Here is a 55,481-nt window from a genome sequence, read left to right as displayed (position 1 = left end):
GAGCGCGTAGCCCGTTATGCATGCATCATCCACATGTTCAACGATTTTCCGGGCTTCATCAATGCGGAAACACTCGCCCATGCTGAATGCATCGTCCAGTGGCATTCACGCCAATTCGTGCGCTTGATCACGGAGACGTCGCCGCAAACCCGAGCCCAGTATGACGCGCTGCATCTGGAACAATTGATCGGGCAAGCCATCTATCGTGGCGAGATGATCCGGCTCGCGGACTTGTCGCACATCGCTCCCCCGGACTGGGGACGCCCGCGGCGCATTCAAGCTTGGCAAATTCTTCAGTACTCCGGGCGGGCTTGCCTCAGGCAATTTCGACGCATTTCGTACGTCCAGTTGACCTCAATGCCGCAGCTTCTGCCCCCCTGAAGCATGGGGCGAAAAGCGTCACTCAGCGATAAGTAGGCAGCTCCCCGCCGCGTGTATTTCGACATCGATGCTTCCCATGGTGTGTCATCAATCCGCCCTCCGGGGAACGTTCAGTTGGGGACGTTGGTGCGGCTGGTGAATGAGGAACTGCAGCAATGTATCAAGGCTTCGGATGGGCCGACCGGCTGCAACGGTTAAAGGTTGTCCGACACCCGCCCTCAGCCGCTGTCGTACGAGGGCTCGTGGTGTTGCACGGCAGCACTACGACATCTCGGCGGCGGCCGGCGCCTCAGGCTGCAGTCGATCGCCTTGGCGTGGCGCCGCCGTCCCCGACCTGAGGGGCAATCTGTGAGGGTGCGTCTACCAGTTCTCGGGTATGGCCGTTTGCGCTGTTGCTCACTAACATCGCCGGCCGTAACAAATGGCAGGGCCTTGCGAGAACATGAGATGGCACGGATCGGAGCCTCGGCTCCACTCAAGCGAAATTCTTCTCCGCGTCGCAGGCGCGCTGGTGGCGCTAGTCGTTTCAGGGTGCGGCGGGGGTGGAGGTGGCGGCTTTTCCCCGATCTCGGTGCCGCCCCCCGCCCCCGCGCCCTCTCCTGCCCCAGCGCCCCCAGCCCCAACTCCCCCCGCACCGACCTATACGATCGGCGGCAAGGTCACGGGGCTGCTCGGCGCGGGGCTTGTGCTGCAGAACAACGCAGGTGACGACCTGCCCATCGCCACCGATGGCCACTTCAGTTTTGTGACACCGCTTGCCGATGGTGCGAGCTACGCTGTGTCGATCAAATCCCAGTCGAAGATCCTGACGCGCGTGTGTACCGTAAGCAACGGCAGCGGAACGATCGCGGCGGCCACGGTGAGCGACATCCAGGTCGTCTGCGCCGAGCCTCCTTCACGCTTTGCCTACGTGTCGAACGGCAACAGCGACAGCGTGTCGGCCTACGCCGTCGATGCGACGACCGGCACCCTGCGCCCGGCAGCAACGCTGTCGGTGCCAAGTCCGTACGCGTTGACCATCGAGCCCTCGGGCCGATTCGTCTACGTGTCGAGCGCTTTGGGCAACGGCGTGTCGGCGTACGCGATCGATCGCACGACGGGCGACCTGCACCCCATCGCCGCCCCAACTGTGGCGGCGGGGGGAATCTCAGCGGGGATGGCGGTGGATCCCACTGGTCGCTTCGCCTACTTCGTGAATTTGGTGGGCAACAGCGTGCGGGCTTTCAACATCGACCCCGAGACGGGTGCGCTGAGCGCGATGGCGGTGCCGTCCGTGGCGACCGGCAGAGCGCCTTACGGTATTGCCATCGACCCCACGGGCCGCTTCGCCTATGTGGCGAACATCAGCGACGCCACCGTGTCGGCATTCAACATCGATGCCACGTCCGGTGCGCTGAGTCCCATGGCGATCCCCACCGTGGCGGCCGGGGCCGGAGCCCGCGATATTGCCGTGGATCCCTCCGGCCGCTTCGCCTACGTGTTGAATCAGGGCGACAGGAACATCTTGGCTTACTCCATCGATCCCGTGTCGGGGGCACTGGCGCCGCTCGCAACAACACCGCCTGCGACAGGTCGCGCTCCATTCAGCATCACCGTGGACCCGAAGGGACGCTTTGCCTACGTGGCGAACCTAGACAGCCATGACGTGTCGGCCTATACCCTGGACGCCTCGACCGGTGCGCTGGCACCCGCAGTGACGCCAACCATTCCCACAGGAAATCGTCCTGCCTCGATTGCGATAGAACCGAACGGGAAGTTCGCGTATGTGGCGGACAACACTGACAACAACGTGTCGGTCTACTCCATCGATGCGGTGTCGGGCGTGCTGAATCCACAAGTGGCACTGACAGTCATGGCAGGACGCTCGCCGAACAAGATTTTCTTGTCGAGGTGAAGAAGTGTCATTGAATCGCTGTACGTGGCCCGTCCGGCACGAGGTGCTGGCGCCATGTCCGCGTCAGTCCTCCGGCAGAAACGCCTGGTTGTAGACCACCTCCCACAGGTGCCCGTCCAGGTCCTGGAAGTAGCCCGCGAAGCCACCCCAGAAAGTCTTCTTCGCCGGCTTCACGATGGTCGCGCCGGCCGCCTCGGCCTGCGCCATCGTGGCCAGCACCTCGGCTTCGCTGCGCAGGTTGTGGCCAATAGTGAAGTCGGGCGAGGCGCTGCCGCGGCGCGCGATGCCGCTGTCGTGCGCCAGGCTCTCGCGCGGCCACAGCGCCAGCTTCAGGCCGGGCTGCAGGTCGAAGAAGGCAACCGCGCCGTGTTCAAATTCTTGGCCGATGACGCCCGGCGTCGCCAGGCCCAGGCCGTCGCGATAGAAGCGCAGCGCGCGCTCCAGGTCGTCGACGCAGAGGGTGAGAACGGAAATACGGGCTTTCATGTGTGGGGCTCCTGGTTTGCTGTCCAATCGAAGCCTCCAGCTTGCAGCACGTCATGCCCGCCGACTTGAACAAAACGGCCACACCGCTCGCCCAGGAGGTGGGTCACTACGCCGAAATCCCGGTGCCGCCGCCCTTGCGTGGCATCTTTGCCTGTCAGTGGATGCATGTGCTGCCTACTGATGCCGACGGCACGCCGCTGCTGGTGGTGCCCGACGGCTCGATCGACCTGCAGTGGATCGATGGCGTGGTGCGCGTGGCCGGCCCCGACCGGCAACCGCACGCCGAAGCGCTACGGCCCGGCGCGCAGGTGCTGGGCCTGCGCTTCCATCCCGGTGCGGCGGCCGCATGGCTGGGCATCGACATGGATGCGCTGACGGATTGCCGCGTTGCACTGGACGATCTGTGGGGTTCGCGTGCGGCATGTCTCGCCGCCGATTCGTCCACAGAATTCGTACACAGGGTGGCCGCGCGGCCAGTCGCGGACCTCACGCCCGATGCCGCAATGGCCGAAGCCTTTTGCCTGCTGCAGGCCGGTATGGCCCCCGCAGACTCGCCGCTGCGCTGGCTCTGCGAGCGCTTGCAGCAGCCCGAGCGCACGCTGCGTCGCCGTTTCGTGCAGCACTTCGGCTACGGCCCGCAAACACTGGCACGCCTGCTGCGCTACCAGCGCTTCCTGCAGTTGGCGCGCGCAGAGCCATCGACACCGTTGGCCCAACTGGCCGCCGAAGCCGGCTACGCCGATCAACCGCACCTGGCGCGCGAAAGCCGTCGCCTCGCGGGACGTCCACCCTCCACGCTGCCACGCGATTGACTCAGCACGCGGCCACCACCCACCCCTTGGGACCGGGCACGCGCTTGCGCCGAGAGGCCCAGACGCGGTTGTACTTTGGAGAGTGGATCCTTCGTAGATCCCTCTCAACGTACTGGCGCCGACCGGAAACTGAGCCGATCTTGTAAGTAGTGCCGTCTGGTGCGCTCCTTACCTCATCATCGGCACTCACACTCGAGGTCGGCCGTCTTATCCTTTGGGGTCGCGGGCCCTCGGTAAACGAGGTAGCCATCTCTCTTGATCTCTGAGCACTTCTGAATACAGGCCTGTTGCGGCGTGGGAAAGTCGCGTCTTAGATACCCGACAAGCCATGGCAATCCTGCTATGACTGCAAGTACCAACAGGAGGATCGCCGCCCGGCGAGTATCCATGTTCATGTTCAGAACGTAGCCCCGCGCTTGCAGAAGCTCTGTGCTATCGAGTGGTGAGACGTTCCGCAATCTCGCGTGCACCGAGTTCTCGCACTGCCGCAAGACTCTCGAGTTGCGCGGCCCGTGGACGCGCCTTGCCTTGCTCCCAGTGGTAGATCGTCTGTCCGGACACACCAACCAGCTGTCCGTAGCTCGCAGCAGATAGTCCCAACTTTGCGCGATGTGCCGCCAACCTGGAAGCACTGAAGCGGCGCTTCGTCACCTCGCCTGCATCACCACCCGAATCCGGAGCCGTGGAAGAACGTACCGCGCCCTTCGCGACGCGGCGCAGCTCCTTTTCTAGCGCACTCACTTGACGGCGGAGGTCAGCAATGGACGAACGATGTGCGACCGATGCTTTCTTCAGCGTTTCAATCTCGGCGCGCACTTCTTTGCGAGCTACGCGGGAAATTTCAGCTTTGAGAATCGAGGCGATATTTGGCATGAGCGCATTGTGCCGTTTTCTGGTTAGTTGGAAGCTTGTCCAAGATGGCAGCTTCGAACGCCTTCTGAGCGATGAGACCTTCCGCTGTAAGACAATACGAGAACTGTCAAAAAAAGAGGTCGTAGCTGACCGTCTGGGCACTCCTTCACGAAACGAGTTCGTGAAGGAGTGCCCAGACTTTCTTTCAACCGATTTCCTTACGGCCACGATCGCTTCGCCGATCAAACCCGTATGCGTTCGTCAAGTTGGCCATCTGACTCTCAGCCTCCACGGCCCGCCGCACCTCTTCCAAGCGGGAGGGATCAGATTTCTTGCGTGCAAGCATTGCACGGTCCACTTGGTTGAGGAATTCTTCGTCGAACAATATCTCCGCTTCTCGCGCCTGTGCACTTGAGGCTCTCGTCTCATCGACGTGCCTCACCGGGGCGTCTCCCTGAGGAAGATCGCAGCGACGCGCTTGGCCCCTACTCCATGAGCAGGAAAGCCCACGATGACAGCGCGATCACGCTGCTGACAGATGCCGCAATTCAGGCAGTCAATGTTGCCCAGGCTTGCTGGGCACACAACGACCCGACGGCCTGCTGGCGTCCGCACCGGCTTGGTGGCGCCCTGCGGCAGAATCACGACGACGGGTGCGATCCCCAGGCTGGCATGGCTGTCGGCCTGAGCCAGCGTCTGTGCACTCAGGTTGACCGTGAAGCCGAGTTGATTCGCCTGCTGAATGGCTGCGCCGTTCGCTGGCGAAGGCGGGTAGTGGGTGTAGGTGAACCCGCGTCGTCCCCTGTTCGCCCTCGCGAGCCTGACCAGTAACCCCGCATCGATCACGCCGGGCGACGATGGCGTCAGGTCCCCAGCCTGATTGTGGCGCCACAGCGCGCGACGACGCAGCGTGCTGATCTCTTGCAGCAGTTCGTCGAAAGTCGAGCCGCGTGAGCCTTCCGAGACGGCTTTCCAGTGAATCGCCAACGGCCCGCTCTCGGCATAGCAGCCGTTGCGCCGCAGGCCACAGTTCGGAGGACATGTGTTCGCGCTCGTCGTCGTGACCGCCATGGGCCCGGTCTTCGCATTGCGGCTGATGCGGGTGAAGTGATAAGTGAATGGTTCGGCGGGTGCAGTCGACGCAGCGCGCAGCGCCAGACCACCTCGTGAGATCGTGGTGACCAAGGTGTTCTCCTTTGAGAATCAATGCCGCAGCGCACCGCCCTCGCCTGCCCACTGCATGGGCTCGAGAAGAAGTCCGGGCCTGCGGGATGGAAGGGATGGTTCGGGCTCGCGCAGCCCGAGAAGGAAAGAGGGGAGGAAGGCGGGGCCTAGCTATCGAGGCGCTGCTTGAGCTTTCGTTGGATCTCCAGGGCGCAGCCGCGCCAGGCATGGCCGCTGACCATTCCGGTATCCAGTGCCTCAGGCTCAGCTGCGGCCACCTTCTGCGCGTAGTACGTCAATGCCTGCAGTACGAAGGCCTGGATCAATGCCCCATGGGCGCTGAACTCCATCAGGTCCACCACGAACTCGACGTTGGTCTGAGGTTGAGATGGGTTCATGCGCGCGCCCTCGCCTCTGGCGCAGGCAGCACCGTCGCTTGCTGCAGCTGCCTTGCCTTCATGCGGAAGATCACCCCGTCCTCGCGCAGTACCTCCCAACCACGCCGGCCCAGGCTGTGGCGCAGTTCGTAGGTACGCCCGTCGTACGAGACGCGCAGCCCCTGCCGAATGGCTGCTCGCTTGGCCATTCGGTTTGCATGGAACTCGCGCACCTTCTCGCGCCAAGGTCCTGCGTAGGGGCCAGTCGGAGGATCTGCGCGATCCAGAAAGGCCAATGGACAGTCGAAATAGCACGGGCCGCAGCTCTCGTCCATGCTCTTGACGGCCGCCTGGCCGCCCCTGCAGTCGATGAGGGTCAGACCGATCCAGATCCGTCCGACATGCTTCCCCGAGCGGGTCTGCGCCAGGAACCACAGCCGGTTGCCGATCGCGCGATGCGCGAGCACCGCGGCGAAAGCCCCCACGTTCTGCAGCTCGTCATGGACGGCTTGGTCCTTGGTAGCCCGGTAGACGATGCTCCCCATGTCAGTTGCTCCGAGTGGATGAGCCGAGCGTGGCAACGCATGCGCAAGGCGGGTGGAATGTGGGGACGAGCGCGACGGGCACGCCGCCCCCCGCGAGAAAGGTGTTGTGTGGCATGTGACTGATGAAGAAAGCCCGCGCAAGGCGGGCTGTAGGGAGGGAAGAGAAATTCCGGGCATGGCCGCAGCCAGTCCCAGGGCAAGTTGTCGCGTGCGCGCTCATCCGCCGGCGCCTGGCACGGCACAATTGCGCGCATGACGACGAAGGAGAGGCTGTCCGACGAGGAGCTAGGCGTACTGGCGAGCGAGTGGCGCAAGAAGGCGCTGCAGGGAGACCTTTACGCGCGCGGCACCGCTCATGAGTTCGAGACAGAAATGCGCCGCCGCGCCGGCTCGCCGTTCACCAACTACGACACCCTGGACCTGCGCCCTCTGGAACTGCGGACCGCAACGCAGCGTCGGTGGTGGCGGTTCTGGCGGGTCGGTTGACCGACGGGAGCTTTCAGGGCTCAGAGATCACGGTGCGACCGTCTCGCCTTGGTCGAGTGGTGCCTGATCGATCTCCACGCAGTGCCAGAACTCGCGCTCGGCCTCTATGAGCCGGGATATCTCGACTTCGTCCCGCTCGACACGATAGATGCGCAGATCCTGCCCACAGATCAGGGCGACGACGTCGATGGCCTGGACACCGGCAACGGCCAGTTGATGCAGGACTTGAATCCGCACGTAGCCGGGAAGGCCTTCAGCCCACAAGGCTGCAGCATCCATCCCGACGCATCGGCACTCCAGGAGTTGGACGTCGGCAGCGCCGACAACCTCGCGACCGGGGTGGGCGAACATCCATGGGTGCTGAGAGTGCCGCAGCAAGGTGCTCGTGCGCTGCACCTTGCGTCCAGTGCGCAAGGTGTAGTGCGCCGCAACGATGGGATCGAGCAGTCGATTCCAGTATGAAGCGCTATCGCTGAGCTGCAGATCATGCTGCTGGGCAGGCTGCAACAGATCATGCCGCTCAGTCTTCTCCATCCAGAGCCGGACTGGCGTCTTGAAGGGATCACGGCCAACGGCTGCAGCGGCGTCGAGGTGTCCGAGACCGGCTTCGCGCATGTTCGGCCAGCGCTCGGGCGTCGGCGCCTGCGGATGGGCGCTCTGAACCAGTTGCAACGCAGGGCCGCGGGGCCGGACACGCGCTGTCAGAGTGCGTCGCGTGGTCTCGGTGTTTGGATCCATCATGAGTTCTCTCCATGAAAGGGTTGAAATCGACCCCCATCCAGCAAAAAGCCCCGCTCTCTCAGTGGAGAGGCGGGGCTTTGGCGGAGGGACCGGATGTGGAAAGTTCGGATGCAGGAGTCTGGGAGGTTGCAGATCCGACTCCATCAAGCCGCGAGCTGCAGCGCATGCGCCAGCGCTCGCTGCTTCAGTGCAGCGCCTTGACCGAACCAAGCGCTGTCCAGGCGGTACTCGCGGTTGCGAGCCCGGCGCTCGTGGTCGACGAACTCGGTCATCGCGCTGAGCAGGCCCCAGGTCGTGCCCCGCGCCGCAGCGAGCTCGGCGCCGCGGCCCTTGCCCTCGTACAGCTCCAGGACCTTGCGGGCCGCCCAGGCGCGCGGCATGGGTTGAGTGCCGGCGTCGGGCGTTGAGATTTCGTCAGATTTGCCTGGCCCATAGAGCACCTGCTGGATGTAGGTCTCGACTTCCGCGCTCTTGACCTTGCGTTCGGCCAGGACTTTCATGCGGTACATGAAGTCGTCCCACTGCCCGATGGCGATGCCGAGTTGGCGCTTGACGACATCAGCATCGAAGCTGGTGCTGTGGGGCACGCGGATGACGTTGCTGGTGCTGCCCAGCGCGATGGCCAGGGTGTTGTTGCACACGACTCGCACGGTCGTCGGTGTGACGCTGGTGGCCAGCGTTCCATCGCAGGAGGTCGCCAGCAGCAGATAGCCGTTGACGGTGTCGCTGCCCTTGAGCACGGCCTGCTTGCCAGTGCGCGCCAGCGCCCAGACCTTGCGTCCGCCCTTGAGGACGCCAGCCGTCTCCATCTCGTAGCCGCCGATCTCGGTGAGGTCCCGATAGAACTCCAGAACTTCGCGTGGCTGCACGACCTGGTAGCGGCTGCTGACGACCGACAGTGCGGTCCGGGTGTCGCTGCGGTAGAGCACCTTCTGCTCGGCGAAGGATTCCAGGATCTGAAGGGGCTCGACGTCGGCTGGGCCTTCGGCCATGTAGCGCACAGGGGTCTCCTGGATGGTCCAGTCCATGCCGGCTTGTTGGGCCCAGACTTCGAGGGGTTGCTTGGGCGGAAGACGGTGACCCAGGCGATGCCAGGGGGTGTCGCCTACAAAGGCCATTTGTTCGATGAGATGTGCCATTCGGGATGGGGAAGGAAATGGAGAAAAGAAGAACCGGGGCCGCGAGTGCTACGTCAGTCCAGGTCCGGGTCTTCGGGGTCGTCGTAGTACGGGGCGCTAGTTGGGGACGGCCCCGCTGGCCGGAACGATGACGACGCTGGCGCCGAGTCCGGAGATGACCACGGCCCCTCAGACGCGCCCCGTCGACCGCTGAATGTGTGACCGCAGGTGGCGCACCTGCAGTTGTTCAGGACCCGGTCGTCGACGACGCGGCCGAAGATGGCGCCGACCTCGGTGCCGAGGGCACCACCGCCCAGACCTCCAAGCACGACACCGATGACAGTGCCGAGCGTTCCGCCGGCCGGGCCGGCAGCCATGCCGATCGCGAAGCCGGCACGCGCGCCGCGAAGCGCACCGGCGACGCCGCCGGCGGCACCGGCCAGGCCACCGAGCGTGCCGCCGGTTCGCTGGGCGATGTCGCGGGTCTCGATACGGTCAGAGCCGCAGTTGGGGCATTGAAGATAAGACAAGGTGAATGGGTCCTTTTGTTGAGGTTGAGGGGTTGGGATGGAAAGGAAGCAAGGGACAAATCAAGGGAGCTGTGGCGATGCGGCGGCATAGAGCCCGACGCGGGCGGTGGCCGCGCCGGGCGCTTCGGAAGACGGAAACGAAAAAGCCGCCCGAGGGCGGCTTGTGGTGAGCGTAGAGATGGCTCTCTTGGAGCGAGAGAGCTCCTCTTGTGGCGTCAGGAGCGTTTGCCTTCACGGCATTCGGTCTCCCATTCGGAGAGCTGGTCGGCGGTGATCACCTCGTCGTTCCCGTGCTGAATCCGAAAGGCGACGATGCGGGCATCCACGCAGCCCTGGAGTTTGGCTGGCGTGGGTGCCGCGACTGATGTACTCGAGGTGGCGGCTACCACCGCGTGGTAACACTCGGCGTTGAGTTGATCGATCGCTGAATCGTTGAGGAAATCTCGCCCCTCCTGAGCCAGTTTGTCGCGGCGCTCCTTGACGCAAGCCCGGACCTTCTCCCGGCGCGCGTCTTCAGCAATCCTCTCCAGATCGGGGAGATATCCATCGCTGGGATCTGCCGCGTAGATCACCTTGCCGTTTGCGTAGCGCTGAGCGACGTACTGCTCGTTCACCGTCCGTTCGGTCTTGGGATCGCGCTTTGAACGCAGCACCTCGCCGTCCAGCTGGCCCATCACCCAGTTCTGGCGATATTCGAGGATTCCGCTCTCATGGACATACTGCTCTTCGAGCCCGTGCTTTACCCCCATCTGCACATGCGATCGGTAGAACAGTTGGGAGCCATGCTTGACGTACTCGACGATCTCGCCCGTGATGGCCCCGTCTTCGACCGGGGTGCGGCGCACGAGCTTGCCAGACTGGTCATCGAAGATTTCTTCGCTCTGGGCAAGCTTGCCTTGCTTGAAGGTCACATTGAGCACCTCCCGCCCGCTTTCAGGACCGTAGACGACAGAGCGACCATCAAGTACACCGTGGTCGGTGCGGACCACTGCCTTGGGCTTGTTCGTCCCTGGGAAGTAGAACTTGAACTCGCCCGTGAGCACGCCTTGATCGAACGTCATTTCGTAGGCCTTGAATTTCCCTGCGCCCGTGGTGCAGGTCGTGGCGCCATCCAGGACACCTTCGTCGACCCGGACTTCGCAGACTTGGCCCATGGCGTTGTGCTGAATGCCCGGCGCCGCCTTGTCCAGCACATTTGTGGGAAGCGCGCTGACGACGTCGAACTCCTTGCGGATGAGGATCGTGTGGCTAGGCACGTTGTCAATCTTGCCGCTGAAAGGCTTGTCGGCGCCTTGGCGGTAGAACTTGCCTTGGACGATCTCCGCGTTGCGGAACTCCATGGTCGAGGGGCCGCAGGCTGCCAGCAGGAATGCAACGGCCGCAGCCATGCATAGCGCGAGAAGCGCCTTGATGATGGTTTTCATGGTGTACGGAGAGGAAGGAAGTGGTCGACCGCTTGGCTCATTTGCGGATCGACAAGCCGATAGCGCCGCCGATGAGGGTCATGCCGGCGAAGCCTTGGAAGGCCTCGTCATCGCCCGCCAGGGCGATCAGCAGCACTGCGGTGATCACCGTCATGATGATCTTGGCGCTCTTCGGGAAGGTCTTGATGGCTGTGCCCGCCACGTAGTAGATCTCGCCGCTCCAGGCGACGACCACGGCTGCCGGAGCGAAGACCAGGAACATGCAGACCAAGGCCCAGCGCTGGCGGAACCAGGGGATGGCGCCGTAGGGGCCAGGAGCTCCAGCCAATGGCGCATGAGTGGTGGATGCGAGCTGCTCTGCGACAGCTTGAGGCGCGCCGCATTTGGGGCACGTCGGGGCGGTTTCGTGGATCTGGTGGCCGCAGCCGCGGCAGTGGACGAAGTTGGTCATGCTGATCTCTCCTAGGGTTGTTCTCGAAGGGCCAAGGCCGCCTGCGCTGATAGTTAGCCAACGCATGTGCTATGACGACCGAACAGAAGACGCAGCCGCCTCCCTGGTCACATAAGTCATATGTGGCTCAAGTTTTTTTGAATCGCGAATCGCGGATCCGCACGTCAACGCCACCTCTTCGGACCACTGTCGGCGATCAGCCGTCAGGCTCCTGCTGACCAACAGGCCCCAGAAACCCATTTAGGTCACTCGATCCGTGGCGCATGAGAGAAGCCAAACCTCAAAATGTGGTTATTAACCCGTGGATTATAGGCATACACTTTGAAACGCTTGGAGCATGTCAACACCAATGCTCTCTCGCGGCGGCCGGCCTCGAGGCAGGGTGTCCTTCAATGAGGAAAGTGCGAAGGCCTTTGGAATAGTTGTCCGCGGGTTCCGCAAACAAGTCGGCCTGTCCCAAGAGGCTTTGGCGCATATGGCCGACATCGAACGCACCCACTTCAGCAGCATTGAGCGCGGAACCAATCAACCCTCTCTGTGGTTGATACTCAAAATTGCGAGGGCGCTGGGCGTGAGCAGCGCCGAATTGTTGGCGGCTACAGAGAGCGCTTTAGCTAGTTCTAGTAGCTGAGGCAGCTGTTGGAAGACGGGGCGACCTACGTCGCGCACCAAATGACCCCAGCCACAGACTCTTAGTCCGAGGGCACGGTGTGCCGTGAAGTCCCGAGCTGGTGGAACGGCTATGGTGTCGTCGCCATGCACTGGCCGAGTGTTAGCGTTCGATGCTGACACCAGCGCAAATCAACGTGCAGTTGCTGATGAACCCTATCGGAGGCTGTGCACGAAGCGGACCAGCGCCGCCTGGCGGTCGTTCGCGCCTTCTCAAAAACCCTTCGCAGGTGCGTGCGCACCGTCTCGTAGGACGTTCCCTGCCGACCCGCCACGGCCTTGAGCGAGCCGCCGTTCATCAGCCCCGTCACGAGCTGAAGCTCGGCCGGGGTGCACCCATCGACAATGTGGCAGACCGAAGTGATGCCGGCTCGCTGATCGTCAACGAGGGGCATCGCCTGCTCCTTTGAGCCGGCGCCTGGGCGCAGTTGGGGGGCTTGGTGCCGCCTATCGATTCCGAGTAGCTGCGTCGGTTGCTCCCGTCTTGAAAACTGAAGCGCCTATTCGATGCCAGACCACCATGTCTGGAATTGCTGGCCAGCGTCGCTCAGGTGGATCGCTTCCCCGATGCGCGGCGTCAGGAGTCGATAGGACTTGCCCACACTCGCAGCGGCAGCGCGCTGGAAAGGCTCGTCCCAGGCATGGCGGGCCAGGGTGAATCGGCCGGCATGAGCCGTCAGCAAGGCGCGTGCACGCAGGATTTCGGCAGCGCGCGACGCCTCTTCCGGATTCATGTGAATATCGGCCCAGCGCTCGTTGTACTGACCTGCGTCCAGCGCCACCAGGTCGAAGCTCTCGAAGCGCTTGGCAATGCTCTCGAAATGCGGACCGAAGCCGGTGTCACCGCTGAAGTACAGGCGCCGCTGTGGCGTCTCGACCGCAAAGCTGGCCCACAATGCCTGATTGCGATCCATGAAGCGGCCCGAGTAATGCTGTGCCGGCAGCACGTGGATCTTCAGATCGGGCGCAAGCTCCACCGTCTGATGCCAATTCATCTCGCGGATCTTCTCTGGCGGATAGCCCCAATGCGCTAGATGCGCGCCGTTGCCCACCCCGGCGATGACCACACGGGTCTTAGACAGCAGACCCTTCATGCTGGCGTAGTCGAGGTGGTCGTAGTGGTCGTGCGAGATCAGCACGGCATCGACCTCCGGAATGTCTTCGACGCTGTAGATGCTCGTGCCATCAAACGCCTTCACCATCCAAGGCAGCGGCGCTGCGTAGCTGCTGAACACCGGATCAACCAGGAGGCGCCTGCCACCCACTTGCACGAAGTACGACGAGTGCCCGAGCCAGACCACGATGTCCTGATCGAGCGGCAGGGCTGCCAGGTCAGTTTTGATAGCTGGCAGGGGTGCTGGGGGCCTGGGCCGCTCCTTGGCCGCAAATTGGCCTTGTATCACCCTCCATGCGAAGGCCAAACCATTGGGGCGCGGTGGGGACGGTACTTCGTTGCGGAAGGCACCATCGCGGTACTGCGGCGAGGCCTGCACGGCGCTGAGCCGCTCACCTTGGGGCAGTTGTCCCAATGGCTTGTGTAGATACGCACAGGCACTCAGGCCGAGTGCCGTCAGCGTGACCAAAGCTATCGCGGCGATACGCATCGGCGGAGCCCTCACTGCTGGGCCGCAGGCAGCGCGAAGGCCACCAGCTTCGTTCCAGGCTTGGTGCCGTAGGCAGGTCGACCGCCTTCGGCGACCACCACGAACTGCCGACCGCTGACCGAGCTTCGGTAGGTCATTGGCGTCGCATTGGCGCTGGTGGCCAGACGGCTGCTCCACAGTTCCCGGCCGGTGGCGGCATCCAACGCGCGGAAGGTGTGCTCGGCGGCGCCGCCGATGAACACCAGCCCGCCGCGCGTCGTTACCGCACCGCCAGCGGTGGGCGTGCCGATGGTGATGGGGAGCATCGTCTTCACACCCAGCTTCAGCGGGCCGATGTCGCGCCCGGTGCCGAACGGCTTGGACCAAAGCAGTTTGCCGCTCACCAGATCAACGCCGGCGATCAGCCCCCATGGCGGCGCAGTGCAGGGTGAACCCAGCGGCGAGAGGAACTGGGTGCGGTAAGCGCCATAGGGCGTGTTCAGCATCGGCTGGTCGGTCTGCCCGCCCGCATCCAGGCCCGGCGCGATCTGGAAGTTGCGGCGCGTGGACTCCTCGCGCGTGATCAGTTCGAGCCGGTCGGGCACCTGAGTCCAGTTGACGATCATGATGCCGCGGTCTGCGTCGAGAGAGATGCCGTTCCAGTTGACGCCGCCCATGGAGCCAGGAGCGATCACGATGGTCTTGTTGAGCGTGACCGGGGTGAACATGCCCTCGTAGCGCGAACGCTTGAACTCGATGCGGCAGAACAATTGGTCCAGCGGTGTCATGCCCCACATGTCCTTCTCGCGCAAGTCGGGTTCGCGGAACGCAGGCAGGTCGCTGGATTCAGGCTGGGTTGGGGACAGGCGCTCGCCTTCGGCGATGCCGCCTTGCGGCGCGGGCAACTCCCGCACCGTCTTGATCGGCTCGCCGGTCTCACGGTCGAGCACGAAGATTTCGCCGCGCTTGGTCGGCTGGATCAGCGCCGGGCGAACGCCCTGCGGCGTGGGCAGGTTGGCCAAGGTCGGCTGCGACGCGACGTCATAGTCCCAGATGTCGTGGTGGGTGGTCTGAAAGCGCCAGCGCATCCGGCCTGTCTCGGCGTCAAGTGCGATTACGGCGCTGCCAATGTCGTCATCGAATGGGCGGCGCATGCCGCCGAACGCATCGGGCGTCGCCCCGCCCATCGGCATGTAAACAAGGCCGAGTTGCTCATCGGCACTGATTGGCGCCCAACTGTTGGGCAGCGATGGCGTATAGACCCGCCCTTCCGGTGGCGCACCGATTCGATCAGGGACACCGGCGTCGAACGCCCAGGCCAGTTCGCCCGTGACGGCGTCGAATGCCCGGATGACACCCGAGGGGCCGCCCCAGTACTGGCCATCCGGGATACCGCCGCCGACCACGACCTTGCCGCGGATCACCTGCGGGGCCGAGCTGACGTAGAACAGGCCATGCGGATAGGGTTCGATGCCCTGTTGGAGATCCACCAGACCCTTGTTGCCGAAGCCAGGGCAGAGTTCACCCGTGCGTGCATCGATGGCCGCCAGGGTCGGGTTGTGGCTGGGCGCGAAGATGCGCTCGGCGCACATGCTCCCCGCCGGGGCATCCGGCACCTTGTAGTAGGCCACACCGCGGCAGGGCTTGCCGGACGGTTCCTGGCCGCCAGAGACGTTGCGCCGCCAGCGCACCTTCCCGTTTTCGGCGTCGAAGGCGTGCACGCCGTTGTTGCCGTCGCAGGCGTACAAAGTACCGCCCACCATGATGGGTGTCGTCTGCAGCGCATTCATTTCGCCGGGCACTGTTGCTGTCATCTCGGCTTGCCAGACCTTGGTCAGGCCGGAGACGTTCGAAGTGTTGATCTGGTCCAGCGGACTGAAGCGCGTGCCGCCCCGGTCGTTGCCGTAGGCCTGCCAGTCGTCGCGCTCGATCGTCGCCAACGGTTGCGGCAGTGGTCCCGGCGCCTGCGCCTGGACGCCGCGCCGCAGCGAGGGCACCGCAGTGTCCGCGCCCAAGCTATGAGCAACGCTGCCCACCACCACTGCGGCGACCAGGCCGCCAGCGAAGGTGACCCCGCCACGTACCCGCCACGGCGACGGCAACCGCCTGATAGACGGCATCAGCAACAAGGCGGCGAGGACGAAGGGGGCGATCAGACGGGGGGCGAGTTGCCAGCCCGAGAAGCCGACTTCCCAGAGGCTCCAAGCCACGGTCCAGACGAGCATCGCACCGTAGAACCATACCCCGCGCGCATCACCTCGCCAGAGCAAGACGCTGCTGAGGATATAGGCCAAACCGGTGATCACGTAGTAGAGCGAGCCACCATTGGCAGCCAGGACCGCGCCACCCGCAGCGAGCACCATACCGAATGCAAACAGAATGAGCGCGGCGACCCGCCGGGACCAGGACCTCGGCACGTCCGGAGTCGGGCTTCCGGGGCTGAGGCGCCCCGTGGACCTTGTTGCCGTGCTGGGTGGATTCATAGCAGTTTTTCCGGAGTGATGGGCAGGTCACGAATGCGCTTGCCGGTGGCGTGGTACACGGCGTTGGCGATGGCCGCCGGGATGCCGACCATGCCCAACTCGCCCATGCCTTTGACGCCCAGCGGGTTGACGATGGTGTCGTCTTCCTCGACGAAGATGGTCTCGATGGCGTGGATGTCGGCGTTCACCGGCACGTGGTAGTGCTGTAGGCTCGCGTTCACGATGCGGCCGGTGCGGTAGTCCACTTCGGTTGCCTCTTCCAGCGCCATGCCGATGCCCCAGACCACGCCACCGATCTCCTGGCTGTGCGAGGCCAGCGGGTTGAGGATCTTTCCGCAGGCGGTGATCTCAATCACGCGGGTCACCCGGATCGTGCCCAGGTCGGGATCGACCTTCACCTCGACGAACTGGGCGCCATGGGCCAGCGAGGCATATTTCGCGCGTTCGGGTGACGGCGTGGAGTTGTGAACCTCGTTGATCTCGCTGGTGCCCGTGCGCCGCATGACCTCGGCGATATCGACGGAGCGTGACGGATCGCCCTTGGCGCGCAAACGGCCGTCGAGCATCTCCACGTCGGTGGCTGCGATGCCGCGCAGGGGCGAAGCGGCCTCCCGGTTCGCCAGGTCCAGCAACTTCGCGGTAATGGTCAGCGCTGCGCCGCGCACCGCGGAGCCGACGCTGGAGGTCGTCCACGAGCCACCCTGGGCCGGCGCCTGGGGTTGTCGCGTGTCACCCAGCTCGAACTTCACCTGGTCCAGCCGAAGCCCGAGGAATTCAGCGGCGATCATGGTCATCACCGTGTACGTGCCCGGGCCGATGTCGCTGGTCGCGCTGGTCACGCTGGCGGTGCCGTCGGCGCGGTAGATGACGCGCGCGCTCGCGGGCATCTGCATGGCGCCCCACACGCTCGACGCCATGCCCCAGCCGACCAGCAGCTTGCCATCGCGCATCGAGCGCGGCTCGGGGTTGCGGCTCTTCCAGCCGAACTTCTCCGCGCCCAAGCGGTAGCACTCGCGCAGGGCCTTGCTGGAGAACGGCTTGCCGCTTTCCGGGTCGACCTCGGCATAGTTGATCAGGCGAAGCTGCAGCGGGTCGATCTTCAGGGCGTAGGCCAGCTCGTCCATCGCACTCTCCAGCGCGAACATGCCGCTGACCGCCCCCGGGGCGCGCATCCAGGTCGGCGTCGCGAGGTCGGTGGCAGCGACCTTGAGCGGCGCATGCAGGTTGGGGCATGCATAGACCTGTTTGAGAAAGCTGGTGGTGTTGTCCGAAAACGGTTCGAAGGAGGAGGTGTTGTGGAAGGCCTCGTGGACGATGGCCTGCAGCTTGCCACTTGGGTCCGCGCCGAGGGTGACCTTCTGGATCGTCTGCGGCCGATAACCGTGCCCTGTGAACATCTGCGCGCGCGTGAGGACCACCTTGACCGGGCGCTTAAGCTCGCGCGCGGCCATGGCTGTGAGCGACGGGTAGTAGTTCGGTTTGAGCGAGGAGCCGAAGGCGCCACCGACGAAGGGCGATATCACCCGGATCTTCTCGGCGGGCACGCCCAAGCCTTCGGCCAGGTGCTTCTGGACGCCATAGACGTTCTGGGTCTTGTCGAAGATCGTGAGCTGTTCGCCTTCCCAGAAGGCAATCGCCGCGTGGGGCTCAATGGGATTGTGGTGGTTGATCGGGATGCGGTACTCCGACTCGATCTTGACCGCTGCGGCCTCGAGCGCAGCAGTCGGGTTGCCCCGCGGCTTGCCCTTGGCCGTGTCCGGATCCGGCTGCGCCCGATCAATTACCGCGTGCAAATCGGTCACATGCGCCTCGGCTTGGTAGGTAGCCTTCACCAAGCGCGCCGCATGGCGTGCCTGCTCGTAGCTTTCGGCGACCACCAGCGCGATCGGCTGGCCGTTGAAGAACACCCGATCCGACTGCAGCGGCCAGGCCCATTGCGACGGCGCATCGGCGGCCGGCGCCTTGCCCAGACGGCCAGCATTGAGATGGGTGAAGACGCGCACCACGCCTGCAGCCTGTTCAGCTTCGCGGGTATTGATCGCGGTAATCCGGCCCTTGGCCACCGTGCTCAGCACTATGAAGCCGTAAGCGACATGCGGAACCTGGAACTCAGCCGTGTACTTGGCCTTGCCCGTGACTTTGGCGATCCCGTCCACCCGGGTCGTTTCTTTTCCGAGATAGCGTGCCATGACGATTCTCCTTACGCTCAGGTCAGTCTCGCGGCGCGCATCAGCGCACGCACGACGGATCGTTGGCCCAGCTCCACCTTGTAGGCGTTGTGGGCCAGCGGACGGGCACCGCTCAGTGCCGCCTGGGCAGCCTGGCGGAACGTGTCCTCGTTCGCGCGCTGGCCAACCAGCGCGGCCTCGGCCTCGGCACTGCGCCAGGGCTTGTGGGCGACGCTTCCCAGCACCACACGCGCCTGGCGGATGGTGCTGCCGTCGAGCTGCAGGGCAGCGGCAACGGCGACCATGGCGAAGGCGTAGGAGGTCCGGTCGCGCACCTTGAGGTAGTGGGAGTTGCGTGCGAACTCCGCGGCCGAGACCGGTAACTCGATGGCGAGGATCAGCTCCCCGTGTTCGAGGTTGTTGTCCCGCTGCGGCGTATCGCCCGGCAGGCGATGAAAGTCGGCGATGGGGATTAGTCGCTCGCGTCCGTCCGTCGCTCGTATGCGCACGTTGGCATCCAGTGCGTACAGCGCGTTGGCCATGTCGCCCGGGTAGGTCGCCACACAGGCTTCGCTCCAGCCGAGCACGGCGTGGATCTTGTTCAGCCCCTCGCGCGCGCCGCAGCCGCTTCCGGCCTCGCGCTTGTTGCACGGCGTAGCGGTGTCGTAGAAGTAGTTGCAGCGGGTGCGTTGCAGGAGGTTGCCGCCGTTGGTCGCCATATTGCGCAACTGCCCCGAGGCACCAGCGACGATGGCTTGAGTCAGCAGCGGGTAGTTCTCGCGGATCAGCGGATGATTGGCGGTCTCGGTGTTGGTCGCTAGCGCACCCACGGACAGGCCGACGCGGGTGCGCTGGATCTGCCGCAGCGGCAACTGGCGGATATCCACCAAGCGCGTGGGCCGCTCGACATCTTCCTTCATCAGGTCCACGAGGTTGGACCCACCCGCGAGAAATTTCGCGCCAGGAACGCCCGCCACCGCGGCAGCACCGGATGCGACGTCGGCCGCTCTTACATACTCAAACGGTCTCATGGCCATCCTCCTTACGTACCGACGCCAATTGCATCTCAGTGGCGAATGCCCAGGTCTGGGCGGTCTGGCGACCTGAGTGCGCCTCCTTCACTGCGGCAACGATGCCGGGATAGGCGCCGCAGCGGCAGATGTTGCCGCTCATGCGCTCGCGGATTTCGTCGTCCGTCAGGCGTGTCGTTGTCTTTCCGACGTCTGCGGTAACGTGGCTGACGTCGCCGCGACGGGCCTCGCCGAGCAGGCCCACGGCCGAGCAAATCTGTCCCGGCGTGCAGTAGCCGCACTGGAAGCCGTCGTGCTTGATGAAAGCGGCCTGCACCGGATGAAGTTGGTCGCCCTGAGCCAGCCCTTCAACTGTGGTGACTTCACGCCCTTCGAGGGTCGCAGCCAGGGTGAGGCAGGAAAGGACACGCTGCCCGTCCACCAGCACCGTGCAAGCGCCGCACTGTCCTTGATCGCAACCCTTCTTGGACCCCGTCAACGCTAGTCGTTCGCGCAGCGCGTCCAGCAGCACAACGCGCGAGTCGAGTTGCAGCGTCTGCTGCACGCCGTTGACCTGGAAGGCCACTTGGACGACGTTCTGTGCCTTGATCGGTGCAACGGACGCCCCTTCGGCTAGCGGCATCTGCGCCAATGCGGCCTCCTGGGCCAGCAGGTTCGCCGCGAACACGCCCACGCCGCCCACGGCGGAATTGATCATGAAGGTGCGCCGCGACTGGCCGACGCCATCCAACTCAGGCATCTCGCTCAGGAGCGCCGCTTCGTCGGCGCTCAGTTCGACCGGAGGTTCGGTCTCGATGGGGTGTTTCATCGTGGAATCCTTTCTGTAACGCTCAAAGGCGTTGGCGTTTGGCATGGCCAGGGGTGGCAGCGACCAATGCGGTGTCAGCTACTTCCGCGTCTTGTGAGTTGTCAGAATCAGATGCGCATGGATGGGGTCCTCCTGCTGGGTTGGTCCAATGGGCCCGCCCTATTCAGGTGTCTCCCTTTTGGGAGCTCGGCGGTGTCTGCTCCCAGGATGTCGCCGCGGTCGGCACCACACCCGAGGCCACCCTGGCGCCTCCGGTGATAAATGTTCGACGGTCCATGGACGAGCCCTCCGTTCAGGCCGCGGGCGGCCGAGTGGCCCGCTGCGGCGCCGCGTTGTTGAAGCGGATCATTGGGTTGAAACCGGCGGCAGCCCTCTGCTGAACGCCTTGGCATGGAACACCGTCGCGCCTTGGCCCTTGTCCAAGTCGCTGGTGACGGCGTAGAGATCGTTCCTACTGGGGTGGATGGCCAGGCTGGTGGAAGCCAGGTTGTGGCCGCCATCACGTCCGGGCAGCAGGACCTGGCCGATGGGGATGCCGTTGCGATTGAAAGCCAGCACGCGACCCTGTCCGTAGATCGCCACGTACACATTGCCGTCGGCGTCCGCCCGCATCGAGTCCGGCGCGGGGCCAGTGAAGTGGTAGGCGATGGCCGAGCCGATGGGCGCGATATTGGTCGCGTCCGCCAGTTCGATCCGATGCAGCAGGTTACGGCCGAACTCGGTGGCCCACAGCGTCTTGCCGTCGGGACTGAGCGCCAGGCCATTTGCCATCGCGAGATGAGGCAGCACGGGCTTGATCGTGCTCAGGTCCGGCGCGGCGTAGTACACGCCGCCCTTGGGTTCGGTCGCATTGCCCTTGAAATCGGTGAAGTAGAAGCCGCCGCGTGCATCGAACACCAGATCATTGGGCATGTACCCGGCCAGGGGTGGTACGACCGCCTGCAGGTCCGAGCCATCCGGGTTCACCGCGAAGATCGCGCCGCGGTTGTTCGGAATGTCCAGTGCCGCGATGAAAAGACGCCCGTTCGGATGGAGGGACAGGCCGCCCGGCGAGAGCGCGTCCAGCGTGACGACGGTGGACAACCGCTTGTTCGGCGTCAGACGCAACACGCGGCGCCCGCTCACGTCGCAGAAAAGCAAATTCCCACTGCGGTCGAAGATCGCCCCTTCGAGGATCAAGCCCTCGTTGGACACCTTGAACCAGGGCTCGGCCACGGCCGCCTGCAAGGCGCGCTCGGATGCAGGGATAGGCACCGCGCTGCGCGTCTGCGCGTCGTAGGCCAACCCGGCGACGTTGTCCTGCTGCGCCGACGCTCCCGCCACGAGGCCCATGCCCAGGACCAAGAAGGTGGCGATGAAGGCTGGACGTATTTTGGCGCCCGGCAGACCGCCGCGCTGGCGGCCTACGTCGCGGAAAGATGCTGGAGTCATGGAGCACCCCTTACCAAGGTTGATTTGCTGGCCCGACCGTGAACTCATTGATCGTCGTGTCCTCAGGCTGGTCGATCGCAAAGGCCACGACGTTGGCGATCCGATCCGGCGAAATGCCGAACTTGTCATAGACGCCCTGCATCTGGTCGAGAGACGTCTTGTCGGTGAAGGTCTTCAGCAACTCGGTATTGATGGCTGCGGGGTAGATCGTCGCGGTGCGAATGTTGGAGCCCTCCATGGCGGACTCCATGCGCAGGACTTCCATGAAGTCGCGCACGAACCACTTGGTGCCGCCATAGACGGCGCCGCCCGGATAGGCCTTGAGACCTGCTACTGAAGAGGTGGCGATGACGTGGCCGGACTTCTGCGCCAGGAACTCGGGCAGCACGGCCGCCACCCCATTGAGCACACCCTTAACGTTGACATCGACCATCTGGTGCCACTCGTCGGTCTTGAGCGCGGACAGCGGCGAGTTCGGCATCAGGCCGGCGTTGAGAAACATGACATCCACGCGGCCGAACTTTTCCTTAGCCAGCTTGACGATGGCATCGTTCTCGGACTGCTTGGTGACGTCCAGCTCCTGATACACGGCCTGGCCGCCGTGCTGTTTGATCTCGTCGGCGATTCGCTTCAGGTTGTCTGCCCGTCGCGCGCCGAGCACGACCTTGGCGCCTTGGCTTGCAAGCAGCTTGGCCGTGGCCTCGCCGATGCCGGACGAGGCGCCGGTGATGATGATGACTTTTTCTTTGATCATGTTGTGTTCTTCCTTCTCTTTCTCTGTGTGCAAGCAACGGTTGCCGGCGTGGCCATCAGTACACGGTGAATCCGCCGTCCACAGCCAGGGCCTGGCCGGTGACGAAGGTCGAGCCCGAGCTGCACAGCCAGAGCACTGCATCGGCGATTTCCTCGCCGCGCCCCAGGCGCTTCATCGGCAGGTCGCGCAGCAGGTCATCCATTGACAGCATCCCCTTGTCCAACATGGACGAGACCATCGGCGTGTCGATCGTTCCCGGGCATACGGCATTGACGCGCACGCCACGCGTGGCGTATTCGAGCGCCGCGCTGCGGGTCAGCCCGATCACGCCGTGCTTGGTGCCGTGGTAGGCGGCGATCAGTGCCCTGCCGGTGAGCCCGCCGATGGACGAGCAGTTGACGATCGCACCGCTGCCTTGCTTGCGCATCTGCGCCAACTCGTGCTTCATGCAGGCCCATACGCCGCGCAGGTTGATGGCGCTGATGCGGTCGTAGTCCTCGATGGACTGATCCGCGATCTCCGAAGCGGGAATCTGGATGCCTGCGTTGTTGAACGCGGCGTCCAGACCCCCGAAAGCGGCGACGGTGCGCTCCACCATGGCGGCGACCTGCGCCTCGTCGGCGACGTCGCACATCACGCCGATTGCCTTGCCGCCCTCCGCGGTGATCTGGTCCACGGCCTGCTGCAAGGCAGCTTCGCTCACATCCGACAACGTGACGGCTGCTCCAGCCTTGGCGAATGCGCGCGCCGTATGGAGGCCCATGCCGGAGGCCGCGCCGGTGACCAGCGCGACCTGTCCTTTAAAGTCGTAGGAAATGTTCATGTGCATTCCCCGAAGCTGATCAGCGGTGCAGGTACTTGTTGAAGAACCTGGTCATTGCATCGAAGGGAATCTTGTCCACGCGGTCGTACAGATCGACGTGGCTGGCGCCCTTGACGATCAGAAGTTCCTTCGGCTGCGCGGCGGCCGCATAGGCGGTTTGGGCGAAATAGAGCGAGTGGGCTTTCTCTCCGTGCACGAACAGAATGGGGCGCGGCGAAATTTCCTTGATGTAGTTCAGGATCGGCATGTTCATGAACGACAGCGGCGTGGTGATCGTCCAGGCGTTGCCGGAGTTGACCGCCCGCGGGTGGTAGCCGCGTGGCGTCATGTAGTAGTCGTGGTAGTCGACCATGAACTGCGCTTCGCCGCCCTTCAGTTCCTTGTTGTAAGGCGGCTGGTACGCCGGCTTCTCGTTCGCAGCGTCCTCCCAACGCTGCCGGCTCAGCTGCTCCAGCGTCTGCGCGCGCCGCTCGGAAGTCACGCTGTCGTTGTAGCCCTTGGACATGACGCGCGTCATGTCGTACATGGTGCTGGCGACGACGGCCTTGACGCGCTTATCCGCAGCCACAGCGTTCAATGCGAAACCGCCCCAACCGCAGATCCCAATGACGCCGATGCGCTCGCGATCGACGTAACGTTGGAGGCCGATGAAATCGACCGCCGCCATGAAATCCTCGGTATTGATGTCCGGCGAGGCGACGTTGCGCGGCTCGCCGCCGCTTTCCCCGGTATAGGAGCCGTCGAAAGCCAGCGTGGCGAAGCCTTGCTCGGCCATGATCTGCGCGTACAGGCCCGAGGACTGCTCCTTCACCGCGCCGAACGGGCCGCCGACGACGATTGCCGCCAGCCGCTGGTTCTGCCGGTTCTTCGGCAGGTACAGGTCAGCCGCGAGGGTGATGCCGTAGCGGTTCTTGAAGGCGACCTTCTGGTGATCGACCTTCTCGCTCTTGGGGAAGACCTTGTCCCATTCCTGCGTCAGCCGCAGGCCGCTCGCCGCGTTCGTGGGCGAAGGCGTTTGCGCCAACGCCGTCTGGCTCCCGAGGGTCGCGGTCAGGCCAGCAAAGATGGCACCTTGGGCGAAGCCCTCTAGGGCCGTGCGCCGTCTGATATTCGTGATTTTCAGGGTCGCTTCGTTCATGACTTTCTCCGTTGTGTGCTTGGTGAATAGGCCGGCAGGGTCAGTAGCGTTCGCTCAGGGGTACGCTGCTGGCCTGTCGCCGTCGGTTTTGGGCTGGCTGATGCCCGAGTTCTGGTTGGCATGAAGCTGCGGGTTTTCACGATCTCGGCGATGAGCCAGCCAATGCTCGCGCGTGAGGTTTCCGTGCCCTTGTAGGCCTCGCCTTTGCGGGTCAACTGGAACTCTTCGGTCGGCTTGTCGTTCAGCCACAATGGGTGCAGAACGGCATAGGTCAGTCCCGACTGCGCGGCGACTTCCGCCGCCTTCAGGTTGATGGGACATACGGGCCAACCATCCACTTGCCCCAGGCATTGAGCGTTAGTTCTTGGAGAACGTTATCCGCGCAGTGCCTCTGCCGAGTGCCTGTGCTAGGCCAGCGGGGTCGTCCAAACGGCCAAGGCGGGTGTACGAGTAGGACGAGTTGAAGGTCAGATAGAAGACGACCAGGGTTCGCGCCCCATACAACATCAGATCGCCGGTGGCGATCGTGCCTGGCCTGCTGGCATTGGTCGGCAGCGGCTTCGGCAACTCCGCGTGCTTCTCGTTGTCGTTGAGATCGGGCATGTCGATCGTGAGCGGCAGCATGGCGGCAAAGGCACGGGCTGCTTCGGTGTCGGCCAGGGTGATGGCGAAGCGACGTTCGCCGACGGTCATCCACATGCGAGATTCCTCCGGTTGGACAGTGGCCGCCGTGGTGGCGGCGGTGGAAAGGCCTGACGCTCCAGGCTGGGCAGCGTCACACCCGCCGAGGACGAATAGACCGCACAGCAGGCTCAGCGGTCGTATGGCCTTCAAGCTGCGCGTGGGGCGATGCTCAATCGCCGTTTGGTGGCTGACGTTGCGAGGGGTACTGGGGCTCGTGGCCATAGGTTCTCCTGGTGTGACGTGCGGCTTAGACCGCTTGCCGGACTTGCGAACGCGAGGTCAGGAAGGCGAGGAGAGCCGCGAACAGCAGTACGGCGGCACTCGCCATAAAAGTGCTGCGGTAGCCCGTCGAGTCGAACAGCAGGCCGCCTACGGTCGAGCCCAGGGCAATCGCCAACTGGATCACCGCCACCATCAGGCCACCTCCGGCCTCCGCGTTGTGCGGCATGGCTTCAGCAATCCAGCTCCACCAGCCTACCGGGGCCGAAGTCGCCATCAGGCCCCACAGCCCCAGCAGCACCACGACAGCCGCGACCCGGACTCCCGTGGGAATCAACGCCAGGGCGATAAGTGCCATCAGGATTGGAATGACGATCAGCGTGCTGTACAGGCCACGCTTAAGGATGGAGCCAATCAGCGCCGTGCCGACGAAACCGGCCACGCCAATCACCAGCAGGATGAGCGACAGCGTGGACACGCTCACGTGCGTCACTGTTTCGAGGAACGGGCGCACGTAGGTGAATAAGGCGAACTGCCCCATGAAGAAGGCGCCGCAGGCGGCCATGCCCAAGGCAACGGGGCGACTGCCCAGCACCTTGAACACGTTGCCAGAACCCGGCGGGCGCTGCTGCGTCCGCATGGCTGGCAGGCTGATCCACTGCCAGGCCAGAGCAACCGCCGCCACCGGCACCAGGCAGAAGAAAGCGCCACGCCAGCCCATGACGGAGCCGAGGTAGCTGCCCAGCGGAGCGGCAATCACCGTCGCCAGCGCGTTGCCGCCATTAAAAATTGCCAGCGCACGCGGCACCTGGCTGACAGGCACCAAGCGCATGGCCGTCGCCGCAGACATGGCCCAAAAGCCGCCGATGACTATGCCGATGAGCGCACGACCAACCATGTAGATCAGGTAATTCGGCGCCATCGCCACCACGGCGCCGGACACAGCCATCAGCGCCGTCAACGCCAGCAGCAGCGTCTTTCGGTTCATGCTGCCGGCCAGCGCGGAGATCGACAGACTGGTCAGCACCGCGAATGCGCCAGAGATCGCAATGCCCTGGCCGGCCATCCCCTCAGTAACGTGGAGATCTGTAGCGATCGGCGTCAGCAGACTAACCGGCATGAACTCGGATGCAATCAGTGCGAAGACGCACAGCGACATCGCAAACACACCACTCCAGTTGGCGGGCTTAGCTTCGGCGCCGTGTTGGGCAGAAAAGGTAACTGCATGGGTCTTACCTGCTTGAATCGTCATGAAATTCTTCGTTCTGTGCCCGGATTTCTGGGGAAAACGCTGCCCTGCCAGCGAGCACGGGGTTGCGCGCAGCGACGGAGTCGACGCGGGCTATGAAGGTCAGAGCTCGGCGTCTTGGCCAACCGAGGGGCATCGGCATGGCCTACTTCATTCCCTGAATGTTGGGGCTTGGAAGTCAGCTTTACTAGCTAATGCCACCTTCTATGTCATATTAGGCCTACTAATCAATCGATCTTGTAGGGCTGCCGTTATGGTCAAACAACGGATAGAGTTTTGCAGCCGACCCCGACGCTCGGAGGATCAGGTGTAGGCGAGGAGCCGGCCAGCGAAGATCACGCCTGTCCATGCGATCAGTGACACGCGTGCCCCAACGCGGGCGGCGAGCGGGGTCGCAACGGCATCCGTCCATTCATTGACGCGGCGGTAGATGCCGCAGTGGAACACCAGCACGTTGAGGCAAGCGAGGATCAAGAGGCCGAACTTCCACGGCGCAGCTCCGGTGCCAGCAACCACGGTCGCCTGCGCGCTGAGCAGTGCGATGCCCGTGATGATGACGATGGCAAATCCGATGTGGGAGACGGGCAGCAGATTGCGCGCGGCTGTGGTTACGGACACTACGCGGCGTCCGACTCCCAGCAATCGGAGGTCGAAGGTGAAAGCCGGGCCGACAAGGAGAGCGATCCCAAGAATATGGCTGGCTTCGAGCACGGGATAGAGGTATTCGGCGCTCCGCACCGCCTCTCCGAGCACAGAGCCTTGCAACAGCTTCAGCAACGAGTTGAGCAAATCGGGCATAGTCCTTTCAATTCCGCTCGGTGCAATGGCGCAGGCGGCGTAACCCACCCGCATTTACTGCGGCGACGATGATCCCGAAAACGGCCCACATCACCCAATCTCCGGAGTCTTGCACTGCGGCTTCTGGCCTGCTGGTTGCATCTGTCGCAGACAGCCTTATCTCGGCAGTGGCGCTCGTACCGGGAGCGCGTTACCGAGCACCTGGTTCACAGACACTGCGTCATGCCCGTACCAGAACACAACCGGCCGAAACAGACTGTCGTCTGTCCGATTGATGTAGCCGACCGCCTGGAAACGCTCCCCTATCTTCAGCGCACGGCCCAGACCCCACCTGCCCGACCAGGCCGGCGGCGCAATGATGATCTCCAGCTCCTTGTGGGGGCCTTTGTACGAGAGAGCGGCACTGACCCGGATACTGTCCTCGGGATCTTGCAACTCCTTTGGAATCGTCAGCCTGGGGGTGCGGGCAGGCAGGTTGCTGTCCAGGGTTACATCGAAGAGCGAGTGCGGATTACCCCAGACACCATCCGAAGAGACCGTTCCCGCGATGTAGATGAGGTGGTCGGTGTTGAAGCCAGGCCACCCGTGATGCGCGAACGCCGGCAGGACCGGCAGCAGCAAAGCCAGCGGTGCTGCCGCCAGCGCCGCAACGCCACGGATCACGCTCCGGCGCCCGCGCGATACGGTTTCATCCCCATGGATTCGTATTCGGTCGACATTTGCCATTCTTCTCTCCGCGTTCATCGGTTGCGTCACGAGACCGGCAGGGCTTGCATCTTGGCCAGCCCAGGGGCATCGGTATCGACTTCATGCCTAAGATGCTGCGGGCTGGAAGTCAGCTTGACTAGCTAATGCAAACTTCTAGGGCATATCAGCTCAACTAATCAATCAACCCAGTAAAACTGCCGTCATGCTCAAACGCAACCTCAACGATCTCCTTTCTTTCGTGACGGTGGCGCGGGAAGGCAGTTTCACGCGCGCTGCCTCGCTGCTGGGCGTCACACAATCGGCCCTCAGCCAGGCCATCAGCGGCCTGGAGGCACGGCTCGAGATTCGGCTGCTCACGCGCACCACGCGCAGCGTGTCGCCCACCGCTGCCGGCGAGCGTTTGCTCAATGCCATCGGCCACCGCTTCGACGAGATCGATGCGGAACTGGATGAACTGACAGAGATGCGGGACAAGCCGGCCGGCACAGTGCGCATCACCTGTGGGGAGCACATCCTTCGGACGACCCTCCTGCCCAAGCTCACGCCCTTGCTGCTTGAATACCCCGACATCAAAGTCGAGTTCGACATCAATTACGGATTCAGGGACATCGTGGCCGACCGCTTTGATGCGGGCGTGCGTATGGGCGGCACCATAGACAAGGACATGATTGCAGTGCCGATCGGGCCGCAGCTGCGCATGGCGGTTGCCGCCTCACCTGCGTATTTCGCTGCGAACCCCACGCCCAAGAGGCCGAGCGACCTGATGAATCACAATTGCATCAACATGCGTATGCAGACTGCAGGTGGCCTCTACATCTGGGACTTCGAGCGCCGCGGCCAGCCGCTGAATGTGCGGGTGGACGGGCAACTCATCTTCAACACGTCGCCCAGCATGGTGGATGCGGCGGTGGCAGGACTGGGCATCGCATTCTTGCCCGAAGACGAATTCGCACCGCACCTTGAGGAGGGTCGACTGGTGCGCGTGCTAGACGACTGGTGCCCGCCGTTCTCGGGCTACTACCTGTACTACGCGACCCGCCGACAGCCCTCCCCCGCGTTTTCGCTGGTGGTTAACGCGCTGCGCGTAACACACCCGCGAAGCCCGAAGCGGCGCTAAGCCGAATCGACTGGCGGCGGCGAAGCCAGTCCGCGCCATGGGTGGAGTGGGAAGTTCGCCATCAACGGGAAAAAATGACTCGAGCATCAAGGCGACCGGAGCATCCAGGGTTGCTCCGGTTCGATGACCCTCAATTGCCTAAAGCGTGCTGGACGACGTAGCTGTCTGCAGCTTGCTTGAGCGCAGCGAGATTTCCGTCACGCACAGTCCACAAGTGAATGAAGCGAACGTCGGCCTTCTTCCCATCCTTGGTGACGCCGTGGTACTGGCCGAACACGAAGACATGGTTCTCGTCGTCGCCGTAGTACTCTAGCGCTTCGGTTCCCCAAGACGCGAACAGCGGTACGAACTGTCCGAAGAAGTCCTTCATGGTGCTGTCGTAGCCTTGGTAGATGCCCCCGTGGGGGAAGCCCGGCGTGATGTCCCAGACGATGTCAGCCGCGAGGACCTCACGCGTGACTTCGGGGGCGGCTCCGGAATCATAGAGTCGGCGAGCGAGGGCGATGTTTGCTTCCTTGGACATGGTGTCCTCCTTGAGAAGGGGTTTCTGAATCGAGAAACGCCGCGACGGATCTCTTCAAGCGCTTGATGCGTGAGCAGTTGTGCTCACTCGCGCGCGCTCATGGCGCATCCGGCTTGAGCGATGCCATGTCGATGACGAATCGATACTTCACATCGCTCCTGAGCATGCGCTCGTAGGCTTCATTGATCTGCTGGATTGAAATCACCTCGACGTCCGAGACGACGCTGTGCTTGCCGCAGAAATCGAGCATCTCTTGGGTCGCCGCGACACCGCCAATGAAGGAACCGGCGATGGCCTTGCGGCCGAACACCAGCGCCCCGGCCGCCACCGGCTCGTTCAGCGGTCCCATGTAGCCGACCAGCACCAGCGTGCCGTTGAAGGTCAGCGTCGGCACGTAAGGATTGACGTCATGCTCGTAGGGCACGGTATCGACGATCAAGTCGAACCGGCCGGCGACGGCCGCCATTTGCTCCGCATCGCTCGACAGCACGACGTGATCGGCCCCAAGGCGGCGAGCATCGGCTTCCTTGCCGAGCGAACGGGTGAACAGCGTGACCTCGGCGCCAAGCCCCTTTGCCAGCTTCAGTGCCATGTGGCCCAGCCCGCCGAGGCCGACCACAGCTACCCGGCGGCCCGGACCGGCCTTCCACTGCTGAAGAGGTTCCCAAGTGGTAATGCCAGCGCATAGCAATGGCGCCGCGCCGGCCAGGTCGAGCCCGTCCGGAATGCGCAGGACGAACTTCTCGGATACGGCCATCTGGTTCGAGTAGCCGCCGAAGGTCGGCAGGTGATCGTGCCGGTCGGTGCCGTTATAGGTGAATACTGCGCCTTCCGCGCAGTGCTGCTCGTAGCCTTGAAGGCAAGGGTTGCAGTGCTGGCAGGAGTCGACCATGCAGCCGACGCCGATGGTGTCTCCTACCTTGAAGCGGGTAACGCCGCTACCGACCTGTGTGACCCGGCCGATGATCTCGTGCCCAGGCACGACCGGATAGCGCGTGAAACCACCGTGGTTGCGGGCGATGTGCAGGTCGGTGTGGCACACGCCGCAGTAAAGAACGTTCAGAACGACGTCGTCAGGGCGCGGTTCGCGCCGCTTGAACTGGAACGGGGCCAGAGCGTCCGTCGCAGAAGGCGCGGCGTATCCCAAGGTTTCCATGGTGAAGCTCTCTCGCTGCATTAGCCGCGTCCAGCGACGAACTGCTGGGTCAGCTCTGCAACGCGTTTGCCGAGGTGCTGAGCCGTGTCCAGATCGCTCTTGATCGGCGACAGTTCCGGCGACTCGTCTTTGGAGAACGCCATCGCGCCCAGCCAGCCGCCGACTCGATTCAGCTCGCCATCACTCTTGCCCGGGAACAAGTCCAGGCCGACCCACACCATGCCGTGTTGGGCCGCGAACAGCGCCAGGGTGACCAGCGAATTGAGTTTGTCGCCGTGCATGGAGCCAGAGTTGGTGAATCCAGCGGCGATCTTGTTGCGCCAGGTCTGCGGCACCCATGCGATCCGGGTCGAGTCCTCCATGAACTTCTTGAACCGGGCGCTGATCGCGCCGTTATATGTGGGCGATCCGAAGATGATGGCGTCGCTGGCAGCGAGCGCCTCCCAGTCGATCGGGCCATCGGCCACGGCAACCAATTGGGCCTCGGCCCTGGGAACGCTGCGAACGCCCTCGGCGATGGCCTCGGCCTGCTTCTTGGTGTGGCCGGTGCCACTGTCGTAGATGATGCAAACAGACATCGGATAACCCCTTTTCAAGTCTTGTTCGCATGGTGCTCGCCATTACAATCAACTAGAAGTAGATGATGGGTTGTTTGACTTTCAACATTAAGTTGGGAGTGAGTGGGGCCTACCGCTTTTCGCGACGGCTGCCCCCAGGAGGAGCACATGGATTCATCACATCGGGTGCGAGCCATCCTTTCCTTCATCCAGGCAGTGGATACCGGCAGTTTTGCGGCGGCCGCGCGCGTGCTGGGGGTGACATCCGCTGCCGTGAGCAAGAACGTCGCTAGCCTGGAGACTGCACTGGGGGTTCGTCTGCTGAATCGCACGACCCGAACTCTCAACCTCACGGATGAAGGCACTGTGTTTCTTCGGCAGGCACGGGTAGCCCTCGAAGCGCTCGATGCGGCCGTCGATGCTGTTGCCGCCCAGCGCGCCGAACCGAATGGACGTGTGCGCATCTCGACCAGCACCGCATTTGGGAGGGAACAGTTGATGCCCGTCCTCCCCGCACTCCTGTCACGTCACCCGGGGCTGTCTATCGCGGTGGATTTCGATGACCGCTTGGTGGATCTCGTCCGTGACGGCTATGACCTGGGCCTCCGGGGTGGTCACATCCGGGACTCTGCCCTGGTATCGCGTCCGGTATGCCGCCTCTACACGATGCTCGCCGCATCGACCGACTACCTCGCTCGCCGAGGCGTGCCGCGCACGGTCGAGGACTTGCAACAACACCGACTGGTCGCCCGGCGCTTCCTGGGCGGCGCGGTAGATCCCTGGAGTTTCCAAGCCGACGATGGCAGCATCACCACGCTTGATCCGACGGACTCGACGGTCTTGACGCTCTCCGCGCCGGAAACCCTCGTCGAAGCCGCATGCGATGGCATCGGCGTGGCCCAGGTCGCCGTCCATCTCGCCTGGGAGCACTTGGTAGCCGGCCGGTTGAAGGTTGTCCTGCATCGGCAACATCATCCGGGTAGCTATGAAATGGTGATCCAGTACCCGCATCGCGCCCTGATCGCTCCTCGCGTGCGAGTCGTGGTGGACTACCTACTCGAAGCATTTTCAGCGAACAGCACATTGCATGTGCCGCTGGACGCGCTGGCTGAACACGCAGCTTGACATCCAGCAACTCGTGGTCTTGTGCCATATCTCATCTTGGGCTGCCCAAGCCGAGATACCTGTCCCCAATGGCTATTGCTGACCGGAGCGCAATACGGGGTCTGGCACGATCCTACGGACCGGATGAGCACCTAGCCATGCCGCGATCGGTACGGCGCAAAGCGTGAGCAACGCGGTGACGAGAAAAACCTGCGCTAGCCCGATCACATTGGCAAGCAGCCCCAGCAGCGGCGCGAACAGGCCGAGCGCCAAGTCGATGAAGGCCGTGTAAACGCCCATTGCGAGTCCTCGCGCCTCTACCGGTGCCCGAGCGACGGCCTCCATGCCGAGGCCCGGATACACCAGCGCGTAGCCGAAGCCCGCCATAGCAGACCCGAGAAAAGCGAGCCACGCATAGGGTGAAAGCCAGATGAGGGCGAGTCCCGCGCTGTGGATGGCGATGAAAATCATCGCGGTACGCGCGCCGCCGAGGCGATCCGGCAACGGACCGAAGAAAACACGCGCGACCATCAGGGCGACGGCAAATGCGGTGAAGGACAACCAAGCCGGTTGCCAACCGTGCTGGACAAACAACAGCACACCAAACGCCGTGATGATGCCGTAACCCAGGCTGGAAAAAGCCATCGCCACTCCAGGTATCCAAACCGCTTTCAGAACCTGCTTGATGGCCTTGCGGCTTTGCGGTTCGGGTCGAGCAGCGGGAATAGAGACGACCAACAACCAGGTTGCTGCAGCGCCGGCAAGTGTTGCCCATCCGATCGACACAAAACCGAAGGTCGTATACAGAAAACCCCCCAGGGGTGCGCCCAGGGCCAAGCCGACGAACATGGCCGTGCCGATCCACGCGATCATCTTGCCCACGCTGCCGGAGCCCGCGAGCGACAGGCACCAACTTTGCGCGCCAATCATGATGAAGCTTTCGGCGCCACCGAACAGCACGCGGCCTACGATCAGGATCGCGATCGACAAGATGGGGGCGCCAGAGACTAGCGTCGATGCAAGGTAAAGCAATCCAGCGAGTGCTGCCAATGCGACGCCCACCACTACAGCAAACTTGGGGCCCCGCAGGTCTGAAATCGTCCCAGACCACAGCCGACAAAGCAGCGCCACAGCGAACTGCGCACCCGAAACGAGGCCCACCGTGAATGCGCTGAAACCAAGATCTCCGTGGATATGCAGCGGCAAGGCGGGCAGTGCCGCACCCGTGACGAGAAATACCGCGAACACGCACGCCATCAAGGACAGCAGAGTGCGATCGATAGGCGAATCCGGAAATTGGGTGACGGTCACTCGCATTGACTTTCTGGCGGGCAAACCCGACCGCATCATGAAGCGGGCTCTTGCTTCTTCCCGGCAGGAAGGGTTGCCAGATGCCGCGCCAACGCTTCGCTCGCGCGGCGAGCTGTTTGCGCGTCCGTGCGCGCGGCCAGCACCTGGGTGAGCTGACGCAGTTGGCCCGCTGTGAGGCCCACGTTCATGCTGATGCGCATGTGCGCCTGCAATTGCGACTCGGCACCGCTCAGCGCCGACAGCATTCCCACTGTGGCCAGCTCGCGGCTTTTCCAATCGAGGTTGTCGCGCTCGAAGATGTCGCCGAACAGGTGCGTGCGGAGATATTCGTTCGCCGTGGGCGCGAAGTCGAACAACGGTCCTTCGACCGGACCGCCAGACAGCTTGGTCTGATTGGCCATCCCGGCGGCCAACAGTGCGTCACCCTTCGGGATCGGACGGCTGGGCGCGTTGCCTGGCGCATCCTCCATACCGCGCTGCTTGCGCGTCTCAAGCACCTTCATCAACTCGCCCAGCGCATTGAGGCTGCGCGGAAAGCCAGCATAGGCATAGAGTTGCACCAAGATTTCGCGGGCGTCGCTGACCGTCATACCGGCATCCAGCCCATTGTTCAATGCGGCATTCAGCTTGGCGATGTCGCCCGCCGCGCCAAAGGCCGCGATGGGCACGATGGCCTGTTGGCGGGCGGTGAGGGTTTCGGAAGCGTTGGATGCGCTGGCTGGCATCTGATTCATCTGTTTGATCTCCTGCGTATCGGCGGCCAGACTCGCCGCCGAGGCCAATCCCAGGACCAAGGCAAGCACGCCGGAAAAAAAAGGCGTCCTACGACGTTCAACGGGCGTTGTATTGCTCATCGGTGACTTTCTCCATCCATGTAACGTTCTTGCCATCCATCGTTCCTGTGACAGCCAAGTGGGTCATAGCGACCGCGGGGGCGGCTCCGTGCCAATGCTTGATCCCAGGCGGACACCACACCACGTCGCCAGGACGAATTTCTTGGATGGGTCTTCCCCATTCTTGCGTCAGGCCTACACCCGAAACCACCACGAGGCGCTGCCCTGCGGGGTGGGTATGCCAGGCTGATCGCGCGCCGGGCTCGAAGGTGACGAGACCGCCAGAGGCATTGATGTTCTTGTCGGCAGGCCAGACCGGATCGACCCGCGCACGACCGGTAAAGTAGTCCGCTGGCCCGACGACCGAAGATTGATCACCCGCGCGGGTGATCAGTTGGGCGCCTGCAGTTGTGGTCGCCTGAGGCTCGGCGGCCATGGCCACGACCGCCTGCAAGGCGGCAGCGCACAGAGCTATTCTGAAGAGAGAGTGCATGAAGATTCTTTCTTGATGGTGATGCAAAGCGGCTCAGCCGCGCGCAGGGCCTGCGAGGTATTGCGCGTCGATGACGTGCTCCATCCACTCGACGTTCTTGCCGTCCAATGCTTCCTGGATCGCAATGTGGGTCATGGCGGTGGTGGGCGAAGCCCCATGCCAATGCCGATGGCCAGGTGGGCACCAGATGACGTCGCCCGCACGGATCTCGACGATGGATTCGCCTTCGCACTGCGTCCAGCCACAGCCAGCGGTGACGATCAGCGTTTGCCCTTGCGGATGGGTGTGCCAAGCCGTGCGTGCGCCTGGTTCGAAGGTGACGGAGGCGCATGAGACACGTGCCGGCGCGGGCGGGTTGTTCAAGGGGTCGATACGGACCGTGCCGGTGAACCACTCGGCGGGCCCTTTGATGGAGGGTTCAGTTCCAGCGCGTTTGAGTTCCATAGTGAGTTCTTTCAATACTGAGGGTGGACAAGGTCTAGCGCGTCAGCCTTTCCCCGGCGACTTCGATGTGCGCGCTGAGAGAGCCATGAGCTCTCAATGCCTGAAGGTCGCCATCGATGTGACCGAGCCTGATGAGGCCAGCGGAGTACCCGAAATCTCGATAGAAGATGGCTAGATTTCCCCAGGGGGCGTAGTAGGCAATATCGCCAGACGAAGGCGTCACGCCTGCTGGTGCTCCGGCCGTAGAAATTTTCTTGGACAACTGCGCGATCTTCTCGGTGGAGGCGTAGTCTTCGAGGTCCAACGTCAGCGGCAACTGAGAAAGAAATTCGCGAGCAGCGGCACTCTCCTCCAGGGTCGCCGAGAGCACCTGACCGTTGATCGTTAAATGGATATTCATAGGACCAGTTCCTTGCCTCGAAGTTGCCGATAGCTGATGCGCAATGGGCGGATCACATCTGTTTCCTCTTGATATCAACAATGGTCTGCGCCGAAAAGTTCTGAAAATTCCTACCCGTCCTCATGGGCAGTTGCCCACTGGAAGGACGTTCGAAATTCACGCTCTCAACCAAGCCACACGCCCATATGAAACTGTATGGCGCGCATCATTGGTTGAGAAGACGGTGAAATTGAGATACGGTTGTGCAGGTAATTCACCAATGGCAAAAGAGAACCTTCACGACCTGCAAGCCTTCGTGACCGTGGCCCGTGAACGCAGCTTCACCCGCGCGGCCGCGCAACTGGGGCTGTCCCGCTCGGCGCTGAGCCACGCCATGCTGGCGCTGGAACGCCGCTTGGGCGTGCGGCTGTTGACACGCACGACTCGCAGTGTCTCGACAACGGAAGCCGGAGCGCGGCTGTTGGATACCGTTGCACCTCGGCTCGATGAAATCGAACTGGAGTTGGGCGCGCTCAGTGCCATGCGTGACAAGCCTGCCGGCACGGTACGCATCACTGCACACGACCACGCCATCGCCACCGTGCTCTGGCCTCGGTTGCTGCCCATGCTGCATGGATACCCCGATGTCAGGCTCGAATTCAGCGTGGACTACGCGCTCACCGATATCGCGGCGCATCGCTTTGATGCCGGCGTACGCATTGGCAACCGCGTTGACAAGGACATGGTTGCCGTGCGCATCGCGCCAGATCTGCGCATGGCTGTGGCCGGGTCGCCTGAGTACCTGGCCGGCAAACCGATTCCCACTACGCCCCATGATCTGATCAGTCATCGCTGCATCAATCTTCGTCTTCCCACTCACGGCAGCCTGTATGCCTGGGATTTCGAAAAGGATGGACAAGAACTTAACGTGCGGGTGGATGGTCAGACCATGTTCAACAACACATTTCTGATGCTCCAAGCAGCATTAGACGGTATGGGACTCGCTTACGTTCCCTTGGATCTGATGCAGCCGCATATTGCGGCCGGCCGGCTTGTGCCAGTTTTGCAAGATTGGTGGCCTCTGTTTCCCGGCTATCACCTGTACTACGCCAATCGGCGCCAGCTCGCACCAGCGCTGGCACTGGTGATCGAAGCATTGCGCTATCGCCGGGAAAAGCCAGCACGCAAGTCAAAAAAAATAGGCCCGTGACCTCTCAAGGACCATGGGGCCGCGCAGCACCACGCCAACAGAATTCATTCCACATTTTCCCTTGCGTCCAACGCGGCCGTGGCGAGTTCGGGGGCCGCGAGCTGCCCGTGCAACAGCTGTAGTCTTTCCAAGATCAGCGCTCCGTGGCACACCAGCAGTTCCCCCGCAGCCGTGATGCGCAGCCCCCGATGGTCCCGCACAAACAAGCGCTGGCCCAGCGCATCCTCGAGCGCGCTGAGCCTTTCACTCGCTGCTGAAATGGAGCAGTGCGCCCGTCTCGAGGCGGCGGAGAGCGAACCGGTCTCCGAGCACAGCACCGCCAGCCGCAGTGACACCAGGTCAATTTTCGCGAGATTGAATTGCATGCCGTGGCAGGCCAGATTCGAGAGCGCCTGGCCTGCCCATGCCCATCGGGAACGCTCGTGGTTTCTGAATGCGCACGGCTGCAGCGCTCACGGGAGGGGCGTTACAAATGGCGAGCCTCGGGGCACCCCATGCGCGGTCGAGGTCATCGGTTGCGCATCTGCCAGCCGGGCCTGAACAGCCTGGAACTAGCGGAGGCGGGAGATCCTGCCCATGCCGTTTTCTGACCTCTAGAAGGCAGGTACGCAGAAAAGCCATCTGATGCTCCATGCGGCGAAGCGCCGTGCGCCGATAAAAAATATTCTACGCCAAGTTTCGAACAAAAGTACCAGTTCCACTGTTTGAAACCACGAACCGAGATCGACATTGCCGACCAGGGCGGTCGGTAAGGAGGTGCAGCGCTTGCGATTTGACTAGCCTGTCACGAGGTTGTGCAGGATGTCGTCAGCCGCCCGCAGCGCGAATACGGTGGAACGAGTGAGCCCCCCCACGTAGGCCACCTGCTCCAAAACGCCGCCCTCCACGCCGCCAGCCGCACAGCCAGCCGCATACAAGCCAGTTATGGGCTCGTTCGACGGATTCAAAACGCGTCCCTCTGCATCGACGGCGATGCCGCCCATGGTGTACGTGATGCCGGCACACAGCTTTACAGCATAGAAAGGTGCTTGACGGATCGGCCACGGTTGGTGGCTACCGGCACTGCGCCGAGGCACGAGTGATTCTGTGGCGGCGGCATCCACCGCCGCGTTGTAGTTCGATACGGTCCGCTCCAACATCTCGGCCGGCAAGCCCACCTTCGCAGCCAGGCCGCGCAGGTCCGGCGCCGTGTGCAGAGTCCCTCCATTTGTAACTAGCGTTGGGTTGGCGGAAATCAAGTACTCGCGGCCCGGGCCGTTCCAGATCGCGGAGTCGAAGATCACCGTTGTGCCCAGCGGATCGATCTGGCGGGCGATGGCGTTCGCCATCGTCACGCCGCCTAGGCCTTCATCGAGAAATCGTTGAGCAGTGACGTCGACCACCACGCCTGCCGCGCACACCAAGTCCATCATCGGGAACGGCCACAGGTCGTCGTTTGTCATCGCCTCCTGAGCGAGCACATGCCCGTAGAAGCGGTCAAGGCCCGTGAGTTGCGCGCCGGCTTCGCGCGCCATGCACAAGCCATCGCCGTTGCCGGTGCGAGCGTTGCGCTGCATGAGCTTCTCAGGGGCGGGGCTGATGAATTCGCGCAGGAGGTCCAGGTTGGAGTGGAAGCCCCCGTCACAGATCACCACCGCACCTGCCGCGATCTCGATCAAGCTCGATGCCTGCTCAGCCCGAAGACCAACACACTTGCCGTCCTGCATCACGAGTTGCTTCGCGCGCGTGCCGCGGAGGATCTTTCCGCCCGCCTTCTCCAACTCACCAGCAAGGGTGCGCAGCATCACATCACCGCCGCGACCCTCCCAGTAGTTGCGGCCCTTGGTTGAGATGGGCGGTGCAAGCGTGTGCTTGCGGTACGACTCGTGGCCAACCTTGATGAAGCGCACACCCTTTTTTTTCAGCCATTGCGCAGCCTCACCGATGTCACCGGACAGCGCGTTCACCACGTCGTCGCGCGCGGCGTCGCCCATGCGCTTCACGATTGCGTCTCGGATGATCTTAGGGTCGTCCGCAACGTCCTGGTGCGCCACGTGGAAGGCGCCGCCCGCGATGCGCGTATTGCAGGGGTACTTGTCCTGCGAGCCCTGCTCCAGCACAACGGCTTTCACCCCCTGCTCGGCCAGCCGCAGTGCGCTGACCAGCCCGGCGATCCCGGCGCCGACTACCACTGCATCCGTTTCGATCCTGTTCATAAGTTTCCCGTTTTTCTATTGAGGGGCAATGCTAGGGAGGCAGCCCCCTTTCCGGTGCGACCGGACCCTTGAAGCACTTTCAACTACAGCTTGTGAATGCGGCGCGCAATTGCAGCCGTCGACTCCTATCCTTCGGGTCACGGTTCAATAATCAATACAAGGAGCAGCAAAGTGCGATTGAAGAACAAGATAGCGGTGGTGACGGGTTCGGGTTCCGGGCTCGGAAAATCCATCGCGACGCGTTTCGCCGACGAGGGGGCCACCGCCATCATCGTGGATCTGAACGAGCAAAGCCTGACGACGGCCGTCGCCGAGATCGAAGCTCGTGGCGGTAAGGCGCAGGGCTACCGCGTTGATGTGACAGACCAGCGCGCGCTGCGCGACTTCATGGAGGAACTCGTCGACACGCACGGCCGTATCGACATCCTGGTCAATAACGCTGGCATCACTCGCTACCGTGCTTTTGGCGCTGTGGGCCCCGAAGACTGGGACGCCGTGCTTGGCTTGGATCTGAAAGCAGTGTTCTTCTGCGCGCAAGCTGCATCCACTTACATGCTGCGCCAGCAATACGGCAAGATCGTGAATATCTCTTCCAGCTTGGGCACCGGCACCACGCCGCACGTGGGATCGCTGAGCGCCGGCGCCGCCGCGCCTTACGCTTCTGCCAAGGCGGCGGTGATCCAGCTCACTCAGATCCTTGCCCGCGAACTGGGGCCGAGCGGCATTAACGTCAATTGCGTGGCGCCGGGCTTCTTCCTCACACCGCTCACTGGCGCTGCGCGCACCCCGCAGGAGGTAGAAGAGCACATCCGCGTGCGCACCGAAGCGGCGGTACTCAAACGGCCGGGAAAGCTCGAAGAACTGGCGAACGCGGTGCTGTTCCTCGCCTCGGACGAGTCGAGCTTCATCACAGGCGAAACGATTCGCGTCGACGGCGGCCGCACTGACCGAATGTAGCGTGCCCTATGCGGGCGCGCGCCCTTGCAGGTCTGGGTGTGTGCTGAGAACGTGGTGGATGTAGTCCGATAGCACTCGAATCTTCTGCGGTACGTGCTTGCGTTGCTGCATGTAGATCGACCAGCTCAGATCTCCCTCGACCAATCCATCGAGGACAGTCTCGAGCCGTCCCGAGCGCAGGTACGGCGCGACGCGGTACATCGTGATGAGGCCAATGCCAGCGCCGCTCAGGATCGCTTCGATGAGACTGTCGCCGTCGTTGGTGACTAGACTCGCACGCACGTCGCTCACCACGACTTCGTCGCCGCGCAGCAAGCGCCACGGCCGCACGGTATTGGTGATCCAGCTGCGTAGGTCAATCCGCCGGTGTCGCGCCAGATCCTCGACGGCCAGCGGCCTGCCATACCGCTGAAGATATGCTGGTGAAGCTACGAGCACGAAAGGCGAAGTCACAACACGGCGGGCCACGAGGTTCGTGTGCGGCAGCGGATGCGGCAAGATGCCTAGGTCGATGCCCTCGCCCACGATATCGGGAATACGGTTCTGCACCAACAGGTCCACCGACACGCGCGGGTATTTTTCGAGGAAGCGTCCGATCGAGGGCGCGATGAAGCGCGACCCCATGCCTACAGGTGCCGCGAGCCTCACCGTGCCGACCACTTCCTGCGACGAGTCGCGCATGCGTTCTACCTCTGCATCGATCGAGCTGATCGCTGTCACACAGGTCTCGTAGAAGCTCTTTCCTTCCTCGGTCAAGCTGATCCTGCGCGTGCTCCGATTGAACAGACGCACGCCGGTCCACTCTTCCAGTTGCTTGACCTGGATGCTCGCGCCCTGCGGCGTGATGCCGAGTTCGCGCGCGGCGCGGCTGAAGTTGCCCGTCTGCACGATACGGATGAAGGTGGTGATCCCACGGACGTTCTGCATGGATGGCCTGGAAAGTTCAGTAGGAATGGCGACGAATGCAGCATACGCGCGCTTCTCGCGCCGCGTATTCGGGCAGTCACTGGTCTTCGCAGAGCATGTCAACCAGCATCGCTGCCTTCGGTAGACGATCAGCCGCGCGCAGTACTTTCAGCGCATCCCTAGCAGCCACCGCACCTCGCCATTCCTCGTAAGCCATGATGAACTTTGCTTCCACTTCTCCATCGGATGCGCGGTTCATCGCGTGTCCCTTAGGCCAGTCCTGTGCGCGTCTGAGGACGCTTCCATCGCGCGAGCGCACGGTGAAGCGGATCGCCAGTTTTTCAGGGAACTGCGCCGTGAGCTCCGATGAACGCACGACGCGCACCTTACGCGCGAGGGCGAGCGTGACCGGGTCGACCAACCGGTCAGGCGCGTACGTAGCCGCCGACAGTCGTCCGTCCATCAAGGCCGCCGCCACCGTGAACGGCAGGCTGTGATCGGCTGTCTCGCGCGTGGTCGGCGCCCAGCGCTGCGCATCACCTGCCACCATGTGGAACGCAGCGTCGTACGTTTCCACGTCGATGGATTCGACGTCCTCCGGCTTCAACTGTGCGCGGAGCGCAAGGATCGAGTCGATCGCTGCTTGCCCGTGGTAGCACACTGGATGCAGCTTTAGGTGCGTCTCGACAATGCGCGGTGCCGCGCGCTCGCCAACCGTCCAGTCGAAGCGGCCGACGACTTCAAAGAGGCCGCCTTCACCTTCGACCACTGCTGTGGGGCCAGCCACGCCTTCGGCAGCCAGCATCGCAGCGAACACTCCGTTTCGCGCACCGTTCGGACCCGCGCAGCCCTTCCACTCCGACAGCGTGCCCTTGCGCACGTTGTACAGATGCACGTTCGGTGCGAGCGCGAGGGCGATGGCTTCGCCGATCCGTTCCTCGCTCAGCCCCAGCAAGCGACCGACTCCGGCCGCGGTGCCCACCGCCGCACACGTCGCCTGGTCTACGCCATGATCGCGCAAAGCCACTGCGTCGCACAGGCCGCAATACAGCTCGTAGGCCACCACTAGCGCCGCGGTCAGCGCCTCACCACTGCGGTCCATGGCCTCAGCCGTCGCGACCAGCGCACCAATCATGTCGCTCGGGTGACCGGCGTTGCGGCTCATGTATGTGTCGCTGAAGTCGAGGTAGCGCAGGGTCGTGCCGTTTGCAAAGGCCGCCATCTCGAGCGACGCGCACTGGCCGCTACCCCATAGCCGCGCGTTCCGCGGGCCCGTAAAGCGACTCGCGAAGCCGCGGATGTGCTCGCAGAAAGGCTCACGGTACGCCGCGATCGCGCTGGCCGCCGCATCTACCAGCCGCAGCCGGCATTCGTGCAGGCTATGCGCGTCAAGGGATCCGAGCTTGAAGGCGTGGGAGTAGCGCGCAAGCCGCTGTGTGGTCAGGTCCATGTGCTCTTTTTCCTGGATGGTGATCGACCCGTCCGAGGTCATGCCCTTCCGAGCCTAGGGGCACAGCCGCCTCGCTTGAACGAAAGCGGATTGACTGAGTTTCAACGCCAGATTGACAATCAAGCTCTAGGTTTCACCAATCGAAACCTATACTGACAATCAGAACCAATCCGAAAGCAACCGCCCTGTCGGGTGCTTTTTTCAGGTCTAGGAGACACAATGCAGACACGCCCCCCCTCCGCCGCCGGAATCACCCGCCGGTTCGTCCTTTCTGTGCCAGCCGCCTTGGCTATCGCCACCTTGGGCGGCCCGGCCCTGGCGCAGGGGCGCTACCCGACCAAACCGGTCACGCTGCTTGTGGGTTTTCCGCCGGGCGGCTCCACGGACTTCATCGGCCGCTTGCTGGCACAAAAGCTGACCGAGGTACTCGGCCAGTCAGTCGTGGTGGAAAACAAGGGCGGCGCAAACGGCCTGCTCGCGGCCAACGCCGTAGCCGCCGCTGCCCCAGATGGCTACACGCTCTTGCTCACCTCTATGGGCATGACGACCAATCCGTATTTGTACAAGAGGACGCCGCGTGACCCGGTGAAAGACTTCACCTCAATCGCCATGCTCGCGAGCGTTCCCAACGTGATCGTGGTCAACCCATCGCTGCCGGCCAAGGACCTGAAAGATCTCCTCGCACTGGCCCGCTCGCGAAGCACCACCGCCCCCCTCACGCTCGCCACCACAGGCAATGCGGCGCCTGGCCACCTCGCAAGCGAACTGCTGCAGCGCGCCGCGAAGGTGAAGTTCGAATATGTCGCGTACAAGGGGTCGGGGCCAGCACTCACCGACATCATGGCGGGCCATGTCGATATGTCGCTGCCCACGGTCGTGGCGGCCGCGCCGTTCATCCAAAACGGCAAGCTACGTGCGATTGCCGTCACCGGCTCCAAGCGTTCAGCCATGCTGCCGGACGTGCCGACCATTGCAGAAGCAGGCCTGAGGGAGCTATCCACGGGCTCTGGGTGGTATGCGCTCATCGGGCCGGCAGGCGTGCCCAAAGACGTCGTCGAGCTCCTGAGCTCAGAGTGCCAGAAGATCATGGCGAACCCCCAGGTACGCGAGCGGTTCGTCGCCAATGGCGCCGATCCGATATTCCTGAACCCAATCGAAATGTCTTCGTTCGTTGCACGTGATTTCAAGAACTGGGGCGAACTGATCAAGGCGGCCAACATCAAAGCCGAAGAATGAAGGACTTCTAACCATGCCGACACTCTCCTCCTCGGTTTATCCGGCCACCGCGCCGGCCGATTGCCCCCCCCTGGAAACCGCAGTAGTCCGCTTCATCCAGGAATTCGACATTTCCCATGTCACCCCCCAACTCCGGGTACTGGTCAGCCGCGTGATGCGTGACCAATTTAGCTCGCAGGTTGGCAATTCACGGTTGCCCTGGTCGCGTCAAGTGCGTGCGATGGTCGATGCGCACCACGTGCCCGGTGCGAGCCGCGTGATCACGAGCGAACGCACAATGAGCGCGCAGGACGCGGCCTTCATCAATGCAACGTACGCACATGGCTTCGAATACGATGAGGGCCATCGGCCCAGCAACAGCCATCCGGGCAGTTGCGCCGTCGCGACCGCCATCGCTGTGGGCGAAGAAGTGGGCGCCACATTGGACGAAGTGATTGCCGCCATCCTCATGGGGTATGAGATCTATGCGCGCATCGGCGTGCTGGGCGCACCAGACTTGATGCAGCGCGGCTTCCACCCAGCCGCCATGCTCGCAAGCTTCGGCGCGGCCGCAGTCACGGCGAAACTGCGAAAATTTGATGCCGAGACGACACTGCATGCGCTTTCCATCGCGCTGAGTCACGCATCGGGCGCGGCTGAATACAGTTCTACGGGTGGCTCGATCAAGCGAGTGCATCCCGGCATCGGCGTGCGTGGCGGCATGATGTCCGCTGCGCTCGCCCATGCCGGCATCACCGGTCCGCGCGCATTCCTCAGTGGGGTCAAGGGCTTCTACAACGCGTTCCTGCAACGCGCGCCGGCCACTGACGCGGCAGACCGCTTCAGCTTCTCAGCAAAATTCGAGATCCTGCGCGGCGGCTACAAGCGCTACTGCTGCTGCGGTGCCAACCACGCGGCGATCGACATCCTTTCGGCTTATGCGGGTCGCCTCGCGGACATCGAGAGTGTGTCGCTACGCATCCCAAAGCTTGCCAACACCATGGTCGGGTCGGTCAATAGCAACGCGTACACACCAGGGAACATCGAGCAGGTGCAATTCAGTCTGCCGGTTCAGGCCGCCTTCGCGCTACTTGGCCTCGGCAACGGCTACCAGTCGCACATGGACTATCTCGACGGCAAGCTTGACATGGACCAAGTGCGCAGCGCCGCGCGGAAGGTCAAGCTGGTGGAAGCGCCCGAAATGGACAAGCTGTACCCTGGCAAATTCGTGACGGAAGCGACTGTCACCTTCCTCGACGGCGCAACCGAGACTCACTTCGTCGAGAACTCTCTCGGCACACCCGACAACCCCATGAAGGAAGACGCACACGACGCGAAGTTCATGGAGCTCACGTCTCCCGTGCTCGGCGAGCAACGCGCTCGTGCGCTGCTCGCCATCCTGCACGAACTACCAACGACCCTGGCGCCCTCACAGCTGACGATGATGGGCGCTGTCCACGAGGCCGCCTAGCATTTCTCAGGCATCGGGCGAGTCAGCCACCTTGGCCCGAATTGCTGGTTCCGCGCGACCTCGTAATCGTCCCACCATGAGCGCGCCTGCCTGGCGCGGCTTCCGCGCGAGCTTGTCGGGCCGGCAACTTTTGCTCACACACCGCCCGCCCTGACCTGCACGCCGGCCCAGCGCTCGTAGTGCGTGATGAGCCGCGTGATGTCGTCTTGCGGATCCCCAAGGCGAGCGGCCAGGCCATAGAGGAGCCGCGACTTCTCGAGAATCCAGGCCGTAACACCGAGCTCCCGTGCCGCATCACTTGCGAGCTCCAATTCGCGCAGCGCCTCGCCGAGCAGCAAACCATGATTGAATCGCCGCGTCGCCACCTGCTGCGGAATGATCCGTGCGCTGGCAGCATTTTTACCAGTCTCGATGCCGAGAATGCGCGTCATCGTGAGCGGGTCCAGCCCCGCCTTCGCACCGGCCACGAACACCTCGCAGGTCACCGCGAACAATGTGGCGGACAGCGCGCCATTGATCTGCTGCGCGAGTTGCGCATCGCCGCCCCGGCTCGAAACGCGAAACACGCACCCCGCAAGCGCCTCCAACAAGGGGGCGGCGCTTTCCAGCGCGCCGGCCGGCCCCGAGACAATCACTGCTGCTGTGCCTGACTCGATGTCCTGCGGAGTACCCGCGATAGGCGCGTCGAGGTAGACGTCGTTTTCGCCACGGCCCTGCGCAAGCGCGAGAGCATGCGCAGGCTGCAGCAGGCAGGTATTGACTACCACCCGCCGGCTTTCAGCGCGAGGCAGTGCCTGGATGACGGTGCCGCAATCCATGTCTCGTTCTACGCATACGACCGTGCAAAGCCTGCCGCCCACTGGCGGCGCAGGATGCAACTCTCCAGCGATGACGACGCGCCAGCCGACGGCGCGCAGCCGCCGCGCAAGCACAGGGGCACGGCGCACGGTGCATACGAGCACGTGGTCCTCGAACGGCAAATCCGGGGCGGCGTCATCGACTGGAAAGGATTCCGATTTGGGGCGAAGGCACACCTCGACATCGGCGAGCGGTTCCAAGTAGGTGATGAGCGAGGTGCCGTCGCGATCGGCGCCGCCCTGCGAGACAGCAAAGTTCCACACCTGGCGCACCTGCTGGCCGATCCACATGGGAACGCCGAGCTCTTCCGATTCCTTTATGGTGAGCGACGTGTCCTTGGCCGTAATCGCCATGCGAGCGCCGAAGTCAAAGCGGCGGGGAAGCACCGAACTCGGGAACTTGTTGCGCGTAGCACTGCTGCTCGCCTCGCCGGCATTGATGATCTCCAGCAGTACCTGCGGATCAAGCCCGCCCTTGGCTCCCAAGATGAATGCCTCGCACGACGCCGCCATGCCCGTCGCGGAGAGCAGGTTGTTCAATAGCTTGAGCGTCTGGGCCTTGCCGTTGCGCTCGCCTAGATACAGCACCTCGGCCGAGGCCAACTCGCGCATCACGGCTTCTGCCTGCTCGAAGGCGGGCAGCGGCCCCGAACACATGATTCCCAGTCCGCCATTGCCGGCCGTGACCACATTCCCAGTGATGGGCGCGTCCAGCATCATGATGCCGCGCTGTCGCAACTCGCCCGCCAGCTCTTGCGCGAAGTGTGCACCGGTGGTGGAGAAATCGACGAGGGTGCCAATCGCGCCACCCTCGAGCAGGCCGTCCTTGCCCAGGACTACACGGCGCAGGACGTCCAGCGACGGCAGGCAAGTCATGACCAGCTTCGCTTCGGAGGCAATGACGCGGGCGGACGCGGCGCCCCGGCCGCCGGCCGCGATGACCGATTCCACGGCCCGCGTGTTCACGTCGTGCACAAGCACGCTGTGCCCGAGCGACGCAAGGCGCCTAGCCATAGGTGCGCCCATCGCGCCGAGGCCGATGAACCCGATGGCGTCGCGTACGGCTGCGGGATGAGTCGTCATGGGCACCCCACTTGAACTTTGATGGAAAAGATAATAGCATCAGTTTCGTTTATTGCTACCAATTCCAATCAATGGAACTAACTGGCATTAAGATTGAACGACATAGATTTCCAGAATGCAGGAATCCGAATGCAATTCAACCGTCTTGTGCGCCCTGCACTTCTCTTTCTCTCCCTGGCACTGAGCGCCACCGCACTGCAGGCTCAGTCGTACCCCTCGCGGCCGATCCGCATACTCGTGGGCTTCGCGCCTGGCGGCGCGACCGACCTGATCGCACGCCTCTACGCGCAGCAGCTCAAGGAAGCGCTGAACGCAACTGTGATCGTGGAGAACAAGGCCGGCGCATCCGAGCTCATGGCCATCCGAACGCTCATGTCCTCACCGCCCGATGGCTACACGCTGTGGCTTGCGGCCGGCAGTTCGCTCACGATGGGCCCTGCAGTCCGCAATGACCTGCCGTATGACCCGGCGAAGGACTTCACGCAGATCGGCTTGATCGCCACGGCGCCCGGTGTGTTCTTCGTCCACCCATCCGTGCCGGTGCGCACCATGGCAGAGCTGATCGCTTACACGAAAGGCAACCCAGGCAAGCTGAACTACGGCTCGGCCGGCGTGGGCTCCTCCAGTCACCTGCAGATGGAGTACATGCTGAAGGCGGCGGGCATCTCAATGACGCATATCCCGTACAAGGCGGCCAACGAGTCGGTTCAGGCGGTGGCAGGCGGATTGGTGCACGTGGGCCTTGCGCCTGCGCAGTCGGTGGTTGTGCTGGCCTCAGACGGTAAGGTTCGCCCGATCGCAGTGACCAGTACGACGCGCCTCAACGCCCTGCCCAACGTGCCGACCATGGCTGAGGCCGCCACGGGTGATCTCAAGGGGATGAGCGGCTACACGTTCTATGGCCTCGTCGGCCCGGCAAAAATGCCGAACGATATCGTCTTAAAGATCAACGCTGCGATCAACAAGATCTCGGTCATGCCCCTCGTGACCGAGAAGATGCGCGAAGGATTTTCGGCCGAGCCTGCGACCAGCACGCCCGCAACGTACAAGCAGCACGTCGACAAGGAACTCGCCAAGTGGCGAGAAATCGGGAAATCCATCAAGACCGATGGGGGAAGCTGACCCATGGAGTGCGATCTGGTAGTGGTCGGGGCCGGCATCTCCGGCCTTGTGGCGGCGCTACGGGCAGCGCAGGGCGGTCGGCGCGTGCTAGTCCTGGAAAAGCTTAGCGAAGATCGCTATGTCTGCAACTCGCGCCTGACCACAGGCGTATGGCATTGCTGCGCGATGGACCTCCTGAGCGAGCCGGAGAAGCTCGAGGCACGCATCATGGAAGTCACTGGCAACTACGCCCGCCTCGATCTGGCGCGGGCTGTGGCCAACGACGGCGTGCGTTCGGTTCGCTGGATGCAGAAGGCTGGCGTGCGCTTCATGAAGGGCCCGTTCGACTACCAGAGCTTCGTTCTGTCGCCTCCTGCTCTGACCGCGCAGGGTAGGCAATGGGAAGGCCGAGGCGGCGACGTGATGCTGCGCACGCTCGAAGCGGAGCTTGCGAAGCTCGGCGGCCGTATCCTGCGTGGCCACCGGGCGACACGGCTCGACGGCAGCGGCGAAACAATTCAAGGCCTCTCCGGCAAGACGGAAGCGGGCGCCTCCTTCAGTGTGCAAGCGAGTGCGGTCGTCATTGCCGACGGTGGCTTCCAAGCTAACACCCAGCTGTTGCAAGGTGCCGTGACGCCTCACCCCGAGGCGATCTTCCAGCGCAATGCGCGTACCGGCATGGGGGACGGTCTTGCGATGGCCCGCAACGCCGGCGCGCAGATCACCGATTTGCGCGGCTTTTACGGCCACGTGCTTTCAGCCGACGTGTTCAACAACGACAAGCTCTGGCCCTATCCGTACCTCGACTACGTGATCGGCGCGGGACTCATCGTCAACCGCCACGGCAGACGATTCACCGACGAAGGCCGTGGCGGCGTCGCAGTCGCCAATGCGATGGGGGCTGGCGAAGATCCGTCGGGCAACATCGTGATCGCCGACTCTCGCATCTGGAATGAAAGCGGCACGCAACGCTTGCTGTCTCCAAACCCCACCCTGGTCAACAACGGCGGCACGCTGCACCGAGCGAACTCCATCGCCGAACTCGCAACCTTGTGCGGGCTCGACCCCGTAAGTCTGGTCGCGATGATTGACGCCTACAACGCCGCACTGAAAGCAACCAGGGGCCTGGAACTCTCCCCTCCGCGCTCGGCGGGCAAGCAGAAACCAGTGCCGATCGAAACGGCACCGTTCTACGCGATACCCGCGTGCGTCGGTATCACGTACACCATGGGCGGCATCGCGATCAATGCAGCGGCACAGGCACTCGCGGTCGACGACTCGCCGATCCCCGGCTTGTACGCGGTGGGATGCGCTGCCGGAGGGCTGGAAGGCGGTGAGAAATGTGGATACGTGGGCGGACTCGTGAAATCGAGTGTCACCGGCCTGCGGGCGGCAGAACACTTCCTCCAGGTTTCAGCGTGAACGTAGAAATCAATTCGCATCCGCACCTTTTCGACAACCGCCGCTAGCGCACAGATATTCACCTCTACCGTACCCGCTGTCTCCGCTCTGTGGATTCCGGTGACCGGAATTCACGTTCGTGACTCCGGCGATGTGCAGCATCCTGCCACGCGACCCGTTCGGTAGCCCCAAGCTCTCGCGAACATCGCCGCGAGAACCCAATCCGGAATTCCCTGGCGCAACCCGCCGCAATAGTCACGACTCCGCACATCTCGGCTGAAGACCATTGCGTTGATGGTACGGGTGCCGCCGAGATCTCTGTCGCGATGCCGGCAGAGACGCCGGTACGAATGAGAGTGGCATTGGCCCGGTTTCGTCACGCCAGTTCACGCGCCTGGAATGGAACAGCATGACCATCCGGCTGGGGCCCACATCTGAACGGAAAAGCCGCCGGCGGCTGGGCCGGCTTCCAGCCGCAGCACCAGGACGGCAGGAGCCTCTCTGAGGCAGCTAGCTATCACGCATCCCGCAGAACCGCCTCCACGACGATATAGTCAAAGATGGAGAAAAATCGCAATACGCTAGGCATTGCTACTTCGGAAGGAGCATGTCCACAATCACGCGCACCATCTCGACGTAGCTGCGCAGGATTAACAGTAGGAAGGCCGCCGCCCCGATGGCGACCGGCACGGCCCACAGTGAGCCTGAGATGAACCAGACGATGGGGCCGAGCAGCAGTACGGCGAGAGCAATGCCATTGGCAACAAGGTCGCCGCGCTTCACCAGGAAATGGAGCGTGCGGTACTGGTTGTTGGGATCTTCCATGTCGTTTTCCTCGATTCTCTTTGTTGTGGGCTTCGTTGAAGAAGTTCAGTCCAGCTTGAGGTTCAGGCGCTCGACCAACTCACTCCAGCGGTCGCGCTCCCGGGTCAGGAAGTTCGCGAATTGTTCAGGCGTTCCGCCTTCGACCGTAGTGCCTTCGTTCTTGAGCTGCGCGCCATATTCCGCTGATTGCAGAACGCGGTTCACGTCGCGATTGATCGTTCCCACGGTAGACGCGGGCGTGCCGTCCGGCACGAGCAGGCCATAGGCGAGCGACGACTCGAATCCTGGCAGAGTTTCCGCGACCGTGGCGACATTCGGCAGCAGCGCCAGACGCTTGCGGCCCGTCACCGCGATCGCGCGCACACGGCCACCCTTGACCTGCGCCGCTGCCGAGGGCGCACTGTCGAAGAACAGTTGGATTTCGTTGGCAATGAGTGCTGTGTTGGTCTGCGCGTTGCCCTTGTACGGAATCAGCGTGAGATCGATCCCCGCCTTGACCTTGAGCATTTCGCCCGTAAGGTGCTGAGTCGTGCCTAGCCCGCCGGATCCGTAGTTGATGGCTCCCGGCTTTTCCTTTGCAGCCTTGATGAGGTCGGAGAGCGTCCTGAATGGGCTCCCTGCCGGCACGAGCAGTACCAAGGGCGCATCCATTAGCTTCACGACCGGCGTGAAATCCTTCGCTTCATAGGGCAGCTTCTTGTAGATCAGCGGGTTGATCGCGATCATGGGATGCGTCGCGAAGAGGATGGTATGGCCGTCAGGCTTCGCGCGCGCCACCGCCGACGAGGCCACGCCGCCGCCTGCGCCAGCGATGTTTTCCACCACCACTGGCTGCATCCACACCTGCCGCAGCTTGTCGGCCAGAAGACGCGCCTGCATGTCCGAGCCGCCACCCGGCGGGAACGGCACGACGAGCCGCACCGGACGCAAAGGGAAGGTGCTGGGCTGCTGTGCCGACACCGCGGTGACCACCAGCGCCGCCGAGAGCGTAGCAGCCAGTACCCGCAGTTCGCGACGCACCAGTTTTTTCCAATTCATTTCCGTCCACTCCTATCGGTTGCTTGTTCCGCTCACTGTGGCGCCGTCGCATCGCGTAGCTGACCGCCGGATGCGGCGACGCGCTCGAGCAGCGCGCTGGGTTTCCAGCGCTTGCCGTAGAGCCTGTGCCACTCGCGCGTCTGCACAAGGATCGCGGGTGCACCGACCGAATCTGCCCAGAACATCAGACCGCCGCGGTGACGTGGAAAGCCAAAGCCATAGAGCCACATCACATCAATATCGCTGGCCCGATAGGCCTTACCCTCATCGAGAATGCGGCAGGCTTCGTTGATCGATGCGAACAGCGCACGCTGCAAGATTTCCTCGTCGCTGAAGGTGCGCTGCACGATGCCGAGCTCCTTCGCCACCTCGGCAATCACCCGCTTGACCGCCTCGTCAGGATGCGGGGTACGGTCGCCTTCGGCGTAGCGATACCAACCCGCACCAGTCTTCTGCCCCTTGCGGCCCATTTCGACCATGCGATCAGGAATATGGAGCTTGCGATACTCCGGATCGGCCGCCGCGCGGCGCTTGCGGCCTTCGTAGCTCACATCCAGGCCCGACATATCGTTCACCGCGAACGGCCCCATCGGGTAGCCGAATGCGACCATGACGCGGTCGATCTGCTCTGGCAGCGCGCCTTCCTCGAGCATCAACATCATCTCGGTCATCATGGGCGTGCGACTGCGGTTCGCCGCAAATCCGTCGCAGGAACCGGCCACTGCCCCCACCTTTCCGAGATCGCGCGCCATCTTCATGGTGCGCGCGATCGTCTCGATCGGCGTTGCGCTGCCGCGAACGACTTCGCACAACCTCATCACGTTGGCAGGCGCAAAGAAGTGTGCACCAGCGACGGCCTGCGGGCGCTTCGTCGCGTTGGCCATGATGTCGATGTCGATGGCCGATGAATTGGTAAGAAGCAACGCGCCTGGTTTCATCACCTCGTCGAGCCTGGAGAACACCTCCTGCTTCAGATCGACCCGCTCGAAGACAGCCTCGATCACTGCGTCACAGTCGCCGATGTCCGCATAGTCGGTGACGCCACGAATCTTGGCGAGACGCTCGTCCATCTGCGCCTGAGTGATGCTGCCGCGCTTCACACTCACCCCGTAGTTTTCCCGAATTCTCTTGATGCCGCGATCCAACGCCTCCTGACTCATGTCGAGCACTTTCACTTCGACCCCCACGTCAGCGAACGCCATCGCGATGCCCCCCCCCATGGTCCCGCCACCGACGACGGCGGCCGAGCGCACCGGCGACGGGGGAACGAGTGGCGACGACCCAGGGATCTTGGCAGCCTCCCGCTCGGCAAAGAACGCGTAGCGAAGCGCTTTGGCCTCATCAGAGTTCTCCAGCTCCTTGAGGAATTCGTGCTCCAAGGCCAAGCCCTGATCGAAAGTACTGGAAGTAGCTGCCTCGACCAGCGCCAGAGCCCGCTCTGGCGCCTTCAGATGGCGTGACTTGCGAGAAAGCGATTTGCGTGCGTCTTCGAACAGCGCGGCGAGTTCATCGGCAGGCAAGGGTCTCCGCACCTCGGCCTGCGTACCGGGCAGCGGACGTGCCGACGCGATGCGCAGGGCGTACCTGACTGCTGCCGAACGCAGGGCGGGCTCGTCCACGATTTCATCGAAGATGCCGAGACGCAGGGCTTCGGCCGCCTCCACATGGCGGCCGCTCACGATCATGTCGAGCGCAGCCTTCGGGCCAATGAGGCGCGTAAGACGCTGCGTGCCGCCGCCGGCCGGCACGATGCCAAGCGACACCTCCGGAAGGCCGACCCTGGCGCCCGGAGCGGCAATGCGATAGTGACACGCCAGCGCATGTTCAAGGCCGCCGCCGAGCGCGTAACCATGGATCGCCGCGACGACAGGCTTGCCGCTCCCCGCGATGGCGGCTGCACTCGTTCGCGTGGAAACGGGGCGTGCTCCGCCGAACTGGCGGATGTCGGCGCCCGCCATGAAATTTCGGCCGACACCAATGAGAACGAACGCCTGTACGGCCGGGTCCGCATTGCCGATGGCAAGCGCATCCATGATGCCTTCGCGGACGCCCGAGCCTAGGGCATTGACAGGCGGATTGTCGATGGCGATCACGCCGACCCCATCTTCAACTGCGTACTTAACGGTCTGCACTTCGCTCATATGTCTCCTTCAACATCACGTCCGCGCCACGTTGCGGCGTAAGAACGGATCGTATCACTGTTCCGACAACAAGCACCGATTCCACTGGATGAAACCATAATACTCCAGATCGAGTTACGTTTTTGGTTCCATTCATCGGAACTGATTTCATTTTGTTGACATGATGCGCGGCTCCGCATAAATTTGCGTTCCATGAACGACACGCTTCCCGCTTCGCCCCCTGCAGCCTGCACACTGACCGTGACCTGCCTACCAGGTGGGCGTACTTTCGAGGCCACCTCGGAGGAAACCATCCTCGACGCCGCGCTTCGCCAGGGGTTGCTGCTGGCCCACAGCTGCCGCAACGGCGCCTGCGGCACCTGCAAGACCCGACTGGTGGAAGGCCAAGTCAACTACCAGGTACACCCCATCGCCCTCACCCCCGAGGACGCCGCGTCCGGCTATGCCCTGCCGTGCCAAGCCAGGGCGCGCACGGCCGTCGCACTCGAATGCAGCCCAATCAGCGTCGATGCCGCCACGCCGATGCGGCGCCTGGTCACACGCGTGCAGTCGCTCGATAAGTTGGCACCCGATGTGATGCGCATCCGCCTCAAGATGCCAGTCAACGGAAACTTCGCCTTCTACCCCGGCCAATACATTGACATCGTGATGAGCCCGGCGATACGTCGTAGCCTGTCAATCGCGAACTCACCCAACGAAGACGGGTACATGGAGCTGCACCTGCGCAACTACGGCGGGCCGTTCAGCACCCACGTGTTCAACACAATGAAGGTGGGCGACCTGATCCGGGTCGAAGGGCCGCTCGGCACTTTTTTTGTGCGGACCGATAGCGAAAAGCCCATCGTCTTCGTCGCCAGTGGCACAGGTTTCGCGCCAGTCAAGGCAATGATCGAAGACCAGCTTCGCAAAGGTCGCGCCCGGCCGATGTCACTCTACTGGGGAGGCCGTCGCCCAGCAGACCTGTATCACCATGAACTGGCCCGCGCTTGGGCCGCCGATCACGGCATCGACTATGTCCCAGTCGTTTCGGAAGCACTGCCCGAAGACGCGTGGACCGGCCGCGTCGGTTTTGTGCACCAGGCTGTGCTGCAGGACTTGTCGAGCCTGGCAAGCCATCAGGTCTACGCATGCGGCGCACCCATCGTCGTGGAGTCGGCTCGACGCGACTTCACATCGCTTCGTGGCTTGCCTTCGACCGAGTTCTATGCCGACGCCTTCCTGCCGGGTGCGACCCCGGCGGTGAACAAGTGATCCGCTCCAACCGCCCTCGAACCTGAGGCCACACCCCGTCATGAAGCCGATCCGCAATCTCATCGCCGCAGCGGCTGTTTCCGCCTGCGCACTGCCGGCCCTTGCCGACACCTACCCTGCGCGCCCGATAAAGATGATTGTCGGGTTTGCGGCCGGCGGCACTACCGACGCCATCGCGCGCTTCTATGCGCAGAAAATCGGCGAGGAACTCGGCGCATCCATCGTGGTGGACAACAAACCCGGTGCGGGCCAGATGCTCGCTATCCGGTCGACCCTTGGCGCGGCGCCGGATGGGTACACCATCTACATGGGAACCGCCAGCGCCCTGTCGCAGTCCCCTGGCTTGCGCAAGTCCATGCCGTACGACCCCCTGAAAGACTTCAGCATCATCGGGCTGGTCGCCAGCGCGCCCGGCGTCCTCGTCGTCAGCCCTCAGTTGCCAGTACGCAACCTGCGCGAACTGGCGAATCTTGCGAGCGCGAAGGAAGGCAAGTTCAACTACGGCTCATCAGGCGTCGGGGCCTCAAGCCATCTGCAAACGGAGTACCTACTCAACCTCACTGGCATCCGGATGGAGCACATCCCATTCAAGGCCGATGCGGACATCATGCGCGAGATATCGGCCGGAACAGTGCAGATGGGCATCGCGCCGATCC

56 protein-coding genes (2 of these 56 only partly in view) are annotated in these 55,481 nt (G+C 63.1%); 15 read left to right on the top strand and 41 right to left on the bottom strand.

Going from position 1 to position 55,481, the window contains the following annotated elements:
* Both AC1RGU_RS03730 and AC1RGU_RS03725 read left to right on the top strand, forming a co-directional pair.
* Positions 1–381: the 3' portion of a DUF3987 domain-containing protein gene (locus tag AC1RGU_RS03730; protein ID WP_492694823.1), read on the top strand. It extends 1,035 nt beyond the left edge of the window; 381 of the gene's 1,416 nt are visible here — the last part of the coding sequence; its start codon lies off the left edge, out of view; the stop codon is at positions 379–381.
* A 685-nt stretch (positions 382–1,066) separates the two neighbouring features.
* Positions 1,067–2,275: a lactonase family protein gene (locus tag AC1RGU_RS03725; protein WP_492694821.1), complete on the top strand. Its 1,209-nt coding sequence runs from the start codon at positions 1,067–1,069 to the stop codon at positions 2,273–2,275.
* Positions 2,276–2,338: 63 nt separating this feature from the next.
* Here the strand turns inward: AC1RGU_RS03725 and AC1RGU_RS03720 are convergent, their stop codons facing one another.
* The gene (locus AC1RGU_RS03720; RefSeq protein ID WP_492694819.1) at positions 2,339–2,761 is read right to left on the bottom strand and encodes a VOC family protein; all 423 of its coding nucleotides are present in this window, start codon (positions 2,759–2,761) and stop codon (positions 2,339–2,341) included.
* Positions 2,762–2,814: 53 nt separating this feature from the next.
* Here AC1RGU_RS03720 and AC1RGU_RS03715 point away from each other — a divergent pair, with 53 nt between their 5' ends.
* Complete coding sequence (locus AC1RGU_RS03715) at positions 2,815–3,573, top strand: AraC family transcriptional regulator (protein ID WP_492694817.1); 759 nt, start codon at positions 2,815–2,817, stop codon at positions 3,571–3,573.
* A gap of 432 nt (positions 3,574–4,005) precedes the next feature.
* Here the strand turns inward: AC1RGU_RS03715 and AC1RGU_RS03710 are convergent, their stop codons facing one another.
* From AC1RGU_RS03710 to AC1RGU_RS03695, 4 genes are all read right to left on the bottom strand, one after another.
* Positions 4,006–4,446 carry a helix-turn-helix domain-containing protein gene (locus AC1RGU_RS03710; protein ID WP_492694815.1) on the bottom strand — a complete coding sequence of 147 codons (441 nt, stop codon included), beginning with the start codon at positions 4,444–4,446 and terminating at the stop codon, positions 4,006–4,008.
* 417 nt (positions 4,447–4,863) lie between these two features.
* Complete coding sequence (locus AC1RGU_RS03705) at positions 4,864–5,610, bottom strand: DUF7227 family protein (protein WP_492694813.1); 747 nt, start codon at positions 5,608–5,610, stop codon at positions 4,864–4,866.
* 146 nt (positions 5,611–5,756) lie between these two features.
* Positions 5,757–5,987, bottom strand: coding sequence for a hypothetical protein (locus AC1RGU_RS03700; protein ID WP_492694811.1), 231 nt, complete (start codon positions 5,985–5,987; stop codon positions 5,757–5,759).
* Complete coding sequence (locus AC1RGU_RS03695) at positions 5,984–6,511, bottom strand: hypothetical protein (RefSeq protein ID WP_492694809.1); 528 nt, start codon at positions 6,509–6,511, stop codon at positions 5,984–5,986. Before AC1RGU_RS03695 ends, AC1RGU_RS03700 begins: the two co-directional genes overlap by 4 nt.
* Positions 6,512–6,763: 252 nt before the next feature.
* Here AC1RGU_RS03695 and AC1RGU_RS03690 point away from each other — a divergent pair, with 252 nt between their 5' ends.
* The gene (locus AC1RGU_RS03690; protein ID WP_062483092.1) at positions 6,764–6,997 is read left to right on the top strand and encodes a hypothetical protein; all 234 of its coding nucleotides are present in this window, start codon (positions 6,764–6,766) and stop codon (positions 6,995–6,997) included.
* Positions 6,998–7,024: 27 nt separating this feature from the next.
* Here AC1RGU_RS03690 and AC1RGU_RS03685 read toward each other — a convergent pair whose 3' ends face one another.
* From AC1RGU_RS03685 to AC1RGU_RS03665, 5 genes are all read right to left on the bottom strand, one after another.
* Entirely contained in the window at positions 7,025–7,735 is a 711-nt protein-coding gene (locus tag AC1RGU_RS03685) for a YqaJ viral recombinase family nuclease (RefSeq protein ID WP_492694807.1), read from the bottom strand.
* Between the two features lie 146 nt (positions 7,736–7,881).
* On the bottom strand, positions 7,882–8,877 hold the full coding sequence (locus tag AC1RGU_RS03680; protein ID WP_492694805.1) for a DUF932 domain-containing protein: 996 nt from the start codon (positions 8,875–8,877) through the stop codon (positions 7,882–7,884).
* A gap of 53 nt (positions 8,878–8,930) precedes the next feature.
* Entirely contained in the window at positions 8,931–9,386 is a 456-nt protein-coding gene (locus AC1RGU_RS03675; protein WP_492694803.1) for a hypothetical protein, read from the bottom strand.
* Positions 9,387–9,601: 215 nt separating this feature from the next.
* Positions 9,602–10,810 carry a toxin-antitoxin system YwqK family antitoxin gene (locus AC1RGU_RS03670; RefSeq protein ID WP_492694802.1) on the bottom strand — a complete coding sequence of 403 codons (1,209 nt, stop codon included), beginning with the start codon at positions 10,808–10,810 and terminating at the stop codon, positions 9,602–9,604.
* A gap of 37 nt (positions 10,811–10,847) precedes the next feature.
* Positions 10,848–11,261 (bottom strand): hypothetical protein, encoded by a 414-nt coding sequence (locus AC1RGU_RS03665; RefSeq protein WP_492694801.1) that lies wholly within the window; start codon positions 11,259–11,261, stop codon positions 10,848–10,850.
* A gap of 337 nt (positions 11,262–11,598) precedes the next feature.
* Here AC1RGU_RS03665 and AC1RGU_RS03660 point away from each other — a divergent pair, with 337 nt between their 5' ends.
* The gene (locus AC1RGU_RS03660) at positions 11,599–11,892 is read left to right on the top strand and encodes a helix-turn-helix domain-containing protein (RefSeq protein WP_492694799.1); all 294 of its coding nucleotides are present in this window, start codon (positions 11,599–11,601) and stop codon (positions 11,890–11,892) included.
* Between the two features lie 109 nt (positions 11,893–12,001).
* On the opposite strand, the gene AC1RGU_RS03655 is transcribed toward AC1RGU_RS03660, so the two are convergent.
* The 15 genes from AC1RGU_RS03655 to AC1RGU_RS03585 all read right to left on the bottom strand — a co-directional run bounded on the left by AC1RGU_RS03655 (position 12,002) and on the right by AC1RGU_RS03585 (position 27,825).
* Entirely contained in the window at positions 12,002–12,325 is a 324-nt protein-coding gene (locus tag AC1RGU_RS03655) for a helix-turn-helix transcriptional regulator (RefSeq protein WP_492694797.1), read from the bottom strand.
* Positions 12,326–12,430: 105 nt separating this feature from the next.
* A complete protein-coding gene (locus AC1RGU_RS03650) occupies positions 12,431–13,534 on the bottom strand; it encodes an MBL fold metallo-hydrolase (protein ID WP_492694795.1) in 1,104 nt (367 codons plus the stop codon).
* A gap of 11 nt (positions 13,535–13,545) precedes the next feature.
* Positions 13,546–15,996 (bottom strand): membrane-bound PQQ-dependent dehydrogenase, glucose/quinate/shikimate family, encoded by a 2,451-nt coding sequence (locus tag AC1RGU_RS03645; protein WP_492694793.1) that lies wholly within the window; start codon positions 15,994–15,996, stop codon positions 13,546–13,548.
* Positions 15,993–18,185: a xanthine dehydrogenase family protein molybdopterin-binding subunit gene (locus AC1RGU_RS03640; protein ID WP_492694791.1), complete on the bottom strand. Its 2,193-nt coding sequence runs from the start codon at positions 18,183–18,185 to the stop codon at positions 15,993–15,995. The genes AC1RGU_RS03645 and AC1RGU_RS03640 overlap by 4 nt, the downstream gene beginning before the upstream one ends.
* Positions 18,186–18,202: 17 nt before the next feature.
* Complete coding sequence (locus AC1RGU_RS03635; protein ID WP_492684983.1) at positions 18,203–19,195, bottom strand: FAD binding domain-containing protein; 993 nt, start codon at positions 19,193–19,195, stop codon at positions 18,203–18,205.
* Entirely contained in the window at positions 19,182–20,003 is an 822-nt protein-coding gene (locus AC1RGU_RS03630; protein WP_492694789.1) for a 2Fe-2S iron-sulfur cluster-binding protein, read from the bottom strand. Before AC1RGU_RS03630 ends, AC1RGU_RS03635 begins: the two co-directional genes overlap by 14 nt.
* A gap of 345 nt (positions 20,004–20,348) precedes the next feature.
* Positions 20,349–21,434, bottom strand: coding sequence for an SMP-30/gluconolactonase/LRE family protein (locus tag AC1RGU_RS03625; RefSeq protein WP_492694787.1), 1,086 nt, complete (start codon positions 21,432–21,434; stop codon positions 20,349–20,351).
* 10 nt (positions 21,435–21,444) lie between these two features.
* Complete coding sequence (locus AC1RGU_RS03620) at positions 21,445–22,188, bottom strand: SDR family oxidoreductase (RefSeq protein WP_492694785.1); 744 nt, start codon at positions 22,186–22,188, stop codon at positions 21,445–21,447.
* A gap of 55 nt (positions 22,189–22,243) precedes the next feature.
* Positions 22,244–23,011 (bottom strand): SDR family NAD(P)-dependent oxidoreductase, encoded by a 768-nt coding sequence (locus tag AC1RGU_RS03615; RefSeq protein WP_492694783.1) that lies wholly within the window; start codon positions 23,009–23,011, stop codon positions 22,244–22,246.
* A 19-nt stretch (positions 23,012–23,030) separates the two neighbouring features.
* Entirely contained in the window at positions 23,031–24,149 is a 1,119-nt protein-coding gene (locus AC1RGU_RS03610) for an alpha/beta hydrolase (protein ID WP_492694781.1), read from the bottom strand.
* The gene (locus tag AC1RGU_RS03605) at positions 24,146–24,487 is read right to left on the bottom strand and encodes an NAD(P)H-binding protein (protein ID WP_492694779.1); all 342 of its coding nucleotides are present in this window, start codon (positions 24,485–24,487) and stop codon (positions 24,146–24,148) included. Before AC1RGU_RS03605 ends, AC1RGU_RS03610 begins: the two co-directional genes overlap by 4 nt.
* Positions 24,488–24,506: 19 nt before the next feature.
* The gene (locus AC1RGU_RS03600; RefSeq protein ID WP_492684977.1) at positions 24,507–24,848 is read right to left on the bottom strand and encodes a cyclophilin-like fold protein; all 342 of its coding nucleotides are present in this window, start codon (positions 24,846–24,848) and stop codon (positions 24,507–24,509) included.
* 232 nt (positions 24,849–25,080) lie between these two features.
* Positions 25,081–26,211, bottom strand: coding sequence for an MFS transporter (locus AC1RGU_RS03595; RefSeq protein WP_492696438.1), 1,131 nt, complete (start codon positions 26,209–26,211; stop codon positions 25,081–25,083).
* 393 nt (positions 26,212–26,604) lie between these two features.
* Positions 26,605–27,099, bottom strand: a complete 495-nt coding sequence (locus AC1RGU_RS03590; protein ID WP_492694777.1) for a DUF6644 family protein — start codon at positions 27,097–27,099, stop codon at positions 26,605–26,607.
* Between the two features lie 156 nt (positions 27,100–27,255).
* Positions 27,256–27,825, bottom strand: a complete 570-nt coding sequence (locus AC1RGU_RS03585) for a hypothetical protein (RefSeq protein ID WP_492694775.1) — start codon at positions 27,823–27,825, stop codon at positions 27,256–27,258.
* Between the two features lie 184 nt (positions 27,826–28,009).
* Between AC1RGU_RS03585 and AC1RGU_RS03580 the strand changes: the two genes are divergently transcribed.
* On the top strand, positions 28,010–28,924 hold the full coding sequence (locus tag AC1RGU_RS03580) for a LysR family transcriptional regulator (RefSeq protein WP_492694773.1): 915 nt from the start codon (positions 28,010–28,012) through the stop codon (positions 28,922–28,924).
* Positions 28,925–29,054: 130 nt separating this feature from the next.
* Here the strand turns inward: AC1RGU_RS03580 and AC1RGU_RS03575 are convergent, their stop codons facing one another.
* The 3 genes from AC1RGU_RS03575 to AC1RGU_RS03565 all read right to left on the bottom strand — a co-directional run bounded on the left by AC1RGU_RS03575 (position 29,055) and on the right by AC1RGU_RS03565 (position 31,181).
* Positions 29,055–29,447, bottom strand: a complete 393-nt coding sequence (locus AC1RGU_RS03575) for a nuclear transport factor 2 family protein (RefSeq protein WP_492694771.1) — start codon at positions 29,445–29,447, stop codon at positions 29,055–29,057.
* 97 nt (positions 29,448–29,544) lie between these two features.
* Positions 29,545–30,603, bottom strand: a complete 1,059-nt coding sequence (locus AC1RGU_RS03570; protein WP_492694769.1) for an NAD(P)-dependent alcohol dehydrogenase — start codon at positions 30,601–30,603, stop codon at positions 29,545–29,547.
* A 20-nt stretch (positions 30,604–30,623) separates the two neighbouring features.
* Entirely contained in the window at positions 30,624–31,181 is a 558-nt protein-coding gene (locus AC1RGU_RS03565; RefSeq protein ID WP_492694767.1) for a flavodoxin family protein, read from the bottom strand.
* 147 nt (positions 31,182–31,328) lie between these two features.
* Between AC1RGU_RS03565 and AC1RGU_RS03560 the strand changes: the two genes are divergently transcribed.
* A complete protein-coding gene (locus AC1RGU_RS03560) occupies positions 31,329–32,285 on the top strand; it encodes a LysR family transcriptional regulator (protein WP_492694765.1) in 957 nt (318 codons plus the stop codon).
* 72 nt (positions 32,286–32,357) lie between these two features.
* On the opposite strand, the gene AC1RGU_RS03555 is transcribed toward AC1RGU_RS03560, so the two are convergent.
* The 5 genes from AC1RGU_RS03555 to AC1RGU_RS03535 are packed head-to-tail and all read right to left on the bottom strand — an operon-like array spanning position 32,358 to position 35,745.
* Positions 32,358–33,581 carry an arabinose transporter gene (locus AC1RGU_RS03555; RefSeq protein ID WP_492694763.1) on the bottom strand — a complete coding sequence of 408 codons (1,224 nt, stop codon included), beginning with the start codon at positions 33,579–33,581 and terminating at the stop codon, positions 32,358–32,360.
* Positions 33,582–33,610: 29 nt separating this feature from the next.
* A complete protein-coding gene (locus tag AC1RGU_RS03550) occupies positions 33,611–34,429 on the bottom strand; it encodes a carboxymuconolactone decarboxylase family protein (RefSeq protein WP_492694761.1) in 819 nt (272 codons plus the stop codon).
* Complete coding sequence (locus AC1RGU_RS03545; RefSeq protein ID WP_492694759.1) at positions 34,407–34,901, bottom strand: (R)-mandelonitrile lyase; 495 nt, start codon at positions 34,899–34,901, stop codon at positions 34,407–34,409. The genes AC1RGU_RS03550 and AC1RGU_RS03545 overlap by 23 nt, the downstream gene beginning before the upstream one ends.
* A gap of 33 nt (positions 34,902–34,934) precedes the next feature.
* A complete protein-coding gene (locus AC1RGU_RS03540; RefSeq protein ID WP_492694757.1) occupies positions 34,935–35,345 on the bottom strand; it encodes a (R)-mandelonitrile lyase in 411 nt (136 codons plus the stop codon).
* 34 nt (positions 35,346–35,379) lie between these two features.
* Positions 35,380–35,745, bottom strand: coding sequence for a cyclophilin-like fold protein (locus tag AC1RGU_RS03535; RefSeq protein WP_492694755.1), 366 nt, complete (start codon positions 35,743–35,745; stop codon positions 35,380–35,382).
* Between the two features lie 259 nt (positions 35,746–36,004).
* Between AC1RGU_RS03535 and AC1RGU_RS03530 the strand changes: the two genes are divergently transcribed.
* Positions 36,005–36,934 (top strand): LysR family transcriptional regulator, encoded by a 930-nt coding sequence (locus AC1RGU_RS03530; RefSeq protein WP_492694753.1) that lies wholly within the window; start codon positions 36,005–36,007, stop codon positions 36,932–36,934.
* Positions 36,935–36,978: 44 nt separating this feature from the next.
* Here the strand turns inward: AC1RGU_RS03530 and AC1RGU_RS03525 are convergent, their stop codons facing one another.
* Both AC1RGU_RS03525 and AC1RGU_RS03520 read right to left on the bottom strand, forming a co-directional pair.
* Complete coding sequence (locus tag AC1RGU_RS03525; RefSeq protein ID WP_492684961.1) at positions 36,979–37,299, bottom strand: LysR family transcriptional regulator; 321 nt, start codon at positions 37,297–37,299, stop codon at positions 36,979–36,981.
* 411 nt (positions 37,300–37,710) lie between these two features.
* Positions 37,711–39,129, bottom strand: a complete 1,419-nt coding sequence (locus AC1RGU_RS03520) for an FAD-dependent oxidoreductase (protein WP_492694751.1) — start codon at positions 39,127–39,129, stop codon at positions 37,711–37,713.
* A 171-nt stretch (positions 39,130–39,300) separates the two neighbouring features.
* Here AC1RGU_RS03520 and AC1RGU_RS03515 point away from each other — a divergent pair, with 171 nt between their 5' ends.
* Positions 39,301–40,086: an SDR family NAD(P)-dependent oxidoreductase gene (locus AC1RGU_RS03515; RefSeq protein WP_492694749.1), complete on the top strand. Its 786-nt coding sequence runs from the start codon at positions 39,301–39,303 to the stop codon at positions 40,084–40,086.
* A 6-nt stretch (positions 40,087–40,092) separates the two neighbouring features.
* On the opposite strand, the gene AC1RGU_RS03510 is transcribed toward AC1RGU_RS03515, so the two are convergent.
* On the bottom strand, positions 40,093–41,013 hold the full coding sequence (locus tag AC1RGU_RS03510) for a LysR family transcriptional regulator (RefSeq protein ID WP_492694747.1): 921 nt from the start codon (positions 41,011–41,013) through the stop codon (positions 40,093–40,095).
* A gap of 76 nt (positions 41,014–41,089) precedes the next feature.
* Positions 41,090–42,484 carry an MmgE/PrpD family protein gene (locus AC1RGU_RS03505; RefSeq protein WP_492694745.1) on the bottom strand — a complete coding sequence of 465 codons (1,395 nt, stop codon included), beginning with the start codon at positions 42,482–42,484 and terminating at the stop codon, positions 41,090–41,092.
* A 177-nt stretch (positions 42,485–42,661) separates the two neighbouring features.
* Between AC1RGU_RS03505 and AC1RGU_RS03500 the strand changes: the two genes are divergently transcribed.
* Positions 42,662–43,678, top strand: coding sequence for a Bug family tripartite tricarboxylate transporter substrate binding protein (locus AC1RGU_RS03500; RefSeq protein WP_492694743.1), 1,017 nt, complete (start codon positions 42,662–42,664; stop codon positions 43,676–43,678).
* A gap of 13 nt (positions 43,679–43,691) precedes the next feature.
* Positions 43,692–45,128 carry an MmgE/PrpD family protein gene (locus tag AC1RGU_RS03495; RefSeq protein WP_492694741.1) on the top strand — a complete coding sequence of 479 codons (1,437 nt, stop codon included), beginning with the start codon at positions 43,692–43,694 and terminating at the stop codon, positions 45,126–45,128.
* Positions 45,129–45,262: 134 nt separating this feature from the next.
* Here the strand turns inward: AC1RGU_RS03495 and AC1RGU_RS03490 are convergent, their stop codons facing one another.
* On the bottom strand, positions 45,263–47,068 hold the full coding sequence (locus tag AC1RGU_RS03490) for an NAD-binding protein (RefSeq protein ID WP_492694739.1): 1,806 nt from the start codon (positions 47,066–47,068) through the stop codon (positions 45,263–45,265).
* A gap of 129 nt (positions 47,069–47,197) precedes the next feature.
* Between AC1RGU_RS03490 and AC1RGU_RS03485 the strand changes: the two genes are divergently transcribed.
* Positions 47,198–48,190, top strand: a complete 993-nt coding sequence (locus AC1RGU_RS03485; RefSeq protein WP_492694737.1) for a Bug family tripartite tricarboxylate transporter substrate binding protein — start codon at positions 47,198–47,200, stop codon at positions 48,188–48,190.
* A gap of 3 nt (positions 48,191–48,193) precedes the next feature.
* A complete protein-coding gene (locus AC1RGU_RS03480; RefSeq protein WP_492694735.1) occupies positions 48,194–49,591 on the top strand; it encodes an FAD-dependent oxidoreductase in 1,398 nt (465 codons plus the stop codon).
* Positions 49,592–50,161: 570 nt separating this feature from the next.
* Here the strand turns inward: AC1RGU_RS03480 and AC1RGU_RS03475 are convergent.
* Genes AC1RGU_RS03475 through AC1RGU_RS03465 form a run of 3 tightly spaced genes read right to left on the bottom strand, consistent with a single transcriptional unit; the run spans position 50,162 to position 53,574 of the window.
* The gene (locus AC1RGU_RS03475) at positions 50,162–50,395 is read right to left on the bottom strand and encodes a hypothetical protein (RefSeq protein WP_492694733.1); all 234 of its coding nucleotides are present in this window, start codon (positions 50,393–50,395) and stop codon (positions 50,162–50,164) included.
* A 45-nt stretch (positions 50,396–50,440) separates the two neighbouring features.
* Positions 50,441–51,433: a Bug family tripartite tricarboxylate transporter substrate binding protein gene (locus tag AC1RGU_RS03470; RefSeq protein WP_492694731.1), complete on the bottom strand. Its 993-nt coding sequence runs from the start codon at positions 51,431–51,433 to the stop codon at positions 50,441–50,443.
* A gap of 32 nt (positions 51,434–51,465) precedes the next feature.
* The gene (locus tag AC1RGU_RS03465) at positions 51,466–53,574 is read right to left on the bottom strand and encodes a 3-hydroxyacyl-CoA dehydrogenase NAD-binding domain-containing protein (protein WP_492694729.1); all 2,109 of its coding nucleotides are present in this window, start codon (positions 53,572–53,574) and stop codon (positions 51,466–51,468) included.
* Positions 53,575–53,766: 192 nt separating this feature from the next.
* Between AC1RGU_RS03465 and AC1RGU_RS03460 the strand changes: the two genes are divergently transcribed.
* Positions 53,767–54,825 (top strand): CDP-6-deoxy-delta-3,4-glucoseen reductase, encoded by a 1,059-nt coding sequence (locus AC1RGU_RS03460; protein ID WP_492694727.1) that lies wholly within the window; start codon positions 53,767–53,769, stop codon positions 54,823–54,825.
* 40 nt (positions 54,826–54,865) lie between these two features.
* A protein-coding gene (locus tag AC1RGU_RS03455) for a Bug family tripartite tricarboxylate transporter substrate binding protein (RefSeq protein WP_492694725.1) crosses the window boundary here: on the top strand, positions 54,866–55,481 show its 5' portion. 365 nt of this gene lie beyond the right edge of the window; only the first 616 of its 981 coding nucleotides appear in the window; its start codon is at positions 54,866–54,868; its stop codon lies off the right edge, out of view.

The organism is Variovorax sp. GW823-FHT02B07 (assembly GCF_058797695.1).
This window is presented reverse-complemented; position numbering and strand designations above follow the sequence as displayed.

Excerpts from the sequence above, each read along its gene's own strand:
- AC1RGU_RS03590 (WP_492694777.1), bottom strand. The coding sequence starts at position 27,099 with ATGCCCGATTTGCTCAACTCGTTGCTGAAGCTGTTGCAAGGCTCTGTG.
- AC1RGU_RS03575 (WP_492694771.1), bottom strand. The coding sequence starts at position 29,447 with ATGTCCAAGGAAGCAAACATCGCCCTCGCTCGCCGACTCTATGATTCC.
- AC1RGU_RS03690 (WP_062483092.1), top strand. The coding sequence starts at position 6,764 with ATGACGACGAAGGAGAGGCTGTCCGACGAGGAGCTAGGCGTACTGGCG.
- AC1RGU_RS03600 (WP_492684977.1), bottom strand. The coding sequence starts at position 24,848 with ATGTGGATGACCGTCGGCGAACGTCGCTTCGCCATCACCCTGGCCGAC.
- AC1RGU_RS03625 (WP_492694787.1), bottom strand. The coding sequence starts at position 21,434 with ATGACTCCAGCATCTTTCCGCGACGTAGGCCGCCAGCGCGGCGGTCTG.
- AC1RGU_RS03550 (WP_492694761.1), bottom strand. The coding sequence starts at position 34,429 with ATGAGCAATACAACGCCCGTTGAACGTCGTAGGACGCCTTTTTTTTCC.
- AC1RGU_RS03650 (WP_492694795.1), bottom strand. The coding sequence starts at position 13,534 with ATGCGTATCGCCGCGATAGCTTTGGTCACGCTGACGGCACTCGGCCTG.
- AC1RGU_RS03540 (WP_492694757.1), bottom strand. The coding sequence starts at position 35,345 with ATGGAACTCAAACGCGCTGGAACTGAACCCTCCATCAAAGGGCCCGCC.
- AC1RGU_RS03710 (WP_492694815.1), bottom strand. The coding sequence starts at position 4,446 with ATGCCAAATATCGCCTCGATTCTCAAAGCTGAAATTTCCCGCGTAGCT.
- AC1RGU_RS03655 (WP_492694797.1), bottom strand. The coding sequence starts at position 12,325 with ATGCCCCTCGTTGACGATCAGCGAGCCGGCATCACTTCGGTCTGCCAC.
- AC1RGU_RS03695 (WP_492694809.1), bottom strand. The coding sequence starts at position 6,511 with ATGGGGAGCATCGTCTACCGGGCTACCAAGGACCAAGCCGTCCATGAC.
- AC1RGU_RS03480 (WP_492694735.1), top strand. The coding sequence starts at position 48,194 with ATGGAGTGCGATCTGGTAGTGGTCGGGGCCGGCATCTCCGGCCTTGTG.
- AC1RGU_RS03640 (WP_492694791.1), bottom strand. The coding sequence starts at position 18,185 with ATGGCACGCTATCTCGGAAAAGAAACGACCCGGGTGGACGGGATCGCC.
- AC1RGU_RS03580 (WP_492694773.1), top strand. The coding sequence starts at position 28,010 with ATGCTCAAACGCAACCTCAACGATCTCCTTTCTTTCGTGACGGTGGCG.
- AC1RGU_RS03535 (WP_492694755.1), bottom strand. The coding sequence starts at position 35,745 with ATGAATATCCATTTAACGATCAACGGTCAGGTGCTCTCGGCGACCCTG.
- AC1RGU_RS03545 (WP_492694759.1), bottom strand. The coding sequence starts at position 34,901 with ATGCACTCTCTCTTCAGAATAGCTCTGTGCGCTGCCGCCTTGCAGGCG.
- AC1RGU_RS03570 (WP_492694769.1), bottom strand. The coding sequence starts at position 30,603 with ATGGAAACCTTGGGATACGCCGCGCCTTCTGCGACGGACGCTCTGGCC.
- AC1RGU_RS03525 (WP_492684961.1), bottom strand. The coding sequence starts at position 37,299 with ATGCAATTCAATCTCGCGAAAATTGACCTGGTGTCACTGCGGCTGGCG.
- AC1RGU_RS03565 (WP_492694767.1), bottom strand. The coding sequence starts at position 31,181 with ATGTCTGTTTGCATCATCTACGACAGTGGCACCGGCCACACCAAGAAG.
- AC1RGU_RS03465 (WP_492694729.1), bottom strand. The coding sequence starts at position 53,574 with ATGAGCGAAGTGCAGACCGTTAAGTACGCAGTTGAAGATGGGGTCGGC.
- AC1RGU_RS03460 (WP_492694727.1), top strand. The coding sequence starts at position 53,767 with ATGAACGACACGCTTCCCGCTTCGCCCCCTGCAGCCTGCACACTGACC.
- AC1RGU_RS03555 (WP_492694763.1), bottom strand. The coding sequence starts at position 33,581 with ATGCGAGTGACCGTCACCCAATTTCCGGATTCGCCTATCGATCGCACT.
- AC1RGU_RS03720 (WP_492694819.1), bottom strand. The coding sequence starts at position 2,761 with ATGAAAGCCCGTATTTCCGTTCTCACCCTCTGCGTCGACGACCTGGAG.
- AC1RGU_RS03585 (WP_492694775.1), bottom strand. The coding sequence starts at position 27,825 with ATGGCAAATGTCGACCGAATACGAATCCATGGGGATGAAACCGTATCG.
- AC1RGU_RS03680 (WP_492694805.1), bottom strand. The coding sequence starts at position 8,877 with ATGGCACATCTCATCGAACAAATGGCCTTTGTAGGCGACACCCCCTGG.
- AC1RGU_RS03470 (WP_492694731.1), bottom strand. The coding sequence starts at position 51,433 with ATGAATTGGAAAAAACTGGTGCGTCGCGAACTGCGGGTACTGGCTGCT.
- AC1RGU_RS03610 (WP_492694781.1), bottom strand. The coding sequence starts at position 24,149 with ATGAACGAAGCGACCCTGAAAATCACGAATATCAGACGGCGCACGGCC.
- AC1RGU_RS03635 (WP_492684983.1), bottom strand. The coding sequence starts at position 19,195 with ATGAGACCGTTTGAGTATGTAAGAGCGGCCGACGTCGCATCCGGTGCT.
- AC1RGU_RS03670 (WP_492694802.1), bottom strand. The coding sequence starts at position 10,810 with ATGAAAACCATCATCAAGGCGCTTCTCGCGCTATGCATGGCTGCGGCC.
- AC1RGU_RS03665 (WP_492694801.1), bottom strand. The coding sequence starts at position 11,261 with ATGACCAACTTCGTCCACTGCCGCGGCTGCGGCCACCAGATCCACGAA.
- AC1RGU_RS03595 (WP_492696438.1), bottom strand. The coding sequence starts at position 26,211 with ATGTCGCTGTGCGTCTTCGCACTGATTGCATCCGAGTTCATGCCGGTT.
- AC1RGU_RS03530 (WP_492694753.1), top strand. The coding sequence starts at position 36,005 with ATGGCAAAAGAGAACCTTCACGACCTGCAAGCCTTCGTGACCGTGGCC.
- AC1RGU_RS03485 (WP_492694737.1), top strand. The coding sequence starts at position 47,198 with ATGCAATTCAACCGTCTTGTGCGCCCTGCACTTCTCTTTCTCTCCCTG.
- AC1RGU_RS03505 (WP_492694745.1), bottom strand. The coding sequence starts at position 42,484 with ATGACCTCGGACGGGTCGATCACCATCCAGGAAAAAGAGCACATGGAC.
- AC1RGU_RS03500 (WP_492694743.1), top strand. The coding sequence starts at position 42,662 with ATGCAGACACGCCCCCCCTCCGCCGCCGGAATCACCCGCCGGTTCGTC.
- AC1RGU_RS03520 (WP_492694751.1), bottom strand. The coding sequence starts at position 39,129 with ATGAACAGGATCGAAACGGATGCAGTGGTAGTCGGCGCCGGGATCGCC.
- AC1RGU_RS03685 (WP_492694807.1), bottom strand. The coding sequence starts at position 7,735 with ATGGATCCAAACACCGAGACCACGCGACGCACTCTGACAGCGCGTGTC.
- AC1RGU_RS03660 (WP_492694799.1), top strand. The coding sequence starts at position 11,599 with ATGTCAACACCAATGCTCTCTCGCGGCGGCCGGCCTCGAGGCAGGGTG.
- AC1RGU_RS03560 (WP_492694765.1), top strand. The coding sequence starts at position 31,329 with ATGGATTCATCACATCGGGTGCGAGCCATCCTTTCCTTCATCCAGGCA.
- AC1RGU_RS03715 (WP_492694817.1), top strand. The coding sequence starts at position 2,815 with ATGCCCGCCGACTTGAACAAAACGGCCACACCGCTCGCCCAGGAGGTG.
- AC1RGU_RS03620 (WP_492694785.1), bottom strand. The coding sequence starts at position 22,188 with ATGATCAAAGAAAAAGTCATCATCATCACCGGCGCCTCGTCCGGCATC.
- AC1RGU_RS03630 (WP_492694789.1), bottom strand. The coding sequence starts at position 20,003 with ATGAAACACCCCATCGAGACCGAACCTCCGGTCGAACTGAGCGCCGAC.
- AC1RGU_RS03495 (WP_492694741.1), top strand. The coding sequence starts at position 43,692 with ATGCCGACACTCTCCTCCTCGGTTTATCCGGCCACCGCGCCGGCCGAT.
- AC1RGU_RS03510 (WP_492694747.1), bottom strand. The coding sequence starts at position 41,013 with ATGCAGAACGTCCGTGGGATCACCACCTTCATCCGTATCGTGCAGACG.
- AC1RGU_RS03645 (WP_492694793.1), bottom strand. The coding sequence starts at position 15,996 with ATGAATCCACCCAGCACGGCAACAAGGTCCACGGGGCGCCTCAGCCCC.
- AC1RGU_RS03615 (WP_492694783.1), bottom strand. The coding sequence starts at position 23,011 with ATGAACATTTCCTACGACTTTAAAGGACAGGTCGCGCTGGTCACCGGC.
- AC1RGU_RS03475 (WP_492694733.1), bottom strand. The coding sequence starts at position 50,395 with ATGGAAGATCCCAACAACCAGTACCGCACGCTCCATTTCCTGGTGAAG.
- AC1RGU_RS03700 (WP_492694811.1), bottom strand. The coding sequence starts at position 5,987 with ATGAACCCATCTCAACCTCAGACCAACGTCGAGTTCGTGGTGGACCTG.
- AC1RGU_RS03490 (WP_492694739.1), bottom strand. The coding sequence starts at position 47,068 with ATGACGACTCATCCCGCAGCCGTACGCGACGCCATCGGGTTCATCGGC.